At 55.5% G+C, this 54,573-nt stretch carries 63 protein-coding genes, 5 tRNA genes and 1 riboswitch (1 of these 69 running past the window's edge); of the genes, 60 read left to right on the forward strand and 8 right to left on the reverse strand.

The features are described from left to right. Positions 1-225: 225 nt before the first annotated feature. The 12 genes from FLZ89_RS13585 to asrC all read left to right on the forward strand — a co-directional run bounded on the left by FLZ89_RS13585 (position 226) and on the right by asrC (position 11,925). Positions 226-918: a class I SAM-dependent methyltransferase gene (locus FLZ89_RS13585; protein WP_141305170.1), complete on the forward strand. Its 693-nt coding sequence runs from the start codon at positions 226-228 to the stop codon at positions 916-918. A gap of 147 nt (positions 919-1,065) precedes the next feature. After that, a complete protein-coding gene (locus FLZ89_RS16605) occupies positions 1,066-1,191 on the forward strand; it encodes an ATP-binding cassette domain-containing protein (RefSeq protein ID WP_172613734.1) in 126 nt (41 codons plus the stop codon). 74 nt (positions 1,192-1,265) lie between these two features. After that, complete coding sequence (gene bioB, locus FLZ89_RS13595) at positions 1,266-2,252, forward strand: biotin synthase BioB (RefSeq protein ID WP_141305171.1); 987 nt, start codon at positions 1,266-1,268, stop codon at positions 2,250-2,252. Between the two features lie 121 nt (positions 2,253-2,373). Beyond that, positions 2,374-3,579 carry an 8-amino-7-oxononanoate synthase gene (bioF, locus tag FLZ89_RS13600; RefSeq protein ID WP_253256495.1) on the forward strand — a complete coding sequence of 402 codons (1,206 nt, stop codon included), beginning with the start codon at positions 2,374-2,376 and terminating at the stop codon, positions 3,577-3,579. Between the two features lie 60 nt (positions 3,580-3,639). Beyond that, complete coding sequence (locus tag FLZ89_RS13605) at positions 3,640-4,506, forward strand: 6-carboxyhexanoate--CoA ligase (RefSeq protein WP_172613626.1); 867 nt, start codon at positions 3,640-3,642, stop codon at positions 4,504-4,506. Then, positions 4,476-5,213, forward strand: coding sequence for a dethiobiotin synthase (gene bioD / locus FLZ89_RS13610; RefSeq protein ID WP_141264642.1), 738 nt, complete (start codon positions 4,476-4,478; stop codon positions 5,211-5,213). Before FLZ89_RS13605 ends, bioD begins: the two co-directional genes overlap by 31 nt. A 26-nt stretch (positions 5,214-5,239) precedes the next feature. Next, positions 5,240-6,607 (forward strand): adenosylmethionine--8-amino-7-oxononanoate transaminase, encoded by a 1,368-nt coding sequence (gene bioA / locus FLZ89_RS13615; RefSeq protein WP_141305172.1) that lies wholly within the window; start codon positions 5,240-5,242, stop codon positions 6,605-6,607. Positions 6,608-6,865: 258 nt separating this feature from the next. Beyond that, positions 6,866-6,969: riboswitch (SAM riboswitch) on the forward strand. Positions 6,970-7,109: 140 nt separating this feature from the next. Further along, a complete protein-coding gene (locus tag FLZ89_RS13620; RefSeq protein ID WP_141305173.1) occupies positions 7,110-7,865 on the forward strand; it encodes a phosphate ABC transporter ATP-binding protein in 756 nt (251 codons plus the stop codon). A gap of 2 nt (positions 7,866-7,867) precedes the next feature. Continuing rightward, positions 7,868-8,653: an ABC transporter permease gene (locus tag FLZ89_RS13625; RefSeq protein WP_141264640.1), complete on the forward strand. Its 786-nt coding sequence runs from the start codon at positions 7,868-7,870 to the stop codon at positions 8,651-8,653. 454 nt (positions 8,654-9,107) lie between these two features. Beyond that, a complete protein-coding gene (asrA, locus tag FLZ89_RS13630) occupies positions 9,108-10,130 on the forward strand; it encodes an anaerobic sulfite reductase subunit AsrA (RefSeq protein ID WP_141305174.1) in 1,023 nt (340 codons plus the stop codon). Further along, on the forward strand, positions 10,127-10,927 hold the full coding sequence (asrB, locus tag FLZ89_RS13635; protein WP_141305175.1) for an anaerobic sulfite reductase subunit AsrB: 801 nt from the start codon (positions 10,127-10,129) through the stop codon (positions 10,925-10,927). The genes asrA and asrB overlap by 4 nt, the downstream gene beginning before the upstream one ends. Before the next feature lie 14 nt (positions 10,928-10,941). Further along, on the forward strand, positions 10,942-11,925 hold the full coding sequence (asrC, locus tag FLZ89_RS13640) for a sulfite reductase subunit C (RefSeq protein ID WP_141305176.1): 984 nt from the start codon (positions 10,942-10,944) through the stop codon (positions 11,923-11,925). A 265-nt stretch (positions 11,926-12,190) separates the two neighbouring features. On the opposite strand, the gene FLZ89_RS13645 is transcribed toward asrC, so the two are convergent. Next, entirely contained in the window at positions 12,191-13,009 is an 819-nt protein-coding gene (locus FLZ89_RS13645) for an SPL family radical SAM protein (RefSeq protein WP_256369517.1), read from the reverse strand. A 202-nt stretch (positions 13,010-13,211) separates the two neighbouring features. Between FLZ89_RS13645 and FLZ89_RS13650 the strand changes: the two genes are divergently transcribed. From FLZ89_RS13650 to FLZ89_RS13685, 8 genes are all read left to right on the forward strand, one after another. Then, positions 13,212-13,775: a Uma2 family endonuclease gene (locus FLZ89_RS13650; protein WP_141264636.1), complete on the forward strand. Its 564-nt coding sequence runs from the start codon at positions 13,212-13,214 to the stop codon at positions 13,773-13,775. 118 nt (positions 13,776-13,893) lie between these two features. Continuing rightward, on the forward strand, positions 13,894-14,283 hold the full coding sequence (locus FLZ89_RS13655) for a GntR family transcriptional regulator (RefSeq protein WP_011392679.1): 390 nt from the start codon (positions 13,894-13,896) through the stop codon (positions 14,281-14,283). Between the two features lie 118 nt (positions 14,284-14,401). Further along, positions 14,402-15,310 (forward strand): ABC transporter ATP-binding protein, encoded by a 909-nt coding sequence (locus tag FLZ89_RS13660; protein WP_141264635.1) that lies wholly within the window; start codon positions 14,402-14,404, stop codon positions 15,308-15,310. After that, positions 15,311-15,985, forward strand: coding sequence for an ABC-2 transporter permease (locus FLZ89_RS13665; RefSeq protein ID WP_141305177.1), 675 nt, complete (start codon positions 15,311-15,313; stop codon positions 15,983-15,985). Then, complete coding sequence (locus FLZ89_RS13670) at positions 15,979-16,317, forward strand: hypothetical protein (RefSeq protein ID WP_172613628.1); 339 nt, start codon at positions 15,979-15,981, stop codon at positions 16,315-16,317. The genes FLZ89_RS13665 and FLZ89_RS13670 overlap by 7 nt, the downstream gene beginning before the upstream one ends. 5 nt (positions 16,318-16,322) lie before the next feature. Further along, entirely contained in the window at positions 16,323-16,517 is a 195-nt protein-coding gene (locus FLZ89_RS13675) for a hypothetical protein (RefSeq protein ID WP_172613629.1), read from the forward strand. A gap of 195 nt (positions 16,518-16,712) precedes the next feature. Continuing rightward, positions 16,713-16,789: transfer RNA gene (locus FLZ89_RS13680), tRNA-Arg, on the forward strand. 5 nt (positions 16,790-16,794) lie between these two features. After that, positions 16,795-16,870, forward strand: a tRNA-Lys gene (locus FLZ89_RS13685). Positions 16,871-17,005: 135 nt separating this feature from the next. On the opposite strand, the gene FLZ89_RS13690 is transcribed toward FLZ89_RS13685, so the two are convergent. The 3 genes from FLZ89_RS13690 to FLZ89_RS13700 are packed head-to-tail and all read right to left on the reverse strand — an operon-like array spanning position 17,006 to position 19,253. After that, entirely contained in the window at positions 17,006-18,217 is a 1,212-nt protein-coding gene (locus tag FLZ89_RS13690; RefSeq protein WP_141264632.1) for a tyrosine-type recombinase/integrase, read from the reverse strand. A 48-nt stretch (positions 18,218-18,265) separates the two neighbouring features. Next, the gene (locus tag FLZ89_RS13695; protein WP_141264631.1) at positions 18,266-18,724 is read right to left on the reverse strand and encodes an ImmA/IrrE family metallo-endopeptidase; all 459 of its coding nucleotides are present in this window, start codon (positions 18,722-18,724) and stop codon (positions 18,266-18,268) included. Between the two features lie 46 nt (positions 18,725-18,770). Further along, a complete protein-coding gene (locus tag FLZ89_RS13700; protein WP_069588146.1) occupies positions 18,771-19,253 on the reverse strand; it encodes a helix-turn-helix domain-containing protein in 483 nt (160 codons plus the stop codon). Between the two features lie 143 nt (positions 19,254-19,396). On the opposite strand from FLZ89_RS13700, the gene FLZ89_RS13705 reads away from it, so the two are divergent. The 6 genes from FLZ89_RS13705 (at position 19,397) to FLZ89_RS13730 (ending at position 22,571) form a co-directional block, all read left to right on the forward strand. Continuing rightward, positions 19,397-19,627, forward strand: coding sequence for a helix-turn-helix transcriptional regulator (locus FLZ89_RS13705; protein ID WP_069588148.1), 231 nt, complete (start codon positions 19,397-19,399; stop codon positions 19,625-19,627). 22 nt (positions 19,628-19,649) lie between these two features. Beyond that, positions 19,650-20,351: a hypothetical protein gene (locus FLZ89_RS13710; RefSeq protein ID WP_141264630.1), complete on the forward strand. Its 702-nt coding sequence runs from the start codon at positions 19,650-19,652 to the stop codon at positions 20,349-20,351. Positions 20,352-20,669: 318 nt separating this feature from the next. Next, a complete protein-coding gene (locus FLZ89_RS13715; protein WP_141305178.1) occupies positions 20,670-21,230 on the forward strand; it encodes a hypothetical protein in 561 nt (186 codons plus the stop codon). 4 nt (positions 21,231-21,234) lie between these two features. Further along, positions 21,235-21,582 (forward strand): hypothetical protein, encoded by a 348-nt coding sequence (locus FLZ89_RS13720; RefSeq protein ID WP_141264628.1) that lies wholly within the window; start codon positions 21,235-21,237, stop codon positions 21,580-21,582. 23 nt (positions 21,583-21,605) lie between these two features. Then, the gene (locus FLZ89_RS13725; RefSeq protein ID WP_141264627.1) at positions 21,606-22,121 is read left to right on the forward strand and encodes a hypothetical protein; all 516 of its coding nucleotides are present in this window, start codon (positions 21,606-21,608) and stop codon (positions 22,119-22,121) included. Between the two features lie 30 nt (positions 22,122-22,151). After that, complete coding sequence (locus FLZ89_RS13730) at positions 22,152-22,571, forward strand: hypothetical protein (protein ID WP_141264626.1); 420 nt, start codon at positions 22,152-22,154, stop codon at positions 22,569-22,571. 489 nt (positions 22,572-23,060) lie between these two features. Here the strand turns inward: FLZ89_RS13730 and FLZ89_RS13735 are convergent, their stop codons facing one another. Together FLZ89_RS13735 and FLZ89_RS13740 are read right to left on the reverse strand one after the other, a co-directional pair. Beyond that, a complete protein-coding gene (locus FLZ89_RS13735; RefSeq protein WP_172613630.1) occupies positions 23,061-23,477 on the reverse strand; it encodes a putative toxin-antitoxin system toxin component, PIN family in 417 nt (138 codons plus the stop codon). Between the two features lie 15 nt (positions 23,478-23,492). Beyond that, entirely contained in the window at positions 23,493-23,729 is a 237-nt protein-coding gene (locus FLZ89_RS13740) for a ribbon-helix-helix protein, CopG family (RefSeq protein ID WP_141264624.1), read from the reverse strand. Positions 23,730-24,093: 364 nt separating this feature from the next. Here FLZ89_RS13740 and FLZ89_RS13745 point away from each other — a divergent pair, with 364 nt between their 5' ends. The 22 genes from FLZ89_RS13745 to FLZ89_RS16425 all read left to right on the forward strand — a co-directional run bounded on the left by FLZ89_RS13745 (position 24,094) and on the right by FLZ89_RS16425 (position 44,617). Next, entirely contained in the window at positions 24,094-27,141 is a 3,048-nt protein-coding gene (locus FLZ89_RS13745) for a DUF927 domain-containing protein (RefSeq protein ID WP_141264623.1), read from the forward strand. A gap of 1,043 nt (positions 27,142-28,184) precedes the next feature. Continuing rightward, positions 28,185-28,691 carry a hypothetical protein gene (locus FLZ89_RS13750; protein ID WP_141264622.1) on the forward strand — a complete coding sequence of 169 codons (507 nt, stop codon included), beginning with the start codon at positions 28,185-28,187 and terminating at the stop codon, positions 28,689-28,691. A gap of 15 nt (positions 28,692-28,706) precedes the next feature. Beyond that, positions 28,707-30,725, forward strand: coding sequence for an ATP-dependent helicase (locus FLZ89_RS13755; RefSeq protein WP_141264621.1), 2,019 nt, complete (start codon positions 28,707-28,709; stop codon positions 30,723-30,725). A gap of 25 nt (positions 30,726-30,750) precedes the next feature. After that, positions 30,751-33,921 carry a DNA polymerase gene (locus tag FLZ89_RS13760; RefSeq protein ID WP_141264620.1) on the forward strand — a complete coding sequence of 1,057 codons (3,171 nt, stop codon included), beginning with the start codon at positions 30,751-30,753 and terminating at the stop codon, positions 33,919-33,921. Between the two features lie 85 nt (positions 33,922-34,006). Next, positions 34,007-34,636 (forward strand): hypothetical protein, encoded by a 630-nt coding sequence (locus FLZ89_RS13765; RefSeq protein ID WP_141264619.1) that lies wholly within the window; start codon positions 34,007-34,009, stop codon positions 34,634-34,636. Between the two features lie 19 nt (positions 34,637-34,655). Further along, positions 34,656-35,036, forward strand: coding sequence for a hypothetical protein (locus FLZ89_RS13770; RefSeq protein WP_141264618.1), 381 nt, complete (start codon positions 34,656-34,658; stop codon positions 35,034-35,036). Continuing rightward, positions 35,023-35,598 carry a hypothetical protein gene (locus tag FLZ89_RS13775; protein WP_141264617.1) on the forward strand — a complete coding sequence of 192 codons (576 nt, stop codon included), beginning with the start codon at positions 35,023-35,025 and terminating at the stop codon, positions 35,596-35,598. The genes FLZ89_RS13770 and FLZ89_RS13775 overlap by 14 nt, the downstream gene beginning before the upstream one ends. Positions 35,599-35,613: 15 nt before the next feature. Further along, complete coding sequence (locus FLZ89_RS13780) at positions 35,614-35,826, forward strand: hypothetical protein (protein WP_141264616.1); 213 nt, start codon at positions 35,614-35,616, stop codon at positions 35,824-35,826. A 65-nt stretch (positions 35,827-35,891) separates the two neighbouring features. Continuing rightward, a complete protein-coding gene (locus tag FLZ89_RS15770) occupies positions 35,892-36,035 on the forward strand; it encodes a hypothetical protein (RefSeq protein WP_172613631.1) in 144 nt (47 codons plus the stop codon). Between the two features lie 678 nt (positions 36,036-36,713). Beyond that, entirely contained in the window at positions 36,714-36,875 is a 162-nt protein-coding gene (locus FLZ89_RS15775) for a hypothetical protein (RefSeq protein ID WP_172613632.1), read from the forward strand. After that, the gene (locus FLZ89_RS13785; RefSeq protein WP_141264615.1) at positions 36,859-37,209 is read left to right on the forward strand and encodes a hypothetical protein; all 351 of its coding nucleotides are present in this window, start codon (positions 36,859-36,861) and stop codon (positions 37,207-37,209) included. The genes FLZ89_RS15775 and FLZ89_RS13785 overlap by 17 nt, the downstream gene beginning before the upstream one ends. Before the next feature lie 103 nt (positions 37,210-37,312). Next, a complete protein-coding gene (locus FLZ89_RS13790; RefSeq protein ID WP_141264614.1) occupies positions 37,313-37,615 on the forward strand; it encodes a hypothetical protein in 303 nt (100 codons plus the stop codon). A 42-nt stretch (positions 37,616-37,657) separates the two neighbouring features. Continuing rightward, a complete protein-coding gene (locus tag FLZ89_RS13795) occupies positions 37,658-38,650 on the forward strand; it encodes a metallophosphoesterase family protein (RefSeq protein ID WP_141264613.1) in 993 nt (330 codons plus the stop codon). A gap of 37 nt (positions 38,651-38,687) precedes the next feature. After that, positions 38,688-38,764, forward strand: a tRNA-Arg gene (locus FLZ89_RS13800). Positions 38,765-38,769: 5 nt separating this feature from the next. Next, a tRNA-Trp gene (locus tag FLZ89_RS13805) sits at positions 38,770-38,844 on the forward strand. A 535-nt stretch (positions 38,845-39,379) separates the two neighbouring features. Further along, positions 39,380-39,455 (forward strand) — tRNA-Ile (locus FLZ89_RS13820). A 123-nt stretch (positions 39,456-39,578) separates the two neighbouring features. Continuing rightward, on the forward strand, positions 39,579-41,075 hold the full coding sequence (locus FLZ89_RS13825) for a TROVE domain-containing protein (protein WP_141264612.1): 1,497 nt from the start codon (positions 39,579-39,581) through the stop codon (positions 41,073-41,075). Positions 41,076-41,108: 33 nt separating this feature from the next. Next, positions 41,109-41,375, forward strand: coding sequence for a DUF3467 domain-containing protein (locus FLZ89_RS13830; RefSeq protein WP_141264611.1), 267 nt, complete (start codon positions 41,109-41,111; stop codon positions 41,373-41,375). A gap of 23 nt (positions 41,376-41,398) precedes the next feature. Beyond that, positions 41,399-42,862 carry an ATP-binding protein gene (locus tag FLZ89_RS13835; RefSeq protein WP_141264610.1) on the forward strand — a complete coding sequence of 488 codons (1,464 nt, stop codon included), beginning with the start codon at positions 41,399-41,401 and terminating at the stop codon, positions 42,860-42,862. Continuing rightward, positions 42,831-43,166: a hypothetical protein gene (locus FLZ89_RS13840; RefSeq protein ID WP_141264609.1), complete on the forward strand. Its 336-nt coding sequence runs from the start codon at positions 42,831-42,833 to the stop codon at positions 43,164-43,166. Before FLZ89_RS13835 ends, FLZ89_RS13840 begins: the two co-directional genes overlap by 32 nt. Further along, positions 43,156-43,794: an ATP-binding protein gene (locus tag FLZ89_RS13845; protein WP_141264608.1), complete on the forward strand. Its 639-nt coding sequence runs from the start codon at positions 43,156-43,158 to the stop codon at positions 43,792-43,794. Before FLZ89_RS13840 ends, FLZ89_RS13845 begins: the two co-directional genes overlap by 11 nt. 121 nt (positions 43,795-43,915) lie before the next feature. Next, the gene (locus FLZ89_RS16425) at positions 43,916-44,617 is read left to right on the forward strand and encodes a 3D domain-containing protein (RefSeq protein WP_141264607.1); all 702 of its coding nucleotides are present in this window, start codon (positions 43,916-43,918) and stop codon (positions 44,615-44,617) included. A 40-nt stretch (positions 44,618-44,657) separates the two neighbouring features. On the opposite strand, the gene FLZ89_RS15780 is transcribed toward FLZ89_RS16425, so the two are convergent. Then, positions 44,658-44,828, reverse strand: a complete 171-nt coding sequence (locus tag FLZ89_RS15780) for a hypothetical protein (RefSeq protein ID WP_172613633.1) — start codon at positions 44,826-44,828, stop codon at positions 44,658-44,660. 128 nt (positions 44,829-44,956) lie between these two features. On the opposite strand from FLZ89_RS15780, the gene FLZ89_RS13855 reads away from it, so the two are divergent. Genes FLZ89_RS13855 through FLZ89_RS13870 form a run of 5 tightly spaced genes read left to right on the forward strand, consistent with a single transcriptional unit; the run spans position 44,957 to position 46,569 of the window. Continuing rightward, positions 44,957-45,298: a hypothetical protein gene (locus FLZ89_RS13855; protein ID WP_141264606.1), complete on the forward strand. Its 342-nt coding sequence runs from the start codon at positions 44,957-44,959 to the stop codon at positions 45,296-45,298. Continuing rightward, positions 45,288-45,455, forward strand: coding sequence for a hypothetical protein (locus tag FLZ89_RS15785; protein ID WP_172613634.1), 168 nt, complete (start codon positions 45,288-45,290; stop codon positions 45,453-45,455). The genes FLZ89_RS13855 and FLZ89_RS15785 overlap by 11 nt, the downstream gene beginning before the upstream one ends. A gap of 17 nt (positions 45,456-45,472) precedes the next feature. Beyond that, entirely contained in the window at positions 45,473-46,120 is a 648-nt protein-coding gene (locus FLZ89_RS13860) for a hypothetical protein (RefSeq protein ID WP_141264605.1), read from the forward strand. 52 nt (positions 46,121-46,172) lie between these two features. Beyond that, complete coding sequence (locus FLZ89_RS13865; RefSeq protein ID WP_141264604.1) at positions 46,173-46,403, forward strand: hypothetical protein; 231 nt, start codon at positions 46,173-46,175, stop codon at positions 46,401-46,403. Then, positions 46,390-46,569 (forward strand): hypothetical protein, encoded by a 180-nt coding sequence (locus FLZ89_RS13870; RefSeq protein WP_141264603.1) that lies wholly within the window; start codon positions 46,390-46,392, stop codon positions 46,567-46,569. The genes FLZ89_RS13865 and FLZ89_RS13870 overlap by 14 nt, the downstream gene beginning before the upstream one ends. A gap of 66 nt (positions 46,570-46,635) precedes the next feature. On the opposite strand, the gene FLZ89_RS13875 is transcribed toward FLZ89_RS13870, so the two are convergent. Then, a complete protein-coding gene (locus FLZ89_RS13875) occupies positions 46,636-47,109 on the reverse strand; it encodes a hypothetical protein (RefSeq protein ID WP_141264602.1) in 474 nt (157 codons plus the stop codon). A 154-nt stretch (positions 47,110-47,263) separates the two neighbouring features. On the opposite strand from FLZ89_RS13875, the gene FLZ89_RS13880 reads away from it, so the two are divergent. The 7 genes from FLZ89_RS13880 to FLZ89_RS13910 all read left to right on the forward strand — a co-directional run. Then, complete coding sequence (locus tag FLZ89_RS13880) at positions 47,264-47,938, forward strand: hypothetical protein (RefSeq protein ID WP_141264601.1); 675 nt, start codon at positions 47,264-47,266, stop codon at positions 47,936-47,938. A gap of 199 nt (positions 47,939-48,137) precedes the next feature. After that, positions 48,138-49,211: a helix-turn-helix domain-containing protein gene (locus tag FLZ89_RS13885; RefSeq protein ID WP_141264600.1), complete on the forward strand. Its 1,074-nt coding sequence runs from the start codon at positions 48,138-48,140 to the stop codon at positions 49,209-49,211. Next, positions 49,190-49,669, forward strand: a complete 480-nt coding sequence (locus tag FLZ89_RS13890) for a DUF3368 domain-containing protein (protein ID WP_141264599.1) — start codon at positions 49,190-49,192, stop codon at positions 49,667-49,669. The genes FLZ89_RS13885 and FLZ89_RS13890 overlap by 22 nt, the downstream gene beginning before the upstream one ends. A gap of 322 nt (positions 49,670-49,991) precedes the next feature. After that, positions 49,992-51,836, forward strand: coding sequence for a hypothetical protein (locus FLZ89_RS13895; protein ID WP_141264598.1), 1,845 nt, complete (start codon positions 49,992-49,994; stop codon positions 51,834-51,836). A gap of 52 nt (positions 51,837-51,888) precedes the next feature. Next, entirely contained in the window at positions 51,889-53,256 is a 1,368-nt protein-coding gene (locus FLZ89_RS13900) for an amidoligase family protein (RefSeq protein WP_141264597.1), read from the forward strand. Between the two features lie 79 nt (positions 53,257-53,335). Continuing rightward, on the forward strand, positions 53,336-53,986 hold the full coding sequence (locus FLZ89_RS13905; protein ID WP_141264596.1) for a hypothetical protein: 651 nt from the start codon (positions 53,336-53,338) through the stop codon (positions 53,984-53,986). A 6-nt stretch (positions 53,987-53,992) separates the two neighbouring features. Further along, positions 53,993-54,573 carry the 5' portion of a DUF4417 domain-containing protein gene (locus FLZ89_RS13910; protein ID WP_141264595.1) on the forward strand. Its footprint extends 448 nt past the window's final position, so 581 of the gene's 1,029 nt are visible here — the first part of the coding sequence; the start codon lies at positions 53,993-53,995; its stop codon lies beyond the right edge, outside the window.

Here is a 54,573-nt window from a genome sequence, read left to right on the forward strand (position 1 = left end):
CAGGGCCTCATGAGCTTAACCGAACGCTATCTCAGTCTTCGTCAAGCTTGGTGAACCGCCGGATGCGGACCCGCATGTCCGGTGGTGTGAGGGGACGGGGGCTAGCCGCCCCCTCCTACTCGATGTGGATGTTCAGGTAAAGAAAAACTAAATACAAAAAGGAAAATAGCCATTAATGGCGAATATGGTATACCATAAATTAAGTGAGGAAAGGGGAGCCTGGCGATGGCTGAAATTTTTGATCATAAAGCCAGCGATTATGACGATTGGTACAACCGTCCCCTGGGGGCCCTGGTGGACCGCATAGAAAAAGAGCCTGTATATGCTTATTTAGAGCCTCAAGCTGGTGAACATATTCTGGATATCGGCTGTGGTACCGGCAATTTTTCCTTAGAACTGGCCCGGTTGGGGGTAAAGGTGACCGGCATAGACATTTCCGAGCCCATGCTGGCCACGGCGCGTCGCAAGGCCGCTACAGCAGGGCTGGAAATCGAATTTCTCCATGCCGACGCCATGAAGTTACCCTTTGCAGATAACACCTTTGATAAGATAGTTTCGGTTACGGCCCTGGAATTTGCGCCGGATTTAAAGGCCGCCCTGGCGGAGGGTTACCGCGTGCTAAAGCCAGGGGGAAGGATGGTCATCGGCCTCATCGGTGGCAACAGTCTCTGGAGCCGCCATTATGAGGCCCGGGCCGCCCGGGAGCCAGACAGCCTCTTCCGGTATGCAAAATTTTATACCCTGCCCGAACTCCTGGCTGCCATGCCCGGTAAAAACGTTAAGGGTAAAGCCGTTCTCTTCTTCGGTCCCGACTTTGATGGCACAAAAGTAGAAGAGGCCCTGGCCATCGAAGCTGCCGCCGCTAAAGAAGGCCGCACCGATGGCGGGTTTATTGTAGCGGTGAGTTATAAAGCCTAAAGATGCCGGGCAGTGATCATCAAAGTATTACCCCTTCTAGAATACTTCCACGGAGGGGGTATTTTTTTGCCTTTTCGGAGTTATTTAACCTTGACACCTTTCCCGATCTGGGTTGGGAACCTTCGGCTTCACCCGGGACCTGAATGAATTTACCCCACCTACAAGCTCACCGGTCTCTCCGGACCCAACGGCGACGGTAAGTCCACCTGCCTGAAGATCATTGCCGGCCTCAGCCGATTAAAAGCCGGCTGGAACGAGAGCGGCCATTTGTAAACCAAATCATCATTTTAAGTTGACAATTATCAAAAGGTCTTATATGATCAAGAGAAAATACAGGAGGGGTTTATATGGGACAATACTATTCCGACATAATAAGGATCGGTGACAGGATACTGGCAGGTGGGGATATTACATATGAAGAAGCCGTCCTGCTGGGTAAGGCCAGGGGCAGCGATATATTTTTGCTGTGCGGATTTGCCAGTGAGATAAGGGAGAAATTTGCCGGCAATAAGGTAGACCTGTGTTCCGTGATCAACGCTAAATCGGGCAATTGCCCTGAAGACTGCGCATTTTGCTCGCAGTCGGCCCATCATAACACCGATATAAGTCGTTACCCTTTAATGAGCGAAGACGAGATTGTAGAACAGGCCATTCAAAAGGAAAAGAACGGAGCTAAACACTGTGATATAGCTACCAGCGGTTTGGGGTATAACGGCGATGAAGAAGAGTTCGAGGCAATCATAAGAGCATTTACAAAAATGAAAGAGAAGACCAATCTTAAACTGTGCGCATGCCTTGGCACCCTTACAAGGAAGGCGGCAAAAAAGTTAGCGTCAGCAGGGGTGGAGCGCTATAACCACAACTTAGAAACGGCGAGGAGTTTTTTCCATAATATAGTTACAACCCATACGTATGACGAGAGGATTGAGACCATCAGATATGCTAAAGAAGCGGGAATGGAAGTCTGTTCCGGCATGATAATCGGCATGGGCGAGAGCATGGAACAGCGGATCGAGCATACGTTTTTGTTAAAAGAATTGGATGTGGACGCAGTACCTGTAAATGTATTAAATCCAATTAAAGGTACAAGGCTAGAAGGCGCAAAACCTTTATCAGCAATGGAAATAATTAAGACCTTCGCCATAATAAGGTTCATTTTACCGGACAAGAACATAAGATATGCAGGTGGTAGGGAGGTTAACCTGAGGAGCCTGCAGCCGTTGGGGTTTATCGCCGGGTTAAACGGGATGCTTATAGGAAACTACCTGACGACGCCGGGCCAAGGTGCTAATAAGGACTTACAAATGCTGGAGGATCTGCAATTAGAATACTGATACACCGAAATATAGGTAGGAGCTATAATCGAATGCCGCGGGTATGCCCAGGATAGGCGCTGTTTGCGGCTTTTCCTATGCAGGAAATGTCAACATCGATAATGAATAGCAGTTTACAATAGTGAATAAACCTGCCAGGCGAGGGATAGATTTGGTTGATTTTCTAGCTAAAGAACTGGAGCTGTTAAAGGCGATCCACCTTTATCGCCGGTTACCCGGGCCACTGGAGAAGCCCCCTCGACCAGGAACGATCATAAACGGACATGATGTACTGCTCTTTTCCTCCAACAATTACCTGGGCCTGGCCCAACATCCCCGTGTCAAGGCTACGGCCGTAGAAGCGGTGGAAAGGTGGGGGACGGGAAGCGGAGGTTCCCGCCTGACCTCTGGTAATTTTGTTTTGCACCGCCAGTTGGAGGAGCGCATTGCCAGGTTCAAGGGTACGGAAGATGCCATTGTCTTTAGTTCCGGTTTCCTGGCCAACCTGGGGGTTATTTCGGCCCTGGTGGGTCGGGGGGACCTGGTGCTCAGCGACGAGTTAAACCATGCCAGCATAATCGACGGTTGCCGCTTGAGCCGGGCCACGATTAAAGTTTTCCACCATAGGGACACAGCCCATTTAAGGGATATTCTCTTGGCCGAACGCAAATCACACCGCCGGTGCCTTATCGTTACCGACGGAGTTTTTAGTATGGACGGAGATATAGCTCCCCTGCCCCAATTGCTGCAGTTGGCCGAAGAGTTCCAGGCCCTGCTCATGGTAGATGACGCCCATGCCACCGGGGTTTTGGGCAAAAAGGGGGCAGGAACGGTGGAACATTTCGGCCTGGAAGGCCGGGGCATCATCCAAATGGGCACTTTAAGCAAAGCCCTCGGCAGTGAGGGCGGCTATGTAGCCGGTAATGCCATTTTAGTTGATTACCTGCGTAACCGCGCCCGTAGCTTTATCTTTTCCACCGCCCCTTCCCCGCCAGTAGTTGCTGCGGCCATGGCGGCCCTGGAAGTCCTGGAAGAAGAACCCCACCTTCTCGACCAGCTTCACGCCAACGTCCAGCGGCTTTACAGAGGCTTGAAAGAAATGGGCTTCAGGGTTTTGCCCACGGCATCAGCCATTATTCCCCTGATGGTAGGGGATGCCCACCACGCTATGGTCCTTGCGGCAGCCCTGGCGGAAAAGGGCGTGTTTGTGCCGGCCATTCGTCCGCCTACGGTGCCGGAAGGCACCAGCCGTTTAAGGATTACCGTCATGGCCACCCATAAACCGGAAGAACTGCAAAGGGCACTAGAAGCATTTCTGTCGGCGGGAAAAATGTTGGGACTCATTTAAAAATGCATGGGGATGATGGGAAAATCACAGCTAAAACTAAGACGCAAATTGAGGGAGGGATTGCTTCTGCAGGAAGAGGTATATAGCGTCCGGATGAGGGCTGCCCAGGGGGCTCCCCACGATAAGGAGGGCCGGCACATATCGGGGGCGGAAAGGATAGTCTCCTCGCAGCAGGTGGCTGCTGCCGTCCGGCAAATGCTTTGCCGGGCCAGAAACCATGCCCTCGGCAAACCTGATTTTATCAATATCAGCATCGAGCGTTTGCAGGCTTCTAAAATAAAGGGGATTACCGCCCTGCCGCTGGTCACGGTAAAAGCTGGCAATAATGAGCAGGCGCTCTCCTGCGCCCGCCAGCTTCTTTTGGCCAGCGGGGTATGGGAGCAGGCTGTGGACGAAGCCATAAGTCTCCTCGCCCGGGGTCCTGCGCCTGGCGGTGGCAACATGCGAGGGGCGGTGATCATGGATGCCCACAGCTGCAGGCGGCTGGAGCCCGACTCGTGGCGGGGAGTGCGCGTCTCCCGCATGGATTATACTCTCCGGGCGGCTAAAGAGTTATCGCGCCTCTTGGAACAGTTGGGTTTAAACCATTTCCGGATTAAGGAAGCCCTGGCCCTGGCCTCCAAGGTGATCTGGGCCGGAACCCTGGCCGAAATATGTTGTTCGGACGACCCCCATTATACCACTGGTTATGTTTCCTCCCGGTCCCTGGGCTATGTACGCATACCTTATTTGAAGCACCCTTCCTTTAAAGGAGGTCGGGTGTTCTTTGTCCGTATCCAGGATATAAATTTTGCAGAGTACCTCACCAGGCTGCAGGAGGAACCCGTTTTGATAACGCACATCAGCACTATAAATGGAGTAACAGACCTTACCTCAATACTGGAGGAGAATAGCCAATGGAGTATGCCAGAAAAGGTTACTTTATAACCGGAACGGATACCGGCGTGGGAAAAACGATAGTAACCGCCGGTCTGGCGGGCGTTCTCCGCCGGCATGGTATTGAGGCCGTGGCCATCAAACCGGTGCAAACCGGGGCGCTTGCTAGAAATGGGGAACTAGTTCCTGAAGATGCTTATTTTTACCGGGTGGCAGCCGGCCTTTCCCAGCCCCTTTACCAGTTAAACCTTTATCGCTTTACTCCGGCGTTATCACCTCACCTGGCGGCCAAGCTTTGCGGGGAAAAGATAGAGCCCCCAAAAGTAATAGATTTTTGCCGGCGGGCCCTTCTGCGCCACCAGTTGACTCTCATTGAGGGGGCCGGGGGTCTGTGTGTGCCCCTCTCTGGCCCTGACTTTACCATGGCCGACCTGGCCCGCGAACTTTCCTTGCCCCTAATTGTGGTGGCTAGAATAGGTTTAGGTACCATCAATCACACGGTGCTCACGTTGGCTTACGCCAAAAGCCTCGGACTAGAAATAGCAGGGATAGTTTTTAATGGCTTAAAGCAGCAAGAATTAGGTCCCGCTGAAAGGGACAATCCCGAAGTTGTAGCCCGGATGACCGGCGTGCCGGTGCTGGGTATTTTGCCCCACCTCACTGGGATAAGCGTGGAAGGCGGGGTTGCGGAGGGACTTTTGGCAGCTGTGGAGGAGTCCCTTTCCTGGCGTCAACTGGTTCCCTGGCTTAAACCTTAAACATAAAAGATTTGGAGGTGCTCCTGTTGAGCAGCTACGATCCCTCACTCCTCGAACAATGGGATAAGCAGTATGTCTGGCATCCTTTTACCCCAATGCAGCAATACCTTGGGGAAAAGCCCCTGATCATCATGCGGGGGGAAGGTAGCTACCTGATCGATGTTGAGGGAAACCGCTATTTGGACGGTATATCCTCCCTTTGGGTTACCGTCCACGGCCACTGCCACCCGGAGTTAAACCAGGCCATCAAGGAGCAACTGGATCGTATTGCCCATTCCACCCTTCTGGGACTTGCCAATGTACCTTCCATATTGCTGGCCAGGAAATTGGTGGAAATTACTCCACCGGGGTTAAACAAAGTCTTTTACTCTGACAGCGGGGCCACAGCAGTGGAAATTGCCCTCAAAATGGCCTTTCAATACTGGCAACAAAAAGAGGGTGGGCGCTATCATAAAAAAACCAGGTTCATCTCGCTAGTTAACGCCTACCACGGCGACACTGTCGGCTCAGTAAGTGTAGGGGGCATACCTCTTTTCCACAGTATTTTCAAGCCCTTACTTTTTGAATGCTTGCACGCCCCGGCACCATATTGTTACCGATGCCCGCTGGGCCTGGAAGAAGAAAGCTGTAAAATGGCCTGCCTCAACCAGCTAGAGGGGTTGCTGGAAAAGCACTGTGAGGAGGTTGCTGCCCTCATCATCGAGCCCCTTGTCCAGGGGGCGGCGGGCATGATCACCGCTCCAAACGGTTTCCTTCGCCGGGTACGGGACTTATGTTCAAAATACAACGTCCTGCTTATTGCCGACGAGGTAGCAGTGGGGTTTGGCCGCACGGGCCGTCTCTTCGCCTGCGAACACGAAGACGTCACCCCCGACTTAATGTGTCTGGCCAAGGGAATAACTGGGGGATACCTTCCTCTGGCCGCCACCCTGGCCAGCGACGAGATCTACGAGGCCTTTTTGGGGGCGCCGGAGGAATGCAAGACCTTTTACCACGGGCACACCTACACAGGCAATCCCCTAGCCTGTGCAGCGGCCCTGGCCAGTATTGAACTCTTTGAAAAAACAGGCCTGCTGGCCTCGCTGCAGTCCAAAATAGAGCTATTGCGCCGGGGCCTGCAGAACTTTTTGGATTTACCCCACGTGGGAGATATCCGCCAGCGCGGGATGATGGTAGGCATTGAACTGGTGGTGGATAAAGAGACCAGGGAGCCTTATGCTATGAAGGAGCAGATAGGTCACCGGGTTATTATGGAGGCCCGGCGAAGAGGGCTCGTTATACGCCCACTGGATAATGTAATTGTCCTCATGCCCGTGCTGTCGATGTCTGACGCGGAGCTTAACCGGGTTTTAGAAATCACCTATGAATCTATCGCCACAGTAACGGGCAGGTAAATAGAGGGGTTAGGCCCTTCACGATCTGAGCCTACGGCCGTTTTGCTTTTCCCGCCTTCGGATAAAAAGCTCCCAGCCGGTAATTTAAGTCGCTGCCTATATTCCGCACCCTTGAATAGCTTTGCAGCTTAAGGCGGGCAGGTTAAAGTTTTCTCAGCCCATCCAACGTGAGATGGAGGGATAGCTCCCCCGAAGGTATCTTGACACTGCAACCAGGTAATGGTATTAATTCATTAGCAAAACCGCAAATCGTCCCACGGCTTATCGCGAGAGGTGGAGGGAGGGCCACAAAGAAACCCGGCAACCTCGGCATTTAACCGGAAGGTGCCAGGTGCCTCAGGAAACCTCCTGGAAGATAAATTGACCCTTGTCCAACCTCTTCTTAAATCCGGGAAGGGGTTTTTATTTTACCCCGGAGTGGAAGATCTCCTGAACTGTATTTATAATTGGTGGGGGAGAACTTTTGCCCGGGACGAAGCGGTCCCCAGGGAAGGGAGTATATATGGGGGAAGCAAAATTTGAGCTAAGTGAGGTAACCCTGAAGCGTCCCGGCCGTAATACCGCCGGGGACGTAACGACCGCCATTATCCTGAACAGAATAACTACATCCTTTCTTAAAGGGAAAATCACCGCCGTTCTCGGGCCCTCCGGTTCCGGTAAATCCAGCCTGCTCAAGCTTCTAAACCGGTTGGAGGATCCGGCTGCCGGCCGTATTACCCTTGATGGCCAGGACTTAAAGAGCCTCAATATATTTACCCTGCGCCGGCGGGTGGGAATGGTCTGGCAGCTACCCACCCTCTTTCCCGGCACGGTGCTGGAGAACATCAGCTACGGTCCTCGCCTGCGGGGCATCTCGCTGTCCCGGACCAGGAGCGAGGAATTAATCCAGATGGTAGGCCTGGGAACAGAATTCCTGAACCGCCGGGCCGACAGCCTTTCCATCGGCCAGCAGCAGCGGGTTTCCCTGGCCCGGACCCTGGCCAACGAACCGGAGGTTTTGCTCCTTGATGAGCCGACGTCGGCCCTCGACCCCACAGCGGCGGCCAACATCTTGCACCTGATGGTCGACCTGAAAACTCGCCTGGGACTGACCATCATCTTCGTTACCCACCTCCTGGACCAGGCTCGCCAGGTTGCCGATGAAGTCCTTTTTTTGCATCACGGCGAAGTAGTCGAGGCAGCTCCGGCCCAGCAGTTTTTTACTGCCCCGCAAAACCCCCGCAGCAGGCTTTTCCTGTCCGGGCAGTTGGAGGGATAAGGATGCAGTATATCAATATCGGCTACGGCGATCTCCTCCTAGCCCTGATCCTCGTAGGAATTACCCTGGCCGTTTCCTTGTGGCAGCGCCTGGACCTCCACGGGGATCTATTTATCGGTACCCTCAGGACTTTTGTCCAGCTCACGGCCGTCGGTTACCTTTTGCAGGTGATCTTTAACCTTAACCGCTGGTATCTGGTGATACTGGCCTTAGGTATCATGTTACTGGTGGCTGCCGCCAACGCCTACCGCCGGCAACAGGAGCGCTGGCCCGGCTTATTTTTCATTATGCTCCTGGCCATAGCTCTGGGCGGGATTATAACCCTGGCCATTGTCATCGGTATTGTTTTAAAGGTAAAACCATGGTATCAGCCCCAGTATATTATCCCTATCGCCGGGATGATTGTGGGCAACGCTATGATCGGTGCCGCCCTGGCCATCAACCGTTTAACAAGGGAGATCAATGCCCACCGGGAGGAGATCGAGGCGGCCCTATCCCTGGGGGCGACTGCCTACCTGGCAGTCCTGCCTTACCTGCGTTCGGCCCTGCGAGCGGCCATGTTACCGACCATCAGCACTATGATGACGGTGGGTATTGTCCAGTTGCCAGGAATGATGAGCGGTCAGATCATTGCCGGTGCCAGCCCGGCGGCAGCTGTCAGGTACCAGGTCGTCGTCACTTATATGGTTGCCGCCGCTACGGCCCTGACTACCATTACCGCCACCCTGCTGGCCTACCGCTATTACTTTACGCCCAACCACCAGCTGAAACCGCCGTCCCAGCGCTGACGATTTCCAGTTTGATACCTCATTCGTCAGCAGGGGAGAGGGTACCATCGCCGTCCTTGATATGGACTGCTACCTCACATTTCCCATTTCGGGGAGGTGAGACATGGGGTACAAATTAACGCCTGCGGGGTTGGCGGCCTTGCTGGACGAACTGGTTACCACCCGCATGCACTGACCCTTTGCACCTCCTCGGGTTGGAGTTCTACCGACAACTTCTCTTGCAAGGATCGGAAAAAGTGTGGTCAGCAGTTCCTTGAACAGGCGGTCGTGATCAACGGGCATTGGCGGTTTCTCCTGTTTTTCTTTTCATGATTTTACTTAAGGAGTTCCGGCCGGGCAAGGATTATTTTTACGATTTGTGATATACATCATTTTTATATGGGTACCTTCTGGATTACAATGGGAACAGAACAAAATCAGCTCAAACAGCACCATATTTTCGGGGGAGTGAGACATGGGGTACAAATTAACGCCGGCGGGGTTAGCGGCCCTGCTGGACGAACTGGTTACCAGCAGACGGGTTTTCGGGCCGGTACGTTACGCCGGTAAAGGCCGCCTGGCCGGTACGGATCTAATTACTTATGGCCCGGTAAAGGGCCTGGCCGATGTGGTCTGGGATGCCAGGACAACTTTCTCGCCCAAGGAAGTATTCTTTCCGGTTAAAGAGAGCCTCTTTTATTTCTCCCATGGGGAAATAACCGAGTCCGCCCTGAAAGCCTCAGAAATATTGGAAACTGTGGTTTTTCTCCGCGCCTGCGACCTCAACGCCGTTACCCGTCTGGATAAAATCTTCCTGGAAAACGGGCCCGCAGCGGACAATTATTATGCCCGGCGGCGCCAGCATACCCATTTTGTACTGATGGAATGCCAGGAGAGCTTCCCCGGTTGTTTCTGTGTCTCTATGGGCACGAACAGGGCTACCGGCCACCAGGCGGCCCTGCGCCCGGAAGGCGATTATTACCTACTCCAGGCCCTAGCCGAGCCGTGGCTTTCCCTGGGGGAGCGCTACGGCCAGCCGGCTGATGTAGAACCGGTTTGGGTGCAGAAGAATTCCCTGACCGTTAAAGTGCCGGACCGGGTAGATACCAGCCTTTTTCAACACGAACTTTGGCGGGAATATAGCTCCCGCTGTATCGCCTGCGGCCGTTGCACCCTCTCCTGCCCAACCTGTAGCTGCTTTTCCGTCCAGGATATATTTTATCGGGATAACCCGGAACGGGGGGAACGCCGGCGGGTCTGGGCGAGTTGTCAGATCGACGGCTTTACCGATATGGCTGGCGGCCACAAAGTACGTGAGGACCGGGGCGAACGCATGCGCTTCAAAGTCTTGCATAAAATCGATGACTTTCGCCGCCGGTTTGGGATCAATATGTGCGTCGGCTGCGGCCGCTGTGAAGAAGTCTGCCCGGAATACATCTCTTTCGCTCGCTGTGTCAATACTTTAAGCCAGTTAATGAACGGAGGTGCCGGGGCGTGATTGCCAACCAGATTGCCAATCCTTATCTTCCCGCACCTGCGCAGGTGTTAGCCATCCAGCCCCAGACCGGCGTGGACTATACCATCCGGCTGGCCACGGATATAGAACCGGCCTGGGGGCAGTTCGTGGAGATTTCCTTGCCGGGGGTTGGGGAGGCACCTATATCCGTCAGCGACGCCGGTCCGGGCTATATCGAGCTAACTATCCGCCGGGTGGGCAAGGTAACCACTGCTTTACACCAACTAAAACCGGGAGATACCGTCTACCTCCGCGGGCCCTATGGCAGCGGCTTCCCTAGGGATGAATTTGCCGGGCACCAGTTGGTGGTTGCCGTCGGTGGTACCGGGGTAGCCCCGGTGAAGGGCTTAATCAACTACTATGCGGGCCACCCGGGAGAGCTGGCTGGCCTTAACCTTCTCCTGGGCTTCAAAACGCCGGCCGATATCCTGTTCCGCACGGATATTGAACGCTGGCAAGGCCTTTTTCCCACCATCCTCACGGTTGATCAGGGCCAGGCCGGCTGGTCGGGTAAGGTGGGCCTGGTAACGGAATTCGTTAAGGAAATCCCCCTGAAAAATGATGCCAGGATTATTGTCGTTGGGCCGCCTCTGATGATTAAATTTACCGTGGCCGAATTTATTAAATGCCAGATCAAACCGGAGCAAATCTGGGTCTCCCTGGAGCGGCGGATGCACTGCGGCCTGGGCAAGTGCGGTCACTGCAAGATCAACGACGTATACGTTTGCCTGGAAGGGCCGGTGTTTAACTATAGCCGGGCCCGGGACCTGGTCGACTGAAGGAGGAGGGAGCCATGTATAATACGAACGAATTGATCAAGAACGCCTACCGCATTACCAGCCGCAGGGGTTATACGGCCCTGCGTCTCCGGGTGCCCGGCGGGCACCTGGCGGCCGAATATTTAGGCTTAATCCAGGATATAGCCCGGCGCTACGGCAACGGTACCGTTCATCTGACTACCCGCCAGGGTTTTGAAATCCCCGGCATACCCCTTGACAAAGTACCGGAGGTAAACCAACTGCTGACACCTATGTTGCAACAAGAGGCCGCCCTGGGAGTGGCCATCAAGAATATCCATGCCGGTTACCCGGCGGCGGGCACCCGGAACGTCACGGCCTGCATTGGCAGCAGAGTCTGCCCCTTTGCCAACTTTGACACCACGGCCCTGGCGCAAAAAATCGAAGGTCTCATCTATCCCAACCACTACCACGTCAAGATTGCCATTACCGGTTGCCCCAACGACTGCATCAAGGCCCACCTCCAGGACATCGGCATCATCGGCCAGGTGGAGCCGGAGTATGATCCCGGCCGCTGTATCGCCTGCCAGGCTTGTGTCAAGAACTGCCGCCAGTTTATCGTCGGCGCCCTGGAGCTGGTCAATTACCAGGTGGAACGCGACGGCAAACGCTGCCTGGGCTGCGGCGAGTGTATCCTGCAATGTCCCATGGCGGCCTGGACCAGGGGGCGCCAGTACTACCGGATCGTGGCCCTGGGTCGCACCGGGAAAAAGAGCCCGCGCCTAGCGGCCAACTTCCTGGAATGGATTGATGAAAAGGCCGTCCTGCAGGTAATCGCCAACCTGTACCGTTACATTGAGCGGCACATTGATCGCTCCCTGCCCAAGGAGCACGTTGGCTATATCGTCGACCGCACGGGCTACCAGGTCTTTAGGGATGAACTCCTGGATGGTGTTGATCTGGGTCCGAAAGGCCGGGTGGCCCGGGAATTGCCCTTTTACGGCTACAGCTACGACCGCGACTTGCTGTGGAGCAAATAGTTGGGGTGCCAGTTGTACCATGATATGACTTCAAGACCTACTGGCAACCGTAGAGAGGTGAGGTAATTATTAAATAACGGCATACAGAGCGGCGACGACGGTGGGCAGGTCGTCAGTTTCGTGGAAAATTGCAGGGCGAGGCCCTGGCGGCTCCTGAACTACCCCTGACACCCCCGGCTTCGGATGGAAAACCATCCGGGGCTCCGCAGGTACAGGGGTGATATCCCTGCCGATACCACGTTTTAAAAAGGCGCTGCGGCACCTATCAACAGGATTTGCTATGCTTGATTATCTCTTTTAGCAGCTGCCGATAGGCAGCCGGGTGGCGGCAAGCATGATCAAAAGCGCTCTTAGCCTGGGGCCAGTACCTGGAAATGAGTTCTCTTATACCAGATACGGCTGCAGGGTAAAAATTTAACGGGTCAAAGTCTATTTCCTGCGCGCCGGCCCTGGTGGCCGCTTTTGTTATGGCGGCCAGGTCTTCAGGAGCATCCGTCAGGCCGGGTATCACCGGGGCGACAAAAACCCAGGTCCTGATGCCGGCCCTGGCCAGCTTTTCCAGGGCCGCCAGGCGCCGGGAGGGAAGCGGCGCGCCGGGCTCCAACAGCCGGGCCAGTTTGTCATCCAGGGTAGTAATAGTAAAGCCGACCTCGGCGGGCATTGCTTTTAAAAGCTCTGCATCTCTGAGGACCAGGTCGGACTTGGTAAGGATAGATACTTCCAATCCACTCGCGGTTAATAATTCCAAACACCTTTGCGTCAGGCCATATTTTCTTTCGATAGCCTGGTAGGCATCGGTAACGCTGGCCAGCATAACCTTTCCCTTTTTAGGCCGCCGTAACTGGGCGGCCAGTACTTCGATAAAATTCGTCTTGACCTGGACGAAGGAACCCCATTTTTCCTGATGGCCACTGAAGCGTGCCATGCAACTGGCGTAACAATAGATGCACCTATGGCTGCACCCGGTGTAAGGGTTCAAACAGTAATCAATGCCTGGAATGCGGGAACGGTTGAGGGCGCTGCGACAGGCGGTCTCATATATTTTAAACACGACGGTCTGCCTTTCTCCATTCCGAGTGGGCATCTTAGAATTGTTTGCATCGTTTTCAAGGCCTCATTATACCAGATACTAGGCCTGACCCCAAGTCCTTGCTATTCAGACCCAGGATAAAACCTACCGCTGCCACCACGCCCCTTTATCCCTTGCCTGTTTGCTAACCCCCGTAGTAAAATAAAGAAAAAGCTACCAGGAATAAAATCAACTACCAGATGAGGAGGTGCAGGAGATGAGCCTTACCCTGGCGGAACTGGCGGCAGGCCGGAAACGGTATACCTATGAGGATTATTGCCGCTTACCGGAAGGGTCACCCTATCAGTTAATCGGGGGGGAACTGGTAATGACGCCTTCACCGACACCCTATCACCAGATGGTATCCATAAAACTGGAATTACAAATGGCAGGATTTGTCCTGGATAAAGGACTGGGTATTGTTCTAGATGCCCCGGTTGATGTCTACCTGGATGAAGAAGAAACCTACCAACCGGACATTATTTTCATTGCCAACTCGAGGCTGGACATTATAGAAGAGAAGCGCATTAAAGGCGCCCCGGATCTGGTGGTGGAGATTCTTTCCCCCGGTACCGGCTATTACGACCTGCGCAGTAAATATAAGGTTTATGAAAAGAGTGGTGTCAGGGAATACTGGATTGTCGATCCCCAGCAAAAATCGGTGCAAGTCTTTTGTTTGCGGGACGGGAAGTTCGTCCTGGACCAGGAAGCGGAGCAGCAGGGGACGGTAAGGTCGCGGGTGATAGCCGGGTTGGAAGTGCAAGTAGAAAGTATCTTTTAGGTTTCTAGTTATCCGTTCCCCCCTTGACAGGGCTATTTTTTTAGCTATAATGTATATATATAATATACACGGTGCTATACAGATAACAGGGTTAGAATAAAGCGGGCGGGTAAAAAAGATGCTATTTTCCATTTCACCACGGAACCCGGTTCCCCTCTATCAGCAAATAGTGGAACAGATACGAGCCAAAATTTTGGCCGGTGAACTCCCCCCTGGCAGCCAGCTGCCCTCCATCCGCGAGCTGGCTAAAGAGCTGACCACCAGCATGATCACCACCAAACGCGCCTACCTGGAGCTGGAAAAGGAAGGCCTGCTTATTACCCGCCCGGGCCTGGGGACCTTTGTAGCCGGGGTCCGGCCGGAGATGGTAGCCTCCCTGAAGCAGGCCCGGGTAAAGGAACACCTCCAGGCCGCCATCCAGGAAGCCAGGCGGGTAGGTATGCAGGATCAAGAGCTCCGGGCACTCTTGGAGGAACTTCTTGAATGGGGAGGGGAACCACCAGGGTAAAGGCAGCAGAGTCAAATGCTCCTATTACCACGTACCACCCTGCGGCCCTCCGGCAGTTCCGGTGGGAGGACAGGGTGAGTGGCAAAAATGACTATTCGATTAAGGGAAGGTGCCTGATTTGAGTGCAACGCAACCGCTTATCCGCCTGTCGGGAGTAAGCAAGGGGTATCCCGGTTTCCAGCTCCAGGACATTAACCTGGAATTACCACCGGGATGTATCCTGGGCTTCGCCGGTCCCAACGGCGCCGGGAAGACTACCACCATCCGTATTATCACCAACCTGATCCGGCCGGACGGCGGCAGGGTAGAGGTGCTGGGGCGGACCTGGGACCGGGACGAGGTAGCCATCAAGTCCCGCCTGGGTTATGTCCCGGAGGATAACCAGCTGTACGAAGAAGCCACCGGTTACTGGCTGGGCAATTTCCTGGGCCGCTATTATCCCACCTGGGACGACGCCTTTTTCCGCATCCTGCTGGAAAAATTCCATGTTCCCGGCAATAAAACAGTCAAGCAGCTCTCCAAGGGCAACCGTACCAAGCTGGCGGTAGCCCTGGCCCTGGCCCACCGGCCCGAGGTTTTAATCCTGGATGAACCCACCTCCGGGGTGGATCCGGTGGTACGTCATACCCTGGTGCAAGAACTGCTGGAAGTAATTCAGGACGAGACCCGTGGGGTGTTCTTTTCCTCCCATATTATCGAGGATATCGAGAAGGTGGCCGACCGGGTGACCTATATCGCAGGTGGCCGGATAGCCCTAGCCGGCGACAAGGAAACCATCTTGGAGCAGTGGCAGGAGCTTACTTTCCGGTTAAAAGACGCCGACCTGCTCCGGCAGGTGCAGCGCCTGGTGCCCTACGTTAAAGAAAGCGGCCTGGAGGTAGCGGCCGTTACCGGCGCTTACAACCCGCGCTTGCTGCAGGAACTGCGGCTTTTAGCGGTAGGCGAGGTTACCCGCCGGCCTTTGGGCCTGGAAGAGATTATGCTTATCCTGGCTGGTAACGAGCGGCCGAAGGCAGAGGAGGCTTAGATGATAATTATGTGGGGATTAGTAACGAAGGATTATTATCTCTTACGGCGGCAGGCCTGGTGGGTTTTAGTTCTGCTATTTTTTAGCTACTTTTTCGGCTTCCGTGGCGGAGCGGCGGCGGTCCTGACCATTAGCAGCGGGATCACCGCCTATCTCCTGGTCCTCAGTTCCCTGTCAATCGAGGATAAAAACAATAGTCTCAGCTTCTTACGGCTCTTACCCATGCCGGCCAGGGCGATAGTGGATGCCAAATTTATGCAACTGGTGCTGGGGGGTCTCCTGGGTGAAGTCTGTGGATTAGTTATAGTAGCCTTTATTAGTGTCACTGGCTTAAAAACAATTACCGGTCCGGAGGTCATTTGGGGCATTATCTCTTCCCTGGCTATTATTACTATTGTTTACAGTCCAACCCTGTGGCTATTCTTCCGTTTCGGTATGCAGGCTGCCAGGATCGCCTCCTTTATCACCTGGTTTGCCTTTTGGTTTGGCATCGTCACCCTCTGGCAAAGGTTTACCATCGTCACCCTCTGGCAAAAGCTCTACATGGGTTCTATGGGGCCGTTTCCTTTATCCCTGGTAGCAGCGGGGGTACTCCTGGCCTTGCTGACCGTGGCCTGCTTTATCTTTTTCCTGGTCCTGGCCCGGCGGGCCTTTGTCCGCCGGGAGATGTGTTAGCCGGACAGGTGGTGGCCATCACCGGCCGCGCCTTCTGGGGCACGACCTACACGGGAAAAGTAGCCCGGGTGGCCCCGGCGGCGGTGACCCGGCAGTCTCAGCAGAGTTCGGAGACGATGGTGGAGGTCGTTATCGCCCTGGCCGGGCCGGCGCCCCTGCTCAAACCCGGTCATAGTGTCGACCTAAAAGTTACTACCGCCAGCAAACCCCGGGCCCTGACCATCCCCTTCGAAGCCGTCCAGGAAGAAAAGGGCCAGCGTTATGTTTACCGCATTGTTGACGGCTGGGGGTTGTCATATATCTCCTGTTTGCCGGCATTTCCCTCTGGATAGCCGCCGTGGACGACCCCCGCCGGATTATAAGTGCGCCGGAGAAGGAAAGAAAAAAGATCCAGCCGGCAACGGCCGAGGCAGTGCGTATGGTAACGTTGTGTAGCCTGCTGATCCTGAAGATCTTTATTCTAAGCCTGAGCGCCTACATGACCTACAAGAATATCCAGGTGGCCCTGGGACTGGCCACCGGTATTGGCTAGGTGGGATTAGTTTTTGGTATTATGGCTGCAGCTATAGCTTTTTACCTGGGTATCCGGTGCCTGCTCCTGATAGGCAGCAAATAAGACCCTGTCCTTCCATCTCTACCCATCCTATCCCATACTTTTTTATTATAGAGCCCACAAATTGTTGACTTCCATTGCGTTCTGTACTATAATAACAATTGCAATTGGTGAGCGCCCGTAGCTCAGGTGGATAGAGTAACGGAATCCGAGTCCGGAGGCCGCAGGTTCGAATCCTGCCGGGCGCGCCATCTATGCGCCAGTAGCTCAGTTGGTAGAGCAGCTGACTCTTAATCAGCGGGTCGTGGGTTCGAAGCCTACCTGGCGCACCAAGAAAATCAAGGGTTCGCGGGTTTAGGAGGGTACCACGAAAAAGCGATTTACTACTACCCTACTACTACCGGCCCTAAAAATAAATTTGCCGGGGATAATTACCCCGGCATTTGTTTAAGTCAAGCGCCCTTTTTCTATTCCTCCGTTTCGTCGGAGGAATTTTTCTTTACCTCTAGGATCTTATCAAGTTTTTCGGCCGCCCGACGTTTCAGATCCATGCTCGCGTGGGAATAAGTATCCAACGTCAGGCTGATTTGGGAATGGCCCAGTAGGTCCTGTACTACTTTAGGATGTTCGTCAGCTTCCAACAACCTGGTGGCAAAGGTATGCCTCAAAGCGTGGGGATTTATAGGCGGTAGTCCGGCCTTCTTTACCAATCGGTAGAAACTACGATTAAAGTTTCGAGGATTAATCGGCTTCCCTTCAGCCGTGGCAAAAACTAAATCGTTATCTTGGTACTTCGGGCCTGCCTGCGATTTCTCATGATCCTGCCGGATCTTATGGGCTTTTAGTTCTGTCAAGATACTTTTAGGAATTGGTATCGTCCGCTTGCTTTGTTTGGTCTTTGGCTCCTGGAACATAAGCATAGTCTTTTTACCTTCTGCGTTACCGGTCCTGACTTCAACCAAGGACTGGTTTATAGTGATGGTCCCTTCTTCGAGATTTACGTCCCGCCAGCGCAACCCTAAAAGTTCGCCACGCCGCAAGCCGGTGGCCAGATCCAAAAGGAAAGCCGCCCCTAACCGATCATCCTTTAAAATGCTTATAAACCTGGCCTGTTCTTCGGGGGAAAGCACCCGAATTTCTTTTTTCTTTAAACTTGGCGGTTTAGTAGCGTCGGCCACATTGCGAATCACTAATTGATTCTTCATAGCCTGTTTGAGGGCTGCATGTATAACTACATGCATAAGCCGCACCGTTCGGTTAGAAAGCTGCCCCTGGCCGTCAACACGCCCGCCCGCCAGCTTTTCATTATACAGCTTTTGTAAATGGTCCGGCCGTAAATCTTTCAAACGTATTTTTCCTAAAGCCGGTTTAAGATGCTGGCGAACAATATATTCATACCCTCCCCAGGTCGTGGGTCGAACATGAGGCTTTACGTATTCATTAAGCCAAGTATCCAGCCATTCCCCTACAGTTAACTTATCCGGTTCTACGAAGGTTCCCTGCTTAATATCATTTAAGGCTTTTGCCAACTTATCAGCGACTTCTTGCCTGGTTTTACCATAGAAAAAAATCCTTTTTTGCTTACCTTCCTCTGTTCTTCCCACAGTAATTGCCGCGCACCACCTCCCGTCCTTGCGCTTGCTTATAGTGCCTTCGTTGTTGCCGCGTTTTCTTGCCAATTCAGGTTCTCCCCTCTGCACACCAATTAATTCAATTTACCTTCAAGCTCACCACAACCGTTTGCCTTGGGCACAATGCTCTACCAGCATGTGAGCCGCATAGGGTTGAAACCCCAGCAGTTTGGCGAAATCGTACAAATTGCTGGCGAAACCTTCTAACCCGTATTCATACCAGCGAATGGCATAGATAAGCCCGTAAATGTCAGCTTCTAGTTCGTAACGGCCGTTGGTAAAATATGTATAGTTATGGTAAAACATTTGATTAATCCCGGCATGGAGTTCGTGATGGCCGATTTCATGGATTATTGAGCCGTTCAAGTACCATGAAGGTTGATTCTGATTTAAAATTAGAAGATTATTGTAAATCACCCCGCGAATTTTGCCGTTGGGCATGGAAACCTTTAAAACAGCTTCGAACAATTTATCTGCAAGATTCTCCGGACTCAATAACCCGTGTTTATCAACAGTTTCGTTAACTTTTTGGATTATTTTCTCCACTACAGCCATCCGATCACCTTCTTTGCCGCAAGCTTATGTATTTCTTTAACATTTATTAGGACACGGCCGCGGACAGAAGAATGGTACCGCCGTCAACCATCGCGTTTTTTCTGGCCGCGGCCGCGGCTTTTTTTGGCTGCTGCTGGGATTTTCCGTGTTTAGCTTTATATTCCATGATGGCGAGGACGGCGGTTTTGAGGTCTTCTTTGGTTTCTTCGTCGAGTTCGCCGACGGGGAGGCCGTTAAACATGACGTGGTCGGAGTTTAAGAGCTCTTGGAGAGCTTCTTCGAGGGAGATAGTTTCAGGAATAGGAGTATAAGGTGTTCTATCGTCAGTATGGCCTAAAAGATAATCTACCGATACCCCAAAACATTCAGCTAGTCTTTTTAAAATATCTGGAGAGGGAATATAACCTTTACTAGGGGATTCATAACCGGCAATAGCCGATCTAGTTAAGCCAAGCTTTTCGGCTAAAACGTCTTGTGTCCAACCATTCTCCTTTCTTAGCAGTTTTAATCTTTGTCCAAAAGTTGGCATTACCAAATCCCTCCATGTTCTTAATGTGAACATCTAAGGAGATTATATCATATATGTTCTGATTTAGCACGTTCTATTTAAGCCACAACTATTGACTTTGTTCTGTATCCCCACGTATAATAAGGTTGAAGGGAGGGGAACCCATGCGATACGCTCTACGAAATAAAAGGAAAGAAGCTCACCTTACTCAAGAAGAGGTAGCTAATGCTTTAAATATTAGTAGACCAGCTTATTGCAAAATTGAATGCGGCACTACCGATCCATCTCTAGCATTAGCTTTGCGTATAGCCGCATTCTTTAATTCTTCTGTAGAAGATCTTTTCTCAAACATTAATTCTCCTTCAAACGAAATACACAAGGAAAATATTGCTTAAGTTTTTAGGGAGGCATCTATTGATGGAAACCCTCGCTGAAAACTCCTACAATATCGATACTCTTAATGCTAAAGAAACAAATGGCATCTGGATAGAAGACGAAGACGGCAACCGACAATGCGTCTGCCCGGTCTCGGTAGAAATTACCGCGCTCGAAGTAGATCGCGAACGCGACCGATATTGGTATGTTGCCCAAATTGGGGAGCCAATAAACCGCGAAGTCCGCAGCCCCGTGCATGAAGGAGGGCTGGGGATTGCTCGCGCAGTGGCGATGGCGGGGGTATGGACCAACGCTAAAAAACTGGGAGCGTATTTTGATGAGATTCTAGCCACCCGATGGAGGGAATTAATCCAAAATATCCGTTCGTATGAAGAGGGAGAGACCGGGATTGACCCAGAAGCGATCTCTATTTATGAGAAATTTTGCGAATGGGTATTTGTTAACAAGAAAGAATTTGATGAAGGATTCTGGGGTCAGTTAGATGAAAGCTCAAACGAAGAAATAAAAGTTATAGTTTACGTGGCAGCTTTCGCGAAGTTTTTTGCGGATATAAGGATTAAGAACGAAGCTGAACGTCGGGCGGTATTAAAATTTTGGAAAACGAAAGGCTGGCTTAAGCCAGGTGAGCGACATCGATATAGTTCTACATACTGGGACGCATTGATGCAAAAATCACGTCGGGTTTATGTCATTTCTATTCCTAAAGATAACCTAACAACATAACTAGTTTTATCATGTTTTCCGTAAAAAAACCTAGCAAAATCAAGGGTCTTACACATCTTACACATTCCTCACTCATTCCTCACACATTGAAAACCTAGCAAAATCAAGGGTCTCACACATCTTACACATTTTTTAAAAAAATTTACTGTCGCAGAGGGGAAAAAGATGGGCTGGCATGCGAAACGACATGCTTCTTCAAAGGCTAAAATTATAAACCCTTTCGTTTCGAACGTACATACGAACGTGCTCGGCAGATTTACCTCCAGCCTATCGTCCAAACTATCATTCGCCGAAAAAGTCGATCCAACCCTTCGACTATTGAGGAATAAATTAAAAGAATTCAATAATCAAAAATCCATTAAACAAACCTACCCTGCGTCAGCATCGCAAATATGCAAATACGACCTCCGTGCCGGCCGCACAACCAGCTATTACGACGCCGAAGCGGAAGCCTTAACCACCGATCTCGAATACGTCGTCCGAACAGAAAACCGGCGGCTCCTGGAAGCCGAGCTGGACAAAGCCCGCCGCGAGGTGGCGCGGAGAACCTGCCGCTCCTTCGTTCCGCTGATGACTTTGCCGGAAGAGCAGCAGAACGCCGTCCTCCTCGCCCTGGGCCTCGGGCCGGGCATCCTTGAAGAGGCGGAATACCGCCCCGTCGAGCTCCCGACCCGCCCGGCCGGGAGGTGGAAAGTCGTCGTCCACGAACCGAAAAGAGAGGACGACGATTGGGAGCCCGACCGCGAGGTGGCCGGCATTCTCGAAGAGGAGGTCAGCCGCGGCATGGAAGACTCCGGGAACCGGCTTAGGGCCGCGGAGATGGGGCAGAAAGGGCAAAAACTGCTTATTACTTACGGTTCCAGCGGAGGAGGTGACTAAGATCATGACCGACGCCGAACTGCAGCAGCTCAAAGAAGAATTACGGGCAGAAATCCTGGCAGAACTGAAGCAGCAAGTCCGCTTCGTGCCGAGCCCGCCGCCCAGGCCGGGTGTGTGGGGGAGCGTCCGGGCGGAAGCCGAAAAACGATTAGCCGGAAAATTCAATACACAGACGCAATACCAGATCATCATGGCGATTTCCACCGTCATTCGCGCTGCGCTCCGGGTCCACGCGGCGAAAGACCTGACTGAGGAACACGCGGAAGCGGCCCATAAAATCGCCGGGACAATCCTTGATCTAATTGACGAATATACGCCGGGCCGGACCGAAGCCTCTTCCGGCACGGCCTAACCTTTCTCTGGGGGAAGAAAATAATGCGAAATCCTACCTTCGGCAAATGGCTGACAGACGATTACCCCGAACCGTCCGGCCCGCTGGTTGAAGCGGTAGACTGGGACGCCCAGGCGGAATTCGACCGTGTCGTAGACCGCCTGGGCGCCCCGCCCCGGAGCCGCCCCGTCCAGCCAGGGCGGGAGGCGGGGGAAACCATACCTGCCAGGGATAAAGTGGTAATCCGCATCAGGACCAGGGGGCCGGTACCCGTGTCCGGGAATCCTTACTACGCCCGCCCTTTCACCAAAAGTGAAGCCGAATTCCTGCTCGCGGCGGCCGGCGTCCGCCACGAAGGCGTCGTCCGGACGTACCTGGCACACTGGGCGGCAGTTTGCGACCCGGACACCCTGCGCGGCCCGGACGGCGCCCAGGGCGTGGTGGCGAGAATACGTGCTGAGGAGGGGAGGGTCGTGCGGGACGTGCATTTGTTTTTTGCCTACGACGAGGGGAAAAAGGGATGGAAGCTGGTTAAAGCGTCTGTAGAATTGGCGATTTAAATTTTATTAAATTTAAGGGGGAATAATTCAATGGGCATTTATGAAGCCGTCAAAAAGGTGAACGAGGGCGGCGGGCTGGAGTTTACCAAAAACCGCGAAAAGGGCGAGTTCGACACTTTGCTGAACCGCCCGGTGACCATTGAAAACATCGCCATTTTGGACTCGCGCTTCTACGAGGGGAAGGAAAACGCCGTCTTCACCGTCGAAGGCGACGCCGCCCATTTCTACCGCACGGGCGGCGAGACGGTAGTGGCCCAGCTCAAGGACCTCCAGGAAGGGCTGGACGAAGACGGCCTCGATTGGGACGTATTGACGCTGACGTTCCAACAGGTACGGTCCAAGCAGGGCCGGCGGTATTATGTGGTGAAGGCCCAGCTGAAGCCGGAAGTCGAAGCCCAGCTGGCCGAACGGGCGAGCCAGGAAGCGGAAGCGGAAAATATCCCGCTTTGACGTAAGGCGGCCCGCGCCTTTTTCGGGGCGCGGGCTACGATTAGGGGTTGCAGTGGTTTAAGAAGTGTGGTATAAATACTCAAGAATACTTCTTAAATCAAAAATAAAGGACTTTACCAGTTTTACCAGATCTAAACCAGAGCAAAGAACTTAAAAAATCCAATAAAATCAAGGGTTTTACCAGTTTTACCAGTTTTACCAGTTATTTTTAAGAACAGTTTAAGAACAGATAGCAAGCCCCTCCGCCCGCGTCACAGGCGGGGCTTTTATTTTTTGCGGCCGCACGGGCGTGGATGCCTCAACTCACCCGTCCCGCCCGTGCGGCCAGGCACCCCACGTTTTCCTCTCCTTCCCTGGAACCCGGCTGGAAACCTCCGGCCGGGATTTTTTTTGGGCAACTCACCAACTCACCTCATCACAATTTAACCCGGCTGGCGTCGTTCCAGCCGGGCACATTTTTTTCAAGACGGCCCAAGCAGCACTCCTTCCTCAACTGTCCGGGTGTTTGCTTTTTTCCAATTCTCGCAGAAATTCAGCGGGCGTAACAATTTTAGTATTGCCTATTGTTCCCAATGGGTATATGTGCTTCATATCTCCAGTCACGAGGTAATCGACGTTGGCCGCTTGAGCACAGGCCAAAATATGATTGTCGTCATCTTTAGAAGCGACCAATTTCGGAATTGTCTTCGGCTCTATAATTAACGAAGCCGCATCTCGCACCAATACTGTTACGCTCATCGCTTCGTCTTCCGAATACTTAAATTTTTGCTGGAGTATACGGGCAAATTCTTGTAATATGAAAGGGCTCATCACAAGCTCATACTTTCCTTCTAAGGCGGCCCTAAAAATTTGATCAGGAATGCCACCCGGAAAAATAAGTGCGGATATCAATACGTTAGTGTCCAACGTCGCTCTCATAGGTTATTTCCTTATTTCGTCAATTACATTTTCAACGTCAGCATCGTTTAAAATACCTATTTCCCTGGCCCTGAGCGAAACTTTGGCCTGCGCCCGTTCCCATTCCGTTGCCGCCATATACCGGCGCAAAGCTTCCCTCACAAGCTCGCTGCGAGTACGGTTTTCTCTCTTGGCGGTTTCCATCGCCTTTTGAGCTATCTGGGGAGGGAGGGAGATCGTCCAAATAACAGTTTCACGCATTTTTGGTCACCTCTGTCGGAGTATTACTTAGTATTACTATTAAAAGATAACACGCCGCCAAAGAAAAATCAATATCGTCATAAGGCTGGATGCTTTTTTAGGGGAAAGGGCGGCGTAGTTTAGTTTCTACTTTTTGAAAGGGTTGTAAACTTTAGCCTCCCTTTCCGGGACCCGGCTGTACGACTTGCGGCCGGGTCAAATTTTTTAGGCTAAAGACGGATCAGGCACCGTTTTTAGCTTCCCTTTCCGGTACGGCCCGGCGGCTCGGCGAGCGGCCGGGCCAAATTTTTTAGGCGGCCCCGGGCAACCGGAGGGCCGCTTTTTCGCCATTACCTTTGCCATTACCCCGGAAAGGGACGGTAGTATGCCTGATTACCCGAACAACAGCAATCCAAATACTGGTGGTATCGAAACGCCTTCCAATCCAAATACTGTCATCCGTGACAGCGGCGACACCCCGGTCGGTGCCCCTCGCCGGACGCTGCCTGATGCCATAAAGCACAAGCTCATGACTGAATCCGACATACCTCCGGCCCTGGCCGACGCCGCCGGGCTTTACTGGGTGACGGCCGAAGAGGCGAGCCGCATGACCGGCGTGCACGTCGAGAGCGGAGGTATCGCCATACCGTACCCCGGAGAGCCGGACGGCTTCGTGCGGGTGCGGCTCGACCGGCCGAAGGGCGACATGAAATACGTCTCGCCGCGCAGGGCCGGATGCCGCCTCTACGTGCCGCCGGGGGCCGACATGACCGCCCCGGAAGTGGTCATAACCGAGGGCGAAAAGAAAGCCCTCTGTGCCGTTAACAACGGCATAAACTGCTTCGGCGTGTCCGGCATCGATTCCTGGCGCGAACGCAGTGCTGTAGGGGAGCAATTGCCGCCGGACGAGGCGCTGCTTGGCCGGTTGAAGCGCGACTGGGGCGGCCAGAGGGTCGTCCTGGTCTACGATTCGGACATCGACCAGCGGCACAAGCGTTGGGCGGCTTTCCCGGAGCTGGCCGAGCAGCTGTACCGCTTAGGGGCAAAAGAGGTCAAAATAATCACCCTCCCGAAGCTGGAAGCCGTAGACGGAAAAGTCGGGCTGGACGACTACCTCGTGGCCTACAAACGGGCCGGGGAAGACGGCGCGGCCAGGTTCCGTTCCCTCGTCGAGCACGCCCCGGCGTGGCTGCCGGTCGGCGCCGGTGCCGAGGCGTTCGCGGCACGGGAGCTCGCCAGCGGCGACATAGAGCGGCAGATCCTGGGTGCGGCGGCCCTGCTGGGGCTGCTGAAGAGTGAGCCGGTGGTGAAGGCCAGGCTCAAGAGAGCGGGGATCAGACGGTACCACAAGGACATACTCGACGGGGCCAGAAGGGTCCTGTCGCAGGCGCGGGAGCGGCAGGAGCCGCGGAGGCCGCCGGAACCCGAAGAGCCGGAGCCCGAACCGCAGGTCAAAACCATCGCCGAGCTCTTCCCGCCCGCCGCCGGGACGCCCTTTGCCGATTTCCCCGTGCCGGAAGGGTGGACGATCGACAGCCTGGGGCAGATATGCACCCAGACTTTCGACGAAGAAACGGGGGAAAGCGAGGCCGATCCGGTCATCGCGTGCGTCGTGGCCCTGGCCGGGATAATGGTCCCCGCCGACCAGGGGGAAGACACGATATACGACCTCTGGTGGTACAAAGACGGCGGTTGGAACAAAATCCAGGCCGCCGGCGGCATGCTTTTCAACGTGTCGAAAGCTGTCGATTTCCTGGCAAATTTAGGGATGCCAGTAGATTCCACCAACATCATGAAAGTCATCACCTGGCTGGGGGCGCTGCGTGACTACACCTTCACCCACCCCGACCACCCGCTCCCCGTCAAAATCCTGGTGGCGCGCTCCGGCTGGCACAAGCCCCAGGGCGAGCGGATAAAGGGCGAAATGTTTGCCGTGGGGCGGGACATCTTCACGACCGCCGGGCGGGTGGACGGCGAAGCGGGGGAAACCGCCGACGCGCCCGAATCGGACCACCCTTTGAGCGAGTGGTCGTCCGGCATAGGTGCCGGCGAAAAGCAGATGCTCGCGGCCATAACGGCCCGCGGCACCCTGGATGGCCAGAAGCGGACGTACCTCAAATACTTCGAGAAATACCCCCTGGCGGCTTTCTTCACGGGCGCCGGAGCGGCCGGGCCTTTGATACGCTACCTGGTGGAAGAAGGGGAATCGGACGTCTGCGGCTTCGTGGTGGAATCGACCGACCCGGAGAGCGGCCGCGGCAAGACCACCCTCAACATGTTCCCCGCCGGCCTCTGGGGGAGGCCGACCCTGGGCGACATGATCAGGACGGCCAACCGGACCACGGTGCATTCGGAGATACTGTTTTCCGTACACTGCGACATTTCCGCCCACATCGACGAGAGCCAGCTGGTGCGGTACGCCGACGCCGTCGCGGAAATAGTGTATTCGCTCGCCCTCGGCATGGGCAAGGAGCGTGGGGCGAAGAGCGGCGGCTCCCGCAAGACGCGGCGGTGGTATTCGGTGCTGGTCGTGAGCGCCGAGCGGTCGATCCTGGACGTCGTGCGGGGGCGGCAGGGCGTGTTCGACCGGGTGCTGTCGTTCCCGCCGCTGTTCCCGGCGAAGCGGGAACAGTTCCGCGTCGAGGCGGAGCAGATCGCCAAAGATTTGGCCGCCGACTACGGCCACCTCGGGCGGCGGTACGTGCAGTGGCTGCTCTCGTTCCCCGAAGACGCGCGGCGGAAAATTATTGTGGCGACTTACCGGCGGTGGAAAGACGCCCTCGACCGGGTGACCGACAGGGTTTCCCCGGCCACGGGGAACGCCCTGGACGGTTCGTCGGAAAAAAACCAGACCCTGAAACGCCTGGCCAAGCGGGCGGCCGCGTGCGGCGCCGGGCTGGAACTGCTGCTGCGCTCCCTGGGCGAAGACGGGGAAAAGGCCACGGAGATCACGGCCGCCGCCCTGGACGCGGCGTGGGAAAACGTCGTGACAAACACCAGCGGGCGGGCGCTGCTGGCCACGGTGCTGGACGTCTTGCGCTCGTTCGTGGCCGAGAACCGCGAGCTCATCGACGGCTTACGGGAAGCGGAAGGCAAGCCGCCCCGGTGGGTGGGGAAAATAGTACGCCGGGACGGCAAAAAGTATGTAGCCTTATACGCCAATGCCGTTCGGGACGCTTTGAAGAAGAACGCGGACGTCGAGTACGAGACGGCAGCCAAGGCGTTGAAGAACGCGGGGCTGGTATGGGTCCCGGAAAAGATGAAGGAGAAACACAAAAATGTCACTTCGTTGAGGTTCGGCGGAGGAAAAAGGGAATGGTGCCTTTTAGTCGATGCGGAAGCCTTATTGGAAGACGACGCGGATATGTGGGCGGAAGAAATAGATTTGATGTCTGAAAACGACACCGGGATAGAAGACGGGGTGGAACTTTAGGACGGGAAGGAGGAGGGTTAAGTGGGAACGGATTTTGCTTGATTCTTCGTCGGGGCTAAAAAATTAACAAATTCTCCCTGGGAACGGGTTTTCCTTGATTTTACGTTGGAATGTTTTTCCTGGGAACGGATTTTTGAATAATAATGATAAAGTAGATTTTAATTTAACCTGATTTTCCTTTTGATTTTCTTGGGTTTTTTGATGGTGAGAACGGCTCCCGAATAAAATGTTCTTAGGTGTCATACGTAGATGAATTAAGGTTTTACAGGGGATAGTATGTTCTCAAGTTCATTTTGGTATGACACCGTATGACATCCGTATGACACCCCCCAGCCTTGATACTCTAAGGATGAGGCGATCTGTCATACCGTCATACCTAAATTTTTTTTTCCCTAAAAGGGGATTTTTTTTTTGCACGAGTTTTTGGTCAAAGAAAGTCAAAAATATCCGAGTTAATAAGTAGGGATTTTAATGCCTTTTTAAAAAACGTGCATTTTTTTCTTTCCTCCCTTTAGGGAAAATTTTTTTTAGGTATGACGGTATGACAGATCGCGTTTTTATAGGTATATCAACATTTAAGGGTGTCATACGGATGTCATACGATGTCATACGTAAATAAAAATGAGAACGAATTAATCTTTGTAAAATCTTAATTCATCTAGGTATGACACCCTAGAGCTATTTTTTAAAAATCCGTTCTCATATTTAAAAACCGTTGAAAAATCTTGTTTAACCCTTTATGATTTTTCCTCGTTTATCTATCTTAAATCAAAAATCTGTTCCCAGTAAAATTTTGTCAACGTAAAATCAAGGAAAAACCGTTCTCAGGGAGAATTTGTAATTTTTTTGGCCCGAACGAAGAATCAAGGAAAATCCGTTCTCACTAAAAAAACCACATTTTCCCAGACCTCTGTCAAGAGAGAAGAAAATCGTCAAAAACAGCGGTTTTAAATGTTGACGATTTTTGTCGGGTATATATCTACACGGAAAGACCGCTTTCAAAAAGGCAGAGAAATCCATTTGACTAAAGGGGATGTAAATAGATGGGAATTCTATTAGACCTTATCCACGGTAATCTCGATGACAAAAAGGTGGAACGATACAAGAAAAAATTCAACAGCCGCGCCTACATTTACGGCGATTTAAAATATAATCCCCCAGAAGAAAAAGATAAGAAAGCCAAAAAACGCCGCCTCATAAAACCTGATTCCTACGACGCCGTAAACGTGTTCCGCTCCGTGGTCGTGGATAATATCAAATATATCGGGGGGCTGGTAGGCAATGAAAACCTTTCTTGGGTGAAAGGCAAACTTATCGTGGAGGACGGCGTGCGGTACGTCGCCATTCCCACCTCTATCGTGCGGAAGGCTTTTAAGGATAAAGGTTTTGATTACGCTGGCGGCGTTGAACGTCTCAAGGAAAAAGGTGCACTATTGACAACCGGGAGAGGGAGCCGCAACGCTGTCCGGCTGAGGCTTAACGGTACACTGGAGTGGTGCTTGGCGGTAAAGGCTGAAACCGTAAATATCCCTATCCCGCAGAAAGATTGAAAGAAGGTTCTGAAAATGACGCGCGAATCAAAAATTCTGTCCGGCCTCAACGACGCCCAAAAAGAAGCCGTCTCTCACGGCCCCGGCCCCCTTTTAGTATTGGCGGGGCCAGGGAGCGGCAAAACGCGCGTGCTGACCCACCGCGTGGCGTGGCTGGTGACGTCGGGGTTGGCCCGCCCGGAAGAAATCCTGGCCGTCACTTTCACGAACAAGGCGGCCGGCGAGATGAAGCAGCGTATTAGGAATTTGCTGGGGGAAACCGGCGGCGTGCGCGCCCAGACGTTCCACTCGGCGTGCCTTTACGTCTTACGCCGGGACGGCACGAAAATCGGAATAGACCCTAAATTCGCCGTCGTCGACGAAGAGGCACGCCGCGAATTGCTGGTGAAAGCCGCCAAAGAGTTCCGCCTGGACCCGCCGGACGCGGCCGCCGCCGGAAAGGCGATATCCTTCGCGAAAAACTGTCTGGTCGGGCCGGACGAATTTTCAAAATGGATGGCGGAAAAGATCGGCGAAGGGAGCCTGCTGTCTCAGAAAATGGCAGAAGCCGTTTCCGGCTGCGAGGACGCCGTGCCGGAAGTCTACGCCGCGTACCAGGAGATGTTAAAAAAAGTAAACGGCCTGGACTTCGACGACCTGTTGTTTGAGGCCGTCCGCCTCTTCCGGGAAAGGCCCGACGTGGCCCGGAAATGGGCGGAAATCTGGAAATGGGTCCTGGTCGACGAGTACCAGGACACCAACCGGGCGCAATACGAATGGCTGCAGTTATTGGTAAAAAAGCGCCGCAACGTCACCGCTGTCGGCGACCCCGACCAGAGCATTTACGGCTGGCGGGCCGCCGACGTCGAAAACATCCTGCGTTTTAAAGAAGACTTCCCGGAAGCGAAAGTAGTCGCCCTGGAGAAAAACTACCGCTCCGTGCCGGCGGTGACGTCCCTGGCGGACAGGCTTATCCGGCACAACACCCGGCGCGAAGAAAAAACCTTGTTGCCTGTCCGCCCGGACGGCGGCGAGGCTCAATGCCTGTCTTTCCCGGACGAACGCGCGGAAGCTGAATTCCTGGCGGAAAAAATTTCCGCCCTGCACAGCGGCCAGGGCCTTTCCTGGTCGGACTTCGCGGTGCTCTACCGCGTCAACGCTTTGAGCTGGACATACGAGGAAGCGCTGGCGAAACGCGGCGTCCCCTACGTGGTGGTCGGTTCCGTGGGTTTCTGGGGCCGCAGGGAAATAAAAGACGTCCTGGCCCATCTGCGGGTAGCCGTGAATCCGAAAGACGTCGTTTCCCTGCGTCGGATATGCTTCCTCCAGCCGGGCGTGGGCGAAGCCACCGCCGCCCAGGTCGCGGCTCTCGTTCTCGCCGGCCGCCCGCCGGCAGAAGCCCTATCGGGCGCGGCCGCAAAACCTGGTATCGGTAAAAAGGCGCGTTCGTCTCTCGCCCGGTTGGCAAAAACCCTGGAGGTTTTGGAAACAGGCATCAGGGAAAAGAAACCTGCGGCCGAACTCTGCATGTATGCTGCCGAATCGACCGGCTATATGGCGAAGCTGGCCAAAGATCGGTCCGAAGAGGGCCAGGAGCGGGTCGCCAACGTCGGCGCCCTCATTTCCGCGGCGGCGGAGATAGACGCTTCCGGCGGCGGCGTGGCGGAGCTTTTGGAAAGGGCCGCCCTGGCGTCCGGCGACAGCGACGACGGCGGCGGGAAAGACGCGGTGCGGCTGATGACTTTGCACAAGGCGAAAGGCCTGGAATTCCACACGGTCTTTCTGGTCGCCGCGGAGGAAGGTTATCTGCCGCATTATCAGAGCGGCTACGGCCCGGCGCTGGAAGAGGAGAGACGCCTTTGTTTCGTAGGCGCGACCCGCGCGAAGGATTGCCTATACGTCACCTGGTGCCGCGAAAGGACTAACTGGGGCCGGACGGCGTGGAACAGGCCGTCGCGTTTTTTGAAAGAGATGGGATTTGAGGTCAATTCTTCTTTCGAAAAGCGGAGGCTCCCCGGCACGAGGTGGACAGATCGCATTGCGGCGGAACTTTAAATTTTAACGAAGGAAAGCGGTAGAAATGTTTGAGAAAGGATTCCATTTCAGCGATTTCGTTGGACCTAACCCGGCAGAATCCATTCTGTCCGGGGTTGTAGAAAAACCCGCCGCCGTGTCGCCAGGCGGCGAAACGCCCGGCCCGGCTGACACGGCAAAACGCGGCACGGCTTCAGTAGAAGCCGTATTCGCCTGCGCGGCTGCCCGCAGGAAGGAAGAACCCTTCGACTTCGACGCCGCCATGTCGAAGACCGCCGCCCGCCTCAACGCCGCCGCCCCTCCCGGCGCCGTGGAGTGGGCCGCGGCGAACCGGCCCGATTTAATGGCCAATGTAGACAAGGCCGCCGCTCTTTTGGACGAGGCCGCGGCCGACAACGACGCGCTGGTCTTCGAATTGGCTTTGGGCGACTACGAGGCGGCCTGGAGGGCCGTATTCGAGGCTTACAAAAAAGCGGCGGAAGCCGGCCGGCCCCACCAGGACGGCCGGACTCTAGGTGCGGACACGGCGGGAGCTGGGGAGGGTTTTCCGTGCCCCGGAGATACCGGGGATGGGTATAAAAACGGCGGCGTTGCTCATACGGTAAATACAAGCCAGACAGTGGCAAAAGCGGCGGCCATAGCCGACGGAAAGACGGCAGCAGACGGCGAAATGCCTTCAGAATCAAGCGGCGAAAAGATCGGAGGGTATACACCGCGTGACGGTGGTGGTAGGAAACTACCTACCGCGGGAGATCGGCCCCTTATAGGCCAAAATAAAGGCCGCAGCGGCGGTTCTGTGAGGGGTGATGGGCAAACTTCACTAAACGATATGTCTGTAAAAGCAGAACGCCAGGACGAGGCCTCCTCGGATCCCGTCCAAACCGTCCTTTTTCCTGAAATGGGCACGGTCGGGGAAAAGGACAGAAGCCCGGCCCCGCCCCGGCTCCCCTTTGCCGCAGAGCCCGCCCCGACATTGTGGCAGGAATGGCTCGATCGGGTGAAAATCGTAGTCGTGGAAGACGTGGAGACGTGGCGTTCCGCCCTGGCCGCCGCCAGGGACGCCGGGGTGTGCGGCTTCGACACCGAGACGACCGGGCTGGACCCCTTCGTGAATGAAATACGCCTCTTGCAATTGGCCGTGCCCGTCTACCCGGCCGGAAAGAAAAACCTGGTCGCCGAGGACGGCAAAGGGCCGGAGTCGGGAGGCAACGCGGTGGCCTACGTGGCCGACCTGTGGCGGTTCGGTAAGGAAGACCGCCGTGAGATGCTCGACGGGGTGGTCGGTTTGATGGCCGACCCGGAAGTGAGCTTCGCCGGGCACAACTTGAAATTCGATTTGAAATTCTTGCGGTCGGCCCTGGCGGCGGCCGAAGGCAAGCCCTGCTGGCCGGGGAAGCGGCTCCCGTGCGAACGGCTTTTCGACACCATGCTCGCCAGCCAACTGGTTACGGCGGGCGACTTTATCCCCGAGGCCCAATTCTCCAAATGGCGTGAGGAGCACGGCGTGCATATAGTCAAGGAAGGCAACGGGCCGACACGGTACTACGATCGCCACGGGCACGAAATAAAGTTTGAGCGCGACACACAGAAGAAGATAAGGCCGGTCTACCCGACCCACAGTTTGAAAGAAATCGCCCACCGGCATTTAGAGGTGGTCCTGGACAAAGAGGAGCAGGCCAGCGATTGGTCGGCCCCCGAGCTTACCGAAAGGCAACTCCGGTACGCCGGGCTGGACGCGGCGGTGCTGCTACCGCTGAGGGAGATTTTGGCGAATCTGATTTATAAAAACCGCCTCGCGCGGGCGGCGAAGATCGAGTTTGACTGCCTCCCGGCGGCGGTGGAAATCGAATGCAACGGGATGCCTTTCGACACGAAGCGGGCGTGGGAAATGGAGACGGCCGTAAAAGCCGCAGCCGAGTCTGCCCGGATCGAATTGGTCGAATTGGCGCGGGGTGCCGGCTTCCGGGCACGGCCGAAAAAGAACGAGGGTAAGCGGTACTCGCCCGATATAAACCCCGGCAGCGCGGTGGATGTGGTCGATTGTTTGGAGCTTTTGGCCAGCCGGGAAGGGATCCTCGTGAATATGGAAGGATCTGGCAAAGGCTTCCGCCTTCCCGGTGGCGAGGTCTTGCCCCTGGAAAGCCGCGACGACACCCTCACCCGGGTGGCCGCCGCGTTACCAGAAGAAAGCGATTTAAAACGGTTTATCGGTTTGCTCCAGGAATACCGCGGGCAGAAAAAGAAAAGCGATTTTTTGAAGAAGTGGATCGAGCTGACCCACCCCGCGACCGGGCGGCTGCACCCGGACCTGCGGCAGCTAAACCCCCAGGGGGTGGGGCGGTTTTCCGCCAGCAACCCGAACGTGCAGCAGGCCGGGCGCGACAAGGAGATCCGGGCGCTTTTCCGGGTACCGGAGGGGCGGAGGCTGGTTCTGGCGGATTACAGCGCGATTGAAATGAGGGTGGCTTGCGAAGTTTCGCGAGACGAAAATCTGTTAAAGGCTTTTACGGAAGGGATAGACGTCCACAGATTTACGGCCGCGAGCGTGGCCGGGAAGCCCGTAGGCGAGGTGACGAAAAGCGAACGACAGTTCGCCAAATCTTTGAATTTCGGATTAATATTTGGAATGTCTGGAAAAACGTTACAGGAATATGCAGAACTCGGTTACGGCGTCAAGATGACATTGGAAGAAGCGGAGGAAGCCCGTGAAAAATTTTTCCAGCTTTATTACGGCATCGCCGGGTGGCACGAAAAGCAGCGGCACTCAATATACGAAGACCGCTTCGGCGTAGTGTTCCGGCACGACGGCGTGCGGGGGTATTACGTTGAAAAGCGCCCTTTCGTGCGGATGCCCGGCGGCCACATGCGGGTTTGGCCGGTGGTCGAGGAAAAGCGGAGAAACGGAAGCGGGACGTACCTACGCAAAGCCGGGCCTTTGACAGAAATATACAATTCTCCTGTCCAGGGAGGGGCCGCTGAACTTCTAAAGGTAGCGATGGGAAACTTGTACCGCGAACTTTTGGCCCGCGGGTGGGAAGACGTTTATATGATCATGACGCTTCACGACGAGCTTCACCTGGAAGCCCCGGAGGATAAGGCGGAGGAAGCGCTGGAGGTTTTGCGGACGGTAATGGTCGGCGCTGGGAAAGACCTTGGTTTCGTGACGCCGATTGAGGCTGAGGCCAACGTGGGCGATTCGTGGGCTGATAAAGCCTGACAAAAAAGATCTTGACAGCGAATGAAATAATGATAAAATGAGAGTATGAAAGAATGATTAAACCTCAATTTCGGAGTTGACCCCAATGGATCTGCCTTCTTACCGCATAATGGCGTTTTTGCTTTCAGACCCGGGGGCGGAGATCCCCTGGGAATGGCGCGACTACATGCAGCCTTTGATTTACAGCTTTATCGACGACGGCGGAAAGATCCATTCGGCCAGATACAGCCTGTTCTCGTTTGCCCTCACGCCTCTCGACCCCGTATCCGGGCGAGACGGTGCGGCTTCAGGCAACGGCGCGTGGGCTTTCCGGTTCTCTTCCGCCCTCACGTCCGTCTTAGAACAGGTCGCGGCTTCCTTGCGGAAGAGCCGTGAGCTTAAGATAGCCGGCACGGCGTTCCGCGTCTCTGCGGTCGTGGAAGAAGCCCTGTCGGACCGGGCGGCGTACCAGACGGCGTCGCCCGTGCTGGCGGCTAAACTGGCTTTCCGGGACGGTGGGAAACCCTTCTGGAACCCGGCCGAGTCGTGGTTCGCCGCCGCGGTGGCGAAGTCTCTGACGAACCGCTGGAGGTTTTTGACGGGAGAAAAACCGCCGTCCCGCGTCCTTTCCGGGTTTTATCACCGGGCACGGAAAGAGATATGGGACATGCTGCCCGTCTACGTCCCGCCAACTAAAGGCGTCGGCGTGTGGATGCCGGAAGGGTTCACTTTCTGAATAAAAGGCGGTGTCTTCCATGCCCGACTGGTCTAAAATCACCACACCTACCCAGCTTTTCTACCACCTCGACCGCGGCGAGGTGGCGGTGTTCCCTCTGGACGACGGGGTAGCCTTCCTGCAGCGCGTGCCAGAAGGGTGGTATAAGATAATCCTCCAGCCCCGTTTTTCATCCGGCCTGGAATTTCGCCAGGACAAAAAGGAAGCGGTCCAGGCTTTGTTCGAAGAATTGCGCGGCAAAGGCATTTCTTTCTGGGTGTTCCCCGGGAGCGAGTTGGAACGGGTAGACGCCCCTTGGTGGAAGCGGGCGGTCGGGAAAGCCCTTTGCCGTGCCTGGGGCCTGGTAGAGGTAAAAAAGAAAGAGCGGAAAGGAGAGAGCGACCTCGGTGTCCCTTCTTGATTTTGTCGCCGACCCTGCCTGGCTGGAAAAACAACGCGAAGAGACCTGCGGCGCCCTGTCTGAAGCGAAAGAAAGAGTCTGTACGTTGGAACGGCGTCTGGACGACCTCGATTTCCTCGGCAGGGTTTTGCGTTTGCTCCGCACCGGCGAGGTGGTGACGTACAGCGGCGGGTTCGGCTGGAAGCCGCCGTACCGGGATTTCCACCGGGACAAAGACGGGACTCTTCATTTCTTGTCGCCGGACGTGGAGGACTATTCCAAAGACCTGCCGTTTATCCGCCGCCGTGATAAAGACGGCTTTCGTTCCGATTGGGCCTACGTGGTCCCCGCGGAATTTCACCGGGAGACCGTCCTGCTGGAAGGCGCCCACCTCTGCGTGCCCGTCGTGCCGCTGGCCAGAGTCAAGCACGACCGCTGCCCCGCCTGCGGCACGCCGCAGCCCGTGATGGAATGGTTTCACGAAACTTACGGCAGCCCGGAAATCGACCTGTGCGAGCGGGTGGTCTTCCTGGTCTGCTGCGGCGGCACTCAGGTTTTGGCGCGGTTTGAATTTTTATGTTGAAAGGATGTTGGAATTATGGCTTCCGAAATAATCCACCTCAAATGCCTCCCATGTGCCCGCAGGGGAGGGGAGAAGAGGTGCCCGGTCATCCAGTATCCTTCTAAAATTTGGGAAGAAGGGGGCTGCTGGGCGTTCACCACGGACAAGGAAGAAGTCAGGAGAGCGGAAGAGGCGGTCAAGGCGTATGCTGAACGAAAAGCGGCTGAAAAAGTGGCGGCGGGATCTTGACAGCGAATGAAAGAATGATATAATGAATATATGATAGAATGAAATAATAAAAGGAGAGGGTGCCGATGAAAGTGGTTTTAACTGATGGCACGGAGAACTTTGAAAGTCGTGAAATCAACGATATCGCCGAATTAGAAGATCTTAACCGGAAGGCTAGAGAAGCTACAGACGGAAATCTCTGTTGGGTTCTCGAAATCGAAAAGGCATAAGCTGGTTATTGGAATAAATTTGCTTTTTGCTACCCCGTTTGCGACTTTGTGGGTGGTTAAACCGGGTATGAGTCCTGGCAGGGGCCGCGTTAGGGGAAGGCGCGGCTAGGCGGCGGGGCGGCAAAAGCAAAAAAAAATGTGGGAAGTGGTTTGTCATGTTAAAATGTCTGTATTGCGGCAAGGAAATACCCGAAGATAAGGCCCGGGAAATAGAAGAGATTGGAATTGAGCCTTTTTGCAGCGAGTATTGTTGTTATATGTATAGCGGGGTACCTATGCCTTGGAATAGTTAAAATAGGATAAAGGAGAGGGGAAATTAATGCTTCCGTTCGTTAAAGCTGAACTTAGTTAATCTACCGTTTGTCGGGCGGTGCCTGCAGATATTTTGGAATTGATGATTTGGACGATTTGCCTTTGGAGAAATTCGTCGAATTTCTGGAAGATATGCCGGATGCGAGGGTGCGTCTAATTGCAAGATAACTTTGGGTTGTCCATTTGTGGGGCGGCGGCGTGGCTGGTCACGCTTGCGGGCGTCCTCGAGGGTCCGCGAGACCCGGGTCATTCCGCGAAGATGCATGCTCGTCGCGGAAGGTAACGGCACGGGGAAACCTGATAAGGTTTACGCAGGTTCGATTCCTGCCCGCCCCGCTACATATTTAGAAATGGGAGAGAGACGAAATGACAATTATCGATCAAGCCATTAACCTGCTCAAAGACGGGGCTAAGAAAGTGGAATTTGAGTGGCAGGGCACAGAAGTTACGGCGTATTGGGTTAACAATGTATTGCGGATTGACGTAAAAGGGTTGAAAGGGGTTGAACGATGTGGAAGTTCAGGTTGATTTTTATAAGCTCACCGGTAAATGGTACGCAGGCGGCCGTGTTGAAATTGGCGACGCTAGATTGTGGAAAGGGGATTTGTATGCGGCCATTATTAAAAACCAACGAATTTTGAAGCCTGGATGGGAAGATCATTTTATCGTCGTCGTTAATGATCTGCCCGAATTAGATGCTGATCCTAACTATCATGAATTCTTTAAGGTAATATTTTTCCCCAAATGGGTTAAAAAAATTTTTAGAAATGTTTATTACGAGAGCGAGAATCAAAACTTGGTCAAAATGATCGACGATCTGGTAACGGCTGTTAACGAAAATGCTCGGCGTGAGCAGGCTTAGAATAGACGGGGACTTTAAATAAGGCGGTATTTTTTTCCTGTCTGGGTTGAAAAAAATTTTAGCGAAAATAATGATTCAAATAATAAAGGAAAGGGGATGCCCCATGGGCGCGTATGATACCCCAACTCGCCCGTGCCCTTATTGCGGTACAGAATGCGAAGCGGACTGGGTCGACGTAGGGGTTGGATACCAGCAATGCGGGCCATATTATTGTCCCAATTGCGGCGCGAGCGAAATAGGCCCGTTTGACGACGAGGCCAGAATTCTTACCGATGAGGAGAAAAAGACAGGCTGGTACAAGCCGGGTTCTCCGGTAAGCGATAAAGCAAATACTTTTAAAGATTGCCTGGTAGATCATAAAACTGCGAAAAGGTTATACGAGATGGGATTGCTGAATAAAAAGTGATAAATATTCAAACTTCTATTCTAGAAAGGAATTTACAGCGTCATGTTAAAACTTCTCTACCTCACCGACACCCACCTCCGGGGAACCGCCCCTGCGTCCCGGACGGACGATTTCGCCGCCGCCGTCAAGGCCAAGCTGGCGGAAGTGGTGGGTCTCGCCGAATTCTTAAACGCCGCCGCGGTCGTACACGGCGGCGACCTCTTCGACCTCCCGGAGCCGGGCGTCGGTCAGGTCGGCGAATACCTGGAAATTTTAAGCAAGCTGCACGTGCCCGTGTTCGTCGTGCCCGGCAACCACGACATCTACGGCCACAACCCCTCGACGCTACCCCGGACGCTTCTGGGGCTGCTGGCGCGGGTGGGCGTAGTGCAGATACTCGGCCGGGAGCCCGTAATTATCGAGGGCGGTGGCGTCCGCGTCCGCCTCACCGGCCAGGGGTTCCACCCCGAGATGGACCGCCGCGGCCCGGCCGAGGACTACGCCGTGCCCCCGGCCGCCGCGGACGGCTGCGACTACGCTGTCCACGTAGTCCACGGGATGCTTTTGCCGCGGGCGGAGATTTCGTCCGCCCCATTTCTCCCGGCGGCAACGGCGGCGGAAGACGTCCTCGCCGTCACGGGCGCCGACTACATCCTGGCCGGGCACTACCATTCGCCGTGGGAGGTTTGTGCGGGCGGCAGGGTGGCCGTCAACCCCGGCGCGCTGGTGCGGGTCACGTCTGAGGCACGGGAACTCGCCCGGCGGCCTCAAGTAATGGTCATCGAGGCCTGCCGGGACGGGATACGGCACAGGTACATACTGCTTTCCTCAGCCCGGCCCGGCGAGGAAGTGTTAGACACGGCCAGGCTGGACGCCGACCGCGCCAGGGAAGAGGCGCGGGCGGAATTCCTGGCGAGCCTGGAAGCGTTCGGCGGTGGGTCCCACGGCGTCGATCCGGAAGAGGTCCTGCGGGAGACGATGGCCCGCATGGGCGTAGGGCCGGAAGTCGAGGCGGAGGTCTGGTGGAGATTCCAGGAGGCGATGGCGGGGTTATGACGGCGAGTAAACATTTCTTTGTAACTCTTAACCTATTGGGGGTGTAGCTCAATCGGACAGAGCGTCCGGCTTCTACCCGGCAGGTTGCAGGTTCGAGTCCTGCCACCCCTGCCATTCGTGGGGCGGTAGTTCAGTGGCCAGAATTCCGGACTCCAAATCCGGCGACGCGGGTTCGAGTCCCGCCCGCTCTGCCAGAGTATCGATGACAGAAGAATTGTTTTTCATAATCTAAATATAGTAAAATAGGAATACATGACGAAAGTTATTTTTCGTGGGGCGCTTGGCGGGGTTGCTTCGCCTAACGGTAAGGCATCTGACTTAGGATCAGACTATTGGGGGTTCGAGTCCCTCAGCGTATAATCCTCGCCGCTTTTTCCCCACGAAGTAAGAATTTATCACGGCGGGGCGCCGGGCAGGGGTACTCCGATACGGAATCTGACTTGAAATCAGACGAAACCTTGCCCTCATTTTCTCCGCCGTGATCATTTTGAAGATAAAGCGAGGCGCAGATACGGGTTGCTCCGACCTGGTAAGTCGTTTGGCAAAACCTGTATCGGTTTCCCTCGCTTTATTTTTTTTGGTTATGACTTGACATGGAATGAAAGAATGATATAATGAAAGATGTAAAGTATGAAAAAATGATATAAACAGGAGAGTAGCTCTAACGGTAGAGCGACCGGCTGTTAACCGGGAGGTTGCAGGTTCGAATCCTGCTACCCCTGCCATAGAGGGCCCGTAGCTCAACGGCTGGAGCGGCCGGCTCATAACCGGACGGTTCCCGGTTCAAATCCGGGCGGGCCCACCAATAAAAGTTAATAATGCGAGGCGCCGACGGCGGGATGCTTCGCATACAGGTTGAGGTTTGCTGTACATGGTTCCTGCCGCGACTATTCCTCGCAAATACATAGTTTAACAGGAGGTGTTTATCATGTCCCGTGCTACCTCCATTTTCAACCCTTCCGTCCCCTGTCCGACTACGGTCAACCGCGAAGGCTACATAGCCTACGAACGGCCGCTCGAAGAGCAGTATTTGCAAGTGCTCCTCACCAACACCCTGGGCAATACATATTACGCCACCAGCGACCAGCTCCTCCAGGAAGCGGAGCAGGTCCACGCCGCCATGCTCGAAAAAGACCCAGAGTTTGCGGCAAAGGCATTGGTCTTCGCCCGCAACGAAGGCTTCATGCGGCTCCAGCCGGTGTTCGGCCTGGCCAAGCTGGCGGGCGTGCGGCCTGACCTGTTCGCCCGCGTGTTCGACCGGGTAATCCTGATCCCGTCCGACCTCCAGGATTTCTTCACCGTCCTTAAGTCTATAGGCCGCGGCCAGGGCGGCCGGGCTATCAAGCGGGCCACGGCCCGGTGGCTCAATAACAAGCTCTCCGAATACTGGGCCGTGAAATACAACGGCCGCGGGCGGGGCTATTCCCTGGGCGACGTCGTGCGGACCGTCCACCCGGCGCCCGCCGGGGCGAAGCAATCCGCCCTGTTCGCCTACCTGGCCGGGCGGGACTGCGACGCCTCCCTGCTCCCCCAGGTCGCGGCGTTCGAGGCGTTGAAGCGGGCACAGACGCCCGAAGAGCGGGCGCGGCTGATCGGGGAAGGCCGCTTGCCGCACGAGGCCGTCACCGGGGTCGGCGGCCTGGACAAAGAATGCTGGCGTGCCCTCGTGCCGCAATTGCCCGCCTTTGCGCTTCTGCGGAATTTGAACACGCTGGAGTGCCACGGCGTGCTGGACGAGTATAGGGAATATATTTCTGCACGGCTGACCGACAGGGAAGCCCTGCGCAGGGCCAAAATTTTGCCTTTCCGCTTCCTCAAGGCGTTCCGAGAAGTCAAGCAACCCTGGCTGAAAGACGTTTTGCGGGAAGCGGTCGAAGCGACGTTCGGCAACCTCCCGGAGATCCCCGGAAAGACGGCGGTCTTCCTGGACAAGTCCGGGTCGATGGCCGGGGAATACCTGCTTATCGGGAGCGTTTTCGCCCTTGCTCTCTATAAGAAGACCGGGGGTAATTCCATTTTCTGGACATTCAATACCAGGGTGGAGGAAGAAGATATCTCGATACACGATTCTATCCTCTCCCAGGCGAGCAAGTTCCGGGCCTCCGGCGGCACGGACGTGGCCGCGCCGGTGCGGCGGTTGGTCGAGAGAAGGGTGTTCGTCGACAATATAATCGTCATCACTGATGAGCAGCAGAACGTTGGCGGTCCCATTTATAAAGCGCTTGTTAAATACCGACAGAAGGTGAACGATCGGGTCAAGGTTTTCGTTATAGACGTGGCGCCCTACAGGTCCGCTCTGGTACCGCCGGTCGACCCGTTGACGTTTTACGTTTACGGTTGGTCCGACACGGTTTTGCAATATATTTCTTTCGCGGTCCAGGGGTACGGGGGCATGTTGGACATGGTTAATAAAACGGCTATTTAGAAAAAAAAATTTTAAGAAAGGCGGAAACATTTAATGCCTGAAAAGACGTATGTATACGCCAACTTGATGCAGATCCGTAGCGGAGCATTGGATTTTGCGATTAACTTTCAGATGTTCGACGTTGAAGGAAAGGTTGTAAACGAATATGAGGTACACCTTTCCCCCCAGGCGGCAAAACTATTCGCGACAGCTTTAAGCCACCAGGTCAAAGAGTACGAAGCCAGGTTTGGTGAGCTTCCGGAATTGTATACAGAAAATGGGAAACAGCAAGACGAAATAAACTCGAAACAACTTCAATAATTACGGCAAGTGGGGTTCTGCCCATGATCCGCAAACTCACAATCGAAAACTTCCAATCCCATTCCCATACCGAACTAAACCTTTCCCCCGGCGTGAACGTTATCCTCGGCGAGACCGATTCCGGCAAGTCGGCCGTTGTCCGCGCCCTCCGCTGGCTCTGGTTCAACGAGCCGCGGGGCGACGGCTTCGTCCGCCGCGGCACCCGCAATTGCCGGGTGCGGGCCGAGCTCGGTGACGGAACCGCGTCTACCGATGAAGGGGTTGTAACGGTGGAGCGTGCCCGCGAGGGAAGCCGCAACCTGTACCGCGTCGTCACCCCCGGTGGTCGGGAAGAGGTCTACGAGGGCTTCGGAAGCGCGGTCCCTGAAGAGGCGGCGCGGGCCGCCGGGGCGGTCCGGGTCGAGGCGAACGGCGTGACCCTCACGCCGTCTCTGGCCAACCAGATGGACCCGCCGTTCGTCATCGGGGAATCCCCGGCCACCGCCGCGGCGGTCGTCGGGCTGGTCTCGCGGGCGGAAACGTTCGACGCCGCACTGCGGGACGCCAACGCCGACGCCGCGAGGCTTAAACGAGAGGCACGGTCGCTGGAAGAAGAGATCGCCGCTTTCGGTCGCCAGCTGGAAGAATTCGCCGACCTTCCGGCGTGGGAGGAAGCCTTAGCCGGGGCCGGGGCCGCTCTGGACGCGGCCCGGCGGGCGGAGGCACGCAAAGAAAGGCTCCTCGCCCTGGCCGCCGCCCGGCGGGACGCCCTGACGGAAATCGTCGCTGCGGAAGCCGTCCTGGACGCCGCCGCGGGGGTGGGCGTGGCCGCCGTGATAGTAGTGGCTATGGGGGGCAAGACCGCGCATCTTAAGGCATTGAAGGCTTTACGGGCGGCATACATGGAGAACGAGGCCGCGTTAGGAGAATCTGAAGCGGTCCTCGAGCGGACGCTCCGCGTGGGAGAAGCCGCCCGGACGTGCGGGGACGCCGCGGAAGCCCTTGCCCGGATGAAGCGGCTGGAAGAATTGCGGCGCGGGCGGCGGGACGCGGCGGCCGAACTCGCGGCGGCCGAAGCGCGGCTGCGGGCTACGTCCGGGGCCGGTGAGGCCGGGCGGGCGCTTGCGGCGGCGGCTGAAACTCTGTCCCGGCTGGGCGTATTGCGCTCCCTGGCGGCCTCCGTCAAGGAGGCGTCCCGCGAATTGTCGTCCGCGGAACGGGCGGCAGAAGCAACCAAAGGGCTACGGGAGGCCGGCGAGCTCCTGGACGGCACGTTGAAGACTCTTCGCCGCCTGGATTCCCTCTACGCTTTAGTCAAGGGGTCCGCCGCGGCGGTATGGGAAGCGTCGGAAGCCCAAAGCGAGGTGGAAAAAGCCGCGTCCCTGGCGGGGCGGGCCACGGAAGACCTGGCGGCGGCCCTGGCCGAACTGGGCCGGTGCCCGGTGTGCTTCAGAACGATTGAAAGGGGCGAAATCGATGGCATCATTAAAAACTTTGTCGACCGCTAAAACATCCGTCAATCCGGCTTCTCCTGTACCCCCAAAGGCCGGGCCGGGCAACGTCGAGGCCAGGGTGGCCCGGCTCCGGGAACGGCTCGAAGAAGCAAAGCGCGCCCGCGCCGCGGCCGAAGCCCGGCGGGAGATGGCGCTGAAGCGTAAAGCCGAGATCGAGGCCCAGATCCGGGAGATGGGCGTCGAGCCTGAAAACGTCGACGCCGAGATCGAAAGGCTGGAGGCCGAGATCGACGAAAACCTGGCCAGGGCGGAAGAACTGCTCCGGCCCTTTGAGGAGCTGTTAAATAATGCCAGTTAACGACGTGGTCACCCTCCTCGAAGCCGTCCGCGCCGAGTACGAGCGGCGGCGGGGGCGGCGCGACCAATTGCTGGAACTAAAGGCGGAACGGGAAGCGAGGCTTCAGGAGACGCGGCGCAAGGCCGAGACCGTGGAAGCGGCGGCCCGCGTCTTCTACGCCGCTTCGGCGGCGGCCCGGGAGAACGCCCGGGCGCGGCTGGAGCGGGCCGTCACGTCCGCCCTCCGTGCGGTCTTCGGCCCCGGCGTTTCTTTCGCCGTCGAGGTGGGCGACCGGCGCGGCCGCCCGGAAGCCGAGTTTTACATTGTGTCCGAGTACGGCGGAGACACGCTAAAGACGCCCGTCCTGGACGCCCGCGGCGGGGGCGTGGTCGACGTGGCGTCCCTGGCGCTGCGGGCGGCCGTGGCCGCCGCCGTTACGCCGCCCGGCGCGCCGGTCGTGCTGGACGAGCCGGGCAAGCACCTGTCCGAAGGCTACAGCCGGGCGCTGGGGCAATTGCTGAAAGCCATCGCGGACGAGACTGGACGCCAGTTTATCGTCGTGACCCACGACCCGCGGGTGGCCGAGGCGGCGGACCGGACTTTCCGGGTGGAGATCGAGGGCGGCGAGAGCAGGGTAAGGGCGGTTTGAAGGATAGCAAAATCAAAGATCTTACCCGTCTTACCCGTTCCTTACCCGTTCCTTACCCGTTAAAAAACCCAATAAAATCAAGGACCTTACCCGTCTTACCCGTTTTTTAAGGAGTGAGGAAATGCTGGACAGCCACCCAACCCCGGCCCGAAGAAGCGGGCCGGGGACCAGCGGCTATTCCAAACGCCGGAAGATCGCAGGCATCGCCGTCCTAGCCGTTTCGGCGGCACTTTTATTTTCGGCTGGCGGCGGAAAACAATACGATGCTTCGTTTTTCGTCGGCAGCCCCAGTGCTGGGGCATGCTCGCCCGTCGTCAGCGTCGAAAGTTTTCCCTGCGGCCAGCGTGGGGCGGGAGAAACGGCACAAGGGGGATACCGCCCGGAGAGCACGGGCGGCACGGAAAAGGCCGGGAAGCCGGAAGCGTCTCCGGCGGGCGGCCGCAATTACGCCGACGCCTACGGCCAGCATGTCGCCATAGCCGCCGCTTCCCGCGGCGTGCCGTCGGGCCGCGGATTGGGGGACGGCCCGGTGGAAATGGAAATAGTGGCCACGGGCTATTCGGCCAGCCGCGAGGAAGGCACCGAAGACGGCGTCACGGCGACGGGAACGAGAGTCCGCAGGGGCGTGGCCGCCGTCGACCCGAGGGTGATACCGCTCGGCTCCGAGATGTACGTCCCGGGCTACGGCTGGGCCAGGGCGGAAGACACCGGCGGGGCCATCAAAGGCCGCCGCGTCGACCTGTTTTTCCCGTCGCGGGAAGAGGCGCTGCGGTGGGGTGTAAAGAAAGTTAAAGTAGTGATCGAGCGATTTGGAAAAAACTGATTTAGGAGTTGGTTGACTTATGCCTAAATATATCGATATTTCAAATGCCATACCTCGCGACCGCGAATTTTTCTCCAGCTTCCGCCCCGGCGATTGGGTCCGCGTCGATTAGCCGAAAAAACTCACGGACAACGAAGCGAAACCGTGTTACGGCGCCGCCGGCGAGGTGGTTTACGTCGGGCACAGCTACCTTACCCTGCAGGGCATTCACGGTTTTACCTTCTGCGTCTCGCGGGCCGACGTGCTCGAGGGGGCGGTGGTGCGGATCCCGGCGTCTCAGGCGGCGCAGCGGCGCGGTGGGGGAGCGGATGACCGTCTGGCGAAGGTGGTGTTCGGCTAATGAGTAACGAAGAACTAAAAGAGAAAATCGAAGCGTGGCTCCGTTCTAAAGAAAAGACGGCTGTCGCAGGTTTCCGCCCCTCGGCCGTGCGCAAAGCCGTGCCGGGCGCTACAAAAAAAGAGGTAGAAGAAATTCTGTTGTCTCTGGCTGCCGAAGGCAGGTTGAACGTAGAGTGGGAAATCACGTGTCCCGAATGTTTCAGTTTGATCAAAACAACGGCTAAACGTCCCGAGCGGGAAATAGAAGAATACTGCTGGCATTGCGGCAGAGAAGTTTGGTTGGACACTTTTCAACCTGTTTTCTATTTTCCGGGAAAGGAGGCGCGGCGTGATGCGATATAAATCAGATAATATCTGGGAAATAGCTCGCGAGCTTTTCCCGGACGTGTCGGATTTTACCATCGAATTTCTTGTTTGGGAAAAGACCTGTTTTCCGTTCGACAACCGCGAAGCCGTCAGGCAATTAGAGCGGCTGGCTGTCGAGTGGTACAGCGGATGAAACAAGGGGGTATTAGGGTGGAATTTGTAAAAATTAAGTTGTTAAGCGATTTTGTAGATTACTATGATCACTGGTTTGATCTGGAAGGTATAACATTTAATCGGTTTTCGTACAGCGGTATGAAACGGGGCGAAGCACTTAAATACCTGAGTTCTTTGGGACTGAGGGTCCCAATTTTCGGTAGAGTTAAGGATTTGCCAAGGCTTATCGATAACTATCCCCAAGTAGCAGACGTCGTAATTTATTTAGACGAAACGGCTCACAGAGGAGAAGGAAAGATCAAGATGCCTCTCATGGACGCTCTGGAAAAATATCCTGATCATTTAGCTATTGAATATATACAAGTTTTACCAGCATTTGCCGGTTATAGTTGGCGGTATTTGCAAGTAGGGGATAAACGTTTTTGGCTTCAATACTTTAGTAGTAACGATTGGCGTTCCAATTGCGGTCAGGTTGAGATTAAAATTTTAAGTAAAGAAAAAGACGGTTATCACCCCACAATAAAATACCCCCTTTTTGCCATCGATTTTCTTCCTGCGGGTCATTTGTATGCTGTAGATTTCAACATAGCACCACAATTAAATGGTATAGGTATAGAGGATATTTTGTCTTCGCGGGAGGCGGCCGAAGCCATTAAAAAGGCTGTTGTTCATTTTTCATGCTAAAATTTTGTAAAACGGTTGGTAGGGAAGCCTTTTGGAAAGGAGAGTTATCAAAATGTTAGAGCAGATAACCTTTTCCGACCTCGACCCCTCCCCCGAATGGCAAACGTTGGAGCGGCGGCGGACGCCGGACGTCCTGGCCGCTTTCAACCTCATCCGGGAATGCGAGCGGGTGCTGCCGCTGGTCTGCGACCCGGGCGTTGAGGCGGAAGACCGGGCGATGCTTCTCAGGGCGGCGGAAAAGCTGTACGCGACGCTGGGGATGGTGTTGGATGGAAAAAATTAAGGTTGGTGATGAAATGTCTGTAGTTCCTAAAGGAAGGATTATCTTTGTAAAAGGACATTTATGGCATTTAACATTGAATACGTTGGCACGTTGGAAAAAGATGAGACAGCCTCCGGATCCTGCGCCATTTTTCTATATTGGGAGACGTCCTAGTGAGAAGGTATAAAATGAGTTTGTCTAAAGTCGAGCTTTCTATAATTGATAGAGAAGTTCGCTTTTGAACAAATGTATGCTACCTACTGTTAATTAAATCCAATACCACACTACCTTTCATCTCTTTTAAGTTAGCACCATATCCATACCACGGTAGATTGTACAAAGCTGGTTCTGCCTTTATTTTAACTGCTCCCGCTATCTTGGTTCTTGGTTTAAGTTTTTCGATACTGAAATTCACGGAGTTTGCTTCCAAAACCATATTTGGCATCATCAATAATCCTCCATGACTTTGGGGTATGATTCTCAATGGATTTAACCCTTCCATGTTAATAACCACCATTGCATCGTTCAAGACAGTGTTGTCGTCTAGATTACCAACGCTGAACTCTATTTCCCATTCAAAGTTGTGCGGCAACTTCTTTACCGATTCAATTCCTACAGCTACACCTTTTACCTTCCGTGGACGTGAGACAAAAGCAAAATATGCTGCGACAATCGCTGCAATAGCAGAAATGATTGAAGAAACCGTTCCAATGATTGTCCAAATCACCACTATTTCCCCCATATTTCACATACATCAATATCAATGGATAATTTCTTTATTAGTTATATTTTTCCTGCTTTTATAACCAAGGGGGGAGCCTCAAAAGAATTTTTTGCGAAACATAACAAAGAAAAAGTGAATCTTGATAACAGGTGATAACGTGATGCATCCAAACGCCATCACCCTCCCGCCGGAAGGCTTTAAACCCGAAATCAAAAAAGGCTACGCCTGGTGTCCCTATTGCGGCCAGGCGTTTCATTTCGTATGGGACGCGAAGCTGGCCTACTCGCGTTGCCCCGGCTGCGGCATCGGGGCGGGCGAATGGCACACGCGGACGTGCAATAATCTCTGGGACCCGGCGGTCAAAGACAAGTTCGACGCGGCCGTCAAAGACTCAGGACGGCGTTGGGAACGAGGTGGCGGCGATAACGGCGTGCCGGAGGCGGCCAAAAACCGCCGCGGCGGCAAAACTCCGCCGGCGAGCGTGGCCCCTGTGGGCGGCGAAGACGGTGCGGTCGCCCCGCCGGTTGACGGCGGCAGCAACGGTCCCCCGCCGGAAGCCGGCGGGGGCGTTTCCTCTATGCTGCCCAAAACGACGCTGGGAAAGGTCCGGGCCCTCGCGGCGCGGGAATGTGTCAATTTCACGGCCGCCTGGGAAGACGGCCGCCGGAATTTCTGCCTCGTCCGCGACGGGACCTGCGTGTTTTTCGGCGGCCGCGGTAGCGGTTGCCGGTGGTTCGAGGAAGGCGTCTTGCCGCTGGACCGCAAGTTAGAAAGCGAATATTGGGACGCCTGGAAACTCCTGGCCTCCGGGCGTGAGGGTGGCGGTTCCTGAGAAATGCTATCTTCTACGGAAGTGGAGTATATTGTCCGGGTTGCGATGACAAAATATGGGTAGATATTTTTTTGATTGAAGCTCCTGGACCTGTGAGGTGACCACGGATCTGGGAGCTTTATTGTTGTTAGTAATGGTATTTCGGTTGACAAAAACGTATATAATATATTAAAATGTAAACCGAGGGAGGTTATTTATTATGGCAATTGGAGACCGCATTAAAAGTGCCCGGCTGGCTGCGGGTTTTAGCATGCGGCAGTTGGCCGAACGTGCGGGGATAAGTCATAATGCAATTTCTAAGTATGAGAAAGGCCTTGATATACCTAGCTCTGGTGTATTATTAAGGTTAGCTAATGCACTCTCGATAAAAATTGAGTATTTTTTCCGTGAAAACACCGTTGAACTATCAGTACCATCTTATCGAAAAAAAGCCTCTCTCACAAAAAAGGGCGAAGAATCTATCCTTGCACAAGTAAAAGACTGGCTCGAAAGATACTTAGAAGTGGAAAGCTTGTTTCCTGACGAAGAAGTCTTTACACAGTTTTCTCTTTCCGAGGGAGCAATTGATAGGTATATAACCTCTGTTGAAGAAGCCGAACGAGTAGCACAGCAATTAAGGGAATTTTGGCAACTTGGTAATGACCCAATTGATAATTTGACTGAGTTACTGGAAGAAAAAGGTATTAAAATTGGTTTAATCGATGGTGCAATGGAGTTTGATGCATGTATTCTTGAAGAAAAAAAACTAGGTCCAGTTATTGTAATTAAGAAGGAATTACCTGGAGATCGTCATCGTTTTAACTTAGCTCATGAACTAGGACACGCAATAATTAAAATAAAAGAGGGTATAAACATAGATAAGGAACGTGCCTGTCATAGGTTCGCGGGTGCTTTTTTGGTTCCTGCGGAAGCAGTAAGACGTGAGTTAGGAAATAAACGAAACACAATTGACTTATTGGAGCTTCACTTGTTGAAACACAAATATGGTCTTAGTATGCAGGGATGGATATTTAGGGCTAAAGATCTAGGCATTATCCCGGAAAGCGAAGCAGACAGGTTATTTAAGCTTTTTCGCGTTAAAAAGTGGTATAACAATGAACCGGGAGACCAACTACCTCCTGAAAAACCGGAACGTCTAAAAAGGTTAGTATTAAGGGCATTGTCAGAAGGTATTATTTCTGAACCTCGCGCAGCTGAACTTCTTGGTAAGTCGCTACAAGAATTTTGGCAGGAGGTAGAGGAACAGCATAAATGGGAAAAAGACAAACTCTAGTTACTGATACCAATTTATGGATAGATTTAGATAAGGGTGATCTAATATTACAGATGTTTCGCCTTCCTTACAAATTGGTCGCACCAGATGCAATAATCGCAGAGTTAGATGAACCAGATGGCTTTAAACTTGTAGCTCTGGGTTTAGAAAAAGAAGAGTTATCGGGAGCGGAAGTACTTAAAGTTTTGGAGTATGCAAGAAAATACAAAAAACCATCTAGACCCGATTTATTTGCATTAGTTTTAGCCCAAAGACTTAAAAGTCCTTTAATAACAGGAGATTGGGATTTAAGGGTTGCGGCAAGACAAGAAGGGATCGAAGTCCATGGGACTTTGTGGGTTATAGACAAATTTGTCGAAATGAAGATGGTTGCGCCTAAAACAGCTTCGGATTCTTTGAAAAAAATGCTAGGTGTTGGAAGAAGACTACCTGAAGATGAATGCAAAAAAAAGAATTGAGATGTGGACTAAAAAATAAAACCAAGTCGACCTGTTGCTTAAACTTTGCCTCCGGTGTCCAACGGTGAACCGATGAACGACCTGTTATTCGGGTCAGCTTATCGTGGTTACATAACTATACTTTCCTTCTCCTCGGTCAAGGGTGGCCGAGGGTTTATTTTTTCGCTGGACCGCAAGTTAGAAAGCGAATATTGGGACGCCCGGAAACTCCTGGACTCCGGGCGTGAGGATGGCGGTTCCTAAGAACTGCCATCCTTATTTTTTTGGTCAAGTTTTGTCGATAAATGTCGGCAATTTCCAGGAAGAAAGGAGTGATCGTGTCATGCCCAAACGCAGAAGCGCTGCCGCCGTTTCCGGCCGCGGTGGTAGCGGCGGGTTCGTCGGTGGCGGAGGGAGCGGCGGCTCTGCGGCCGCCAGTTCCGGCGGCGGCGTGGCCGGGGCGATCCTGGACGAGCCGGCCGGCGAAGCCCGACCCTTAACGGGCGGAGACGCGGCCGCCCAGGGCGCGGCGGCCGGTAGTCCGGCCGGGGAGACGGCAGCGGGCGGTGTGCCAGCTGGCGGAACGGCCGCGGGCGGTGAAACGGGCGGCGCGGCCATACAGCTGCCGGAAAGGATGCCCCGGCACGACCGGGAGGTCGTCTTCCGGGACGGGTACGCTGACAGGCTAAATCGTCTCTTGCAATATGATGCCGGCGAAGTCCGGCGGTTCAACGACCTCTGGGGCCGTTACGACCGCGGCGACGAGCTGACCCCGGAAGAGCGGGGCGAGCTGTACGAGTACCTGCGCCGGAGGATGGTCAACCCGGAAAGGCAATTGCGCTGGGCGCTGGAGAACGGGGATGACAGCAGGGCGAGAGAAGCCGCCCGCGATTTCGCATTCCGCTACGGCCAGCTGGAAAGGTTCGTGGACAGCGAGCTGCCCGTCAGCGGGCAGGAAGCCCTGGCGCCCTACCGGGACAGGCTGCCGCTGGCTATGAGCCTGTCGGCCGAAGACGATTTTCAGCCTTCGTACCTCGCGTCCGCTTCCGCGGGTACGCTCGGCGAAGCGGTAGCTTTTCAGGTAAGGGACCTAGGGCGGACGCGGGCAGATTTGATGGGCCTCGCGGCTTCGGCCGAAGATTTCCGGGCCGTCACGCCCAAATACGCCGAGCTTGAGCGGCGGCTGGCCGCGGCGCGGGAGACGGCGGCGGAATACGAGCGGCGCGGCGAGCGTGTGCCGCCGGAGCTGGAGCGGGAGATAAGGCTGGCCGAGCGGTGGTCCCAATCGGCCCGGGAGACGTCCGACGTCTTGCGGGCGCGGGCCGGCCGATTAAACTTTGCCAGCGAGGAGCGGCGGAACGGCTTCACGGTGAGCCGCCGCGCCGTCACTCTCCCCGAGCCGCCGCCGCGTGAGGCATTGGCTTCACCCGAGATGCGAGGGGCAGCTTCGCGTATTTTCTTTAGTGTTCCACGCCGGGGGCGGACAGCGGACCTCACCAGGCATCTGCGGAGGCTGGGGATACCCTACGCCGCTTCCCCCGACGCTCCCCCTGGGACGGTCGTCCACATCAATTGGGGCAGCGGCGGGACGTTCGGCGGGGGCGTGGCGAACCGCGACACCTCCGGCGCGGCCGACAAGGTCGAAATGCTCCGCCGCCTCGGCGACCTCGCCCCGCGGTCGACTTTCGACGTCCGGGAAGCGGAGCGGCTGTTCGGCAGCCGCGTGGTGGCCAAGCGGGCGTCCGGCTCCCGGGGAGAAGGTAAAGAGGTCGTTGACCTGGGCACGGACGAAGGCCGCCGCAGGGCCTACGCCTACGATTTCTTCCAGGAATTCATACCGGAAAGGGACGAATACCGCGTGACCCTTTTCGGCGAAGAGGTTTTGACGGCCCACCGCAAGAACGCCGTGCCCGGCTCCAGCCCGGAAGACCTCGCCCCGGAGCGGGTGTACGAGAGGGTACGGCGGCTGCCCCGCGAGGCCGTCGAGGCCGCCAAGGAGGCGCGGCGGCGGTGCGGCCTGGACCTGGCCGGGGTTGACCTCATACGGGACCGGCGGGACGGGCGGTGGTACGTCTTGGAAGTCAACGCCGCGCCGGGTATGGGCGAAGAGACGCTGGCCCGGCTGGTCCAGGTAGTCGCCGGAAGGCTGGCGGACCAAAATCAGGGAGAGGTGATCGAAAGTGCCTAAGCGCAGGAGCGGAGCGGCCGCTTATGCGGGCGGCGGTGGCGGCGGCGGAGGGATGACCGCATCTGGCGCAGGGGCTGGCGGCGGGACGGCCGCCGCGTCCGGCGGCGCCCCGTTAGAGGTCGCGCCGGAGCCCGTCGTCGTCAACAACGTCTATTCCCGGACGCGGAGACGTTCCGAGAACGTGACGGTCAGTTTCACCGGCCCCATGGCGGCCGTCGTCCACAGCGGCAGCGGCCACGTTTACAATGTGGTCTGCGAACCCGGGCGTTATTCGTGCGAGTGCCCGGATTTCACGATCAGGCACCACCGCGACCCCAACTACGCATGCCGGCACGTGCTGGCGGCGTTGAGAGCTGCGGGCCAGGCGGCGCCCGGAAATGTGGCGGCGGCGTCGGCGGCCGCGGAGGCCGCGGCGGCACACGTGCCCAGGCGGGCGGAAGACGCGGCCGCGACCGGACGGCAAGACAGCGTGGCCGGGGTCTGGGCGGAAGGCACGGCGTCTTACGCCGCCGCCGGCCAGGTCGAGCCGGAAATCGTGGCGGCGGACGACGCGGCGTTCGCGGAGCTCTGGCAGCAGGCCCAGAACCCGCCGGAATACCTGTATTCGGACGTCTTGCCCAACCCGAACATGACGTTCGGGGTGGAGATCGAGTTCGACGGCGGCGACCGGCAGGCCATCGCCCGCGACCTGTACGAGGAAGGGCTCATCGCTTCGCCGTGGCAGAGCGGGTACCACGGCGGCCGGAGCAACCCAAACCTCTGGGCGTTCGAGACGGACGCTTCCGTGACCGGCGGCGAGCTCGTCTCCCCGGTTTTCCGCGACACGCCCACGGCGTGGCAGCAAATCGAGAAAGTCTGCGAGATCGTCCGGCGGCACGGCGGGCAGGCGACGGCCCGCTGCGGCGGCCACGTCCACATCGGCACGGCCGCACCCCTCGATTCCCGGAACCGCCGCTGGGACAGGCTGTTACGGCTCGTCAAGGCCAACGAAGACCTTTTGTTCCGGATGGCTGCGGGCGGCGAGTCCGGCGGCACGCACCGCGGCACCAGCTACGTGGTTCCTGTGGCCAACAGGGAGACCCTGGACAACACCGGCCACTACCACGCCGTCAACAAGCGCCGCGAGACGGTCGAATTCCGCTATTTCAACGGCACCCTCGACCCGCGGCAGATCCAGACGAACGTCCGCATCGCAGCCGGACTGGTGGACACGGCCGCAAAAGACGACCCGGCGGTTGACAGCCGCATACCGGACCGCGTCCTCGCCCGGGGCACCCAGGCGCGGCGGCAGACAATTGGCGGCGAGCCTGAAAACCACAGCGTGGTGAGGGAATTCCTGGACACGGTGTTCACCCGCGCCCGCGACAAAGCGGCCGCCCTCTGGCTATATGCCACGAGCCGGTGGCAGCCAGCGTCGTAAAAAGTCAAGTATTCATCTTTTTTGTCGATATGCTATAATGTAATAAAAAGGAAAAATTGGTAATAAGGAGATGTTTGATTTGAGCGGTCTGATAGGAAAGAAACTGCGCTATTTCCACCCGCTGGACCGGGAATACAAGCCGGTCTTCCCCTTCGTGGCCGACGTCGAGAACGGGGAGACGAAAATTGAGGCCGACGGCCCCTACGCCCTGGTCTGCGGGGTCGTGGGCGTCGAATACTACGATTGCGAGACGGAAGACGCATGCTGGTACATGCGGGCGGACTACGCCGCCAAGACGGCGGCTTTCGTCACGGCGATGGGCACGCCCGTGCTGGTGACGGACAGCACGCTGCCGCCGGACAAGCCGGTGTGGGCGCCGGAAGGCAAAGATCCTGCCCACACCATCTACATCGATTCCGACTGGACCTTCATCGCGTCTCTCCACAACATAGGCGACATCACCCTGTACGAGCGGGCGGGCGTGAAGGCCTTCAGCGAGGAGCGTCCTCTGCCGAAATGCGAGGGGTGCGTCTATTTCGACGCGGCGGGGGACTATTGCCGCCTCTTCGACACGGAGAGCATCACCGAGCTCCGGCCGGCGTGCATAGACGGGATCGACAGGGAAAGCGTGCCGTCGATCGAGGCTGAACCGGGGATGGAATACCGCCGGGTGGGGAAGATCGTGATACCTGAGTTTCGGTTTAAGAAATTTTACCAGCGGAAGAGTTGATGTTTTATGCTCTGCGGCGAATGCGGCGGCTGCCCGGCATACCTGGACGGCTTCTGCTCGGGCTGTCCGGGCTGCGGCAGGCTGTCTCTGAAATGCGAGCCGGGCAGGCAGTGCCGGGCGTGCGGCTACATCTGCCCGGACCGGCCCGGCGTCTGGGACGCCGTCTACGGGAAATATAAGGGGCTGGCCCTCCCAGCGGGGGAGGTAGTTTCGCCGGACCTTCCGCCCTACCTCCCCGTCGTGACGGCGCCTCTGCACGAAAGGCCGGGGCCAAATGATCTGCCGTGGGCGGCGGTCCACGGCGGCAAGTTCCGTGTCCGGGCGTGGGAAAAAGGGATCCGGGAGACGGCCGGGCTGCCGGAAGGGACGGAGGTTATCCTGGACCTCTACGTCCCCGACGAGGCCATCAAAAGTTTCTTAAAGCGGAAGGACCGTTGGCCGGCGGCCCTCAAGGCCAACCGGGCGGCGGCTTTCGCGCCCAACGTGTCGGTCTACGAGGATTCCCCCAGGATGGAGCACCTTCTGGCCATGAAGGCTTCGGCCCTGGCCGCCCTGGAGTTTTCCAAGGCGGGCATCCCGGTCGTCGT

Origin of the sequence: Moorella sp. E306M (assembly GCF_006538385.1) — a bacterium.
Lineage (GTDB): Bacteria > Bacillota > DSM-521 > Neomoorellales > Neomoorellaceae > Neomoorella.

What these genes read in the sequence shown, in the direction of transcription:
- FLZ89_RS13825 (WP_141264612.1), top strand. Translation starts at nt 39,579, where the DNA reads ATGTCCCGTGCTACCTCCATTTTCAACCCTTCCGTCCCCTGTCCGACT.
- FLZ89_RS15785 (WP_172613634.1), top strand. Translation starts at nt 45,288, where the DNA reads ATGCGATATAAATCAGATAATATCTGGGAAATAGCTCGCGAGCTTTTC.
- FLZ89_RS13830 (WP_141264611.1), top strand. Translation starts at nt 41,109, where the DNA reads ATGCCTGAAAAGACGTATGTATACGCCAACTTGATGCAGATCCGTAGC.
- FLZ89_RS13855 (WP_141264606.1), top strand. Translation starts at nt 44,957, where the DNA reads ATGAGTAACGAAGAACTAAAAGAGAAAATCGAAGCGTGGCTCCGTTCT.
- FLZ89_RS13650 (WP_141264636.1), top strand. Translation starts at nt 13,212, where the DNA reads ATGAGCCTTACCCTGGCGGAACTGGCGGCAGGCCGGAAACGGTATACC.
- FLZ89_RS13625 (WP_141264640.1), top strand. Translation starts at nt 7,868, where the DNA reads ATGCAGTATATCAATATCGGCTACGGCGATCTCCTCCTAGCCCTGATC.
- FLZ89_RS15770 (WP_172613631.1), top strand. Translation starts at nt 35,892, where the DNA reads ATGAAAGTGGTTTTAACTGATGGCACGGAGAACTTTGAAAGTCGTGAA.
- FLZ89_RS13730 (WP_141264626.1), top strand. Translation starts at nt 22,152, where the DNA reads ATGGGCATTTATGAAGCCGTCAAAAAGGTGAACGAGGGCGGCGGGCTG.
- FLZ89_RS13845 (WP_141264608.1), top strand. Translation starts at nt 43,156, where the DNA reads ATGCCAGTTAACGACGTGGTCACCCTCCTCGAAGCCGTCCGCGCCGAG.
- FLZ89_RS13870 (WP_141264603.1), top strand. Translation starts at nt 46,390, where the DNA reads ATGGAAAAAATTAAGGTTGGTGATGAAATGTCTGTAGTTCCTAAAGGA.
- FLZ89_RS13795 (WP_141264613.1), top strand. Translation starts at nt 37,658, where the DNA reads ATGTTAAAACTTCTCTACCTCACCGACACCCACCTCCGGGGAACCGCC.
- FLZ89_RS13835 (WP_141264610.1), top strand. Translation starts at nt 41,399, where the DNA reads ATGATCCGCAAACTCACAATCGAAAACTTCCAATCCCATTCCCATACC.
- FLZ89_RS13695 (WP_141264631.1), bottom strand. Translation starts at nt 18,724, where the DNA reads ATGGCTGTAGTGGAGAAAATAATCCAAAAAGTTAACGAAACTGTTGAT.
- FLZ89_RS13840 (WP_141264609.1), top strand. Translation starts at nt 42,831, where the DNA reads ATGGCATCATTAAAAACTTTGTCGACCGCTAAAACATCCGTCAATCCG.
- asrC (WP_141305176.1), top strand. Translation starts at nt 10,942, where the DNA reads ATGTATAATACGAACGAATTGATCAAGAACGCCTACCGCATTACCAGC.
- FLZ89_RS13790 (WP_141264614.1), top strand. Translation starts at nt 37,313, where the DNA reads ATGGGCGCGTATGATACCCCAACTCGCCCGTGCCCTTATTGCGGTACA.
- FLZ89_RS13865 (WP_141264604.1), top strand. Translation starts at nt 46,173, where the DNA reads ATGTTAGAGCAGATAACCTTTTCCGACCTCGACCCCTCCCCCGAATGG.
- FLZ89_RS13780 (WP_141264616.1), top strand. Translation starts at nt 35,614, where the DNA reads ATGGCTTCCGAAATAATCCACCTCAAATGCCTCCCATGTGCCCGCAGG.
- FLZ89_RS13885 (WP_141264600.1), top strand. Translation starts at nt 48,138, where the DNA reads ATGGCAATTGGAGACCGCATTAAAAGTGCCCGGCTGGCTGCGGGTTTT.
- FLZ89_RS13755 (WP_141264621.1), top strand. Translation starts at nt 28,707, where the DNA reads ATGACGCGCGAATCAAAAATTCTGTCCGGCCTCAACGACGCCCAAAAA.
- FLZ89_RS13740 (WP_141264624.1), bottom strand. Translation starts at nt 23,729, where the DNA reads ATGCGTGAAACTGTTATTTGGACGATCTCCCTCCCTCCCCAGATAGCT.
- FLZ89_RS13585 (WP_141305170.1), top strand. Translation starts at nt 226, where the DNA reads ATGGCTGAAATTTTTGATCATAAAGCCAGCGATTATGACGATTGGTAC.
- asrA (WP_141305174.1), top strand. Translation starts at nt 9,108, where the DNA reads ATGGGGTACAAATTAACGCCGGCGGGGTTAGCGGCCCTGCTGGACGAA.
- FLZ89_RS16425 (WP_141264607.1), top strand. Translation starts at nt 43,916, where the DNA reads ATGCTGGACAGCCACCCAACCCCGGCCCGAAGAAGCGGGCCGGGGACC.
- FLZ89_RS13705 (WP_069588148.1), top strand. Translation starts at nt 19,397, where the DNA reads ATGCGATACGCTCTACGAAATAAAAGGAAAGAAGCTCACCTTACTCAA.
- bioB (WP_141305171.1), top strand. Translation starts at nt 1,266, where the DNA reads ATGGGACAATACTATTCCGACATAATAAGGATCGGTGACAGGATACTG.
- FLZ89_RS13710 (WP_141264630.1), top strand. Translation starts at nt 19,650, where the DNA reads ATGGAAACCCTCGCTGAAAACTCCTACAATATCGATACTCTTAATGCT.
- FLZ89_RS13645 (WP_256369517.1), bottom strand. Translation starts at nt 13,009, where the DNA reads ATGCCCACTCGGAATGGAGAAAGGCAGACCGTCGTGTTTAAAATATAT.
- FLZ89_RS13665 (WP_141305177.1), top strand. Translation starts at nt 15,311, where the DNA reads ATGATAATTATGTGGGGATTAGTAACGAAGGATTATTATCTCTTACGG.
- bioD (WP_141264642.1), top strand. Translation starts at nt 4,476, where the DNA reads ATGGAGTATGCCAGAAAAGGTTACTTTATAACCGGAACGGATACCGGC.
- FLZ89_RS13770 (WP_141264618.1), top strand. Translation starts at nt 34,656, where the DNA reads ATGCCCGACTGGTCTAAAATCACCACACCTACCCAGCTTTTCTACCAC.
- FLZ89_RS13620 (WP_141305173.1), top strand. Translation starts at nt 7,110, where the DNA reads ATGGGGGAAGCAAAATTTGAGCTAAGTGAGGTAACCCTGAAGCGTCCC.
- FLZ89_RS13765 (WP_141264619.1), top strand. Translation starts at nt 34,007, where the DNA reads ATGGATCTGCCTTCTTACCGCATAATGGCGTTTTTGCTTTCAGACCCG.
- FLZ89_RS13895 (WP_141264598.1), top strand. Translation starts at nt 49,992, where the DNA reads ATGCCCAAACGCAGAAGCGCTGCCGCCGTTTCCGGCCGCGGTGGTAGC.
- FLZ89_RS15775 (WP_172613632.1), top strand. Translation starts at nt 36,714, where the DNA reads ATGACAATTATCGATCAAGCCATTAACCTGCTCAAAGACGGGGCTAAG.
- FLZ89_RS13700 (WP_069588146.1), bottom strand. Translation starts at nt 19,253, where the DNA reads ATGCCAACTTTTGGACAAAGATTAAAACTGCTAAGAAAGGAGAATGGT.
- FLZ89_RS13890 (WP_141264599.1), top strand. Translation starts at nt 49,190, where the DNA reads ATGGGAAAAAGACAAACTCTAGTTACTGATACCAATTTATGGATAGAT.
- FLZ89_RS13750 (WP_141264622.1), top strand. Translation starts at nt 28,185, where the DNA reads ATGGGAATTCTATTAGACCTTATCCACGGTAATCTCGATGACAAAAAG.
- FLZ89_RS13760 (WP_141264620.1), top strand. Translation starts at nt 30,751, where the DNA reads ATGTTTGAGAAAGGATTCCATTTCAGCGATTTCGTTGGACCTAACCCG.
- FLZ89_RS13725 (WP_141264627.1), top strand. Translation starts at nt 21,606, where the DNA reads ATGCGAAATCCTACCTTCGGCAAATGGCTGACAGACGATTACCCCGAA.
- FLZ89_RS13900 (WP_141264597.1), top strand. Translation starts at nt 51,889, where the DNA reads ATGACCGCATCTGGCGCAGGGGCTGGCGGCGGGACGGCCGCCGCGTCC.
- FLZ89_RS13655 (WP_011392679.1), top strand. Translation starts at nt 13,894, where the DNA reads ATGCTATTTTCCATTTCACCACGGAACCCGGTTCCCCTCTATCAGCAA.
- FLZ89_RS13745 (WP_141264623.1), top strand. Translation starts at nt 24,094, where the DNA reads ATGCCTGATTACCCGAACAACAGCAATCCAAATACTGGTGGTATCGAA.
- FLZ89_RS13720 (WP_141264628.1), top strand. Translation starts at nt 21,235, where the DNA reads ATGACCGACGCCGAACTGCAGCAGCTCAAAGAAGAATTACGGGCAGAA.